The sequence below is a fragment of the Microbispora bryophytorum genome (assembly GCF_006874465.1).
GTDB lineage: Bacteria > Actinomycetota > Actinomycetes > Streptosporangiales > Streptosporangiaceae > Microbispora > Microbispora bryophytorum.
On the sequence record NZ_VIRL01000010.1, the window covers coordinates 1 to 56,931 of the forward strand.

General features: G+C 70.0%; 53 protein-coding genes, 2 tRNA genes and 1 riboswitch (1 of these 56 only partly in view). Of the genes, 30 read left to right on the forward strand and 25 right to left on the reverse strand.

Going from position 1 to position 56,931, the window contains the following annotated elements:
* Positions 1-476: 476 nt before the first annotated feature.
* The 6 genes from FLX07_RS18825 to FLX07_RS18850 all read right to left on the reverse strand — a co-directional run bounded on the left by FLX07_RS18825 (position 477) and on the right by FLX07_RS18850 (position 8,783).
* Positions 477-3,065 carry a valine--tRNA ligase gene (locus FLX07_RS18825; RefSeq protein WP_142572130.1) on the reverse strand — a complete coding sequence of 863 codons (2,589 nt, stop codon included), beginning with the start codon at positions 3,063-3,065 and terminating at the stop codon, positions 477-479.
* Positions 3,066-3,140: 75 nt separating this feature from the next.
* Positions 3,141-4,424, reverse strand: a complete 1,284-nt coding sequence (gene clpX / locus FLX07_RS18830) for an ATP-dependent Clp protease ATP-binding subunit ClpX (RefSeq protein WP_030509563.1) — start codon at positions 4,422-4,424, stop codon at positions 3,141-3,143.
* 234 nt (positions 4,425-4,658) lie between these two features.
* Positions 4,659-5,306 carry an ATP-dependent Clp protease proteolytic subunit gene (locus tag FLX07_RS18835; protein ID WP_142572131.1) on the reverse strand — a complete coding sequence of 216 codons (648 nt, stop codon included), beginning with the start codon at positions 5,304-5,306 and terminating at the stop codon, positions 4,659-4,661.
* A gap of 14 nt (positions 5,307-5,320) precedes the next feature.
* Positions 5,321-5,965 carry a ClpP family protease gene (locus FLX07_RS18840; RefSeq protein WP_268239486.1) on the reverse strand — a complete coding sequence of 215 codons (645 nt, stop codon included), beginning with the start codon at positions 5,963-5,965 and terminating at the stop codon, positions 5,321-5,323.
* A 355-nt stretch (positions 5,966-6,320) separates the two neighbouring features.
* Positions 6,321-7,715 carry a trigger factor gene (gene tig, locus FLX07_RS18845; protein ID WP_142572132.1) on the reverse strand — a complete coding sequence of 465 codons (1,395 nt, stop codon included), beginning with the start codon at positions 7,713-7,715 and terminating at the stop codon, positions 6,321-6,323.
* Positions 7,716-7,916: 201 nt separating this feature from the next.
* A complete protein-coding gene (locus FLX07_RS18850) occupies positions 7,917-8,783 on the reverse strand; it encodes a helix-turn-helix domain-containing protein (protein ID WP_142572133.1) in 867 nt (288 codons plus the stop codon).
* A 275-nt stretch (positions 8,784-9,058) separates the two neighbouring features.
* Here FLX07_RS18850 and FLX07_RS18855 point away from each other — a divergent pair, with 275 nt between their 5' ends.
* Entirely contained in the window at positions 9,059-9,538 is a 480-nt protein-coding gene (locus FLX07_RS18855) for an ATP-binding protein (RefSeq protein ID WP_142572134.1), read from the forward strand.
* Between the two features lie 218 nt (positions 9,539-9,756).
* On the opposite strand, the gene FLX07_RS18860 is transcribed toward FLX07_RS18855, so the two are convergent.
* Positions 9,757-9,827 (reverse strand) — tRNA-Gly (locus FLX07_RS18860).
* A 90-nt stretch (positions 9,828-9,917) separates the two neighbouring features.
* Between FLX07_RS18860 and FLX07_RS18865 the strand changes: the two genes are divergently transcribed.
* Positions 9,918-9,994 (forward strand) — tRNA-Pro (locus FLX07_RS18865).
* 113 nt (positions 9,995-10,107) lie between these two features.
* Positions 10,108-10,869: an enoyl-CoA hydratase gene (locus tag FLX07_RS18870; RefSeq protein WP_142572135.1), complete on the forward strand. Its 762-nt coding sequence runs from the start codon at positions 10,108-10,110 to the stop codon at positions 10,867-10,869.
* 3 nt (positions 10,870-10,872) lie between these two features.
* Here FLX07_RS18870 and FLX07_RS18875 read toward each other — a convergent pair whose 3' ends face one another.
* Positions 10,873-11,295 (reverse strand): VOC family protein, encoded by a 423-nt coding sequence (locus tag FLX07_RS18875; RefSeq protein WP_223854078.1) that lies wholly within the window; start codon positions 11,293-11,295, stop codon positions 10,873-10,875.
* 20 nt (positions 11,296-11,315) lie between these two features.
* Between FLX07_RS18875 and FLX07_RS18880 the strand changes: the two genes are divergently transcribed.
* From FLX07_RS18880 to FLX07_RS18895, 4 genes are all read left to right on the forward strand, one after another.
* Positions 11,316-11,813: a DUF2087 domain-containing protein gene (locus FLX07_RS18880; protein WP_142572136.1), complete on the forward strand. Its 498-nt coding sequence runs from the start codon at positions 11,316-11,318 to the stop codon at positions 11,811-11,813.
* Between the two features lie 111 nt (positions 11,814-11,924).
* Complete coding sequence (locus tag FLX07_RS18885; RefSeq protein WP_142572137.1) at positions 11,925-13,283, forward strand: TrpB-like pyridoxal phosphate-dependent enzyme; 1,359 nt, start codon at positions 11,925-11,927, stop codon at positions 13,281-13,283.
* Positions 13,284-13,444: 161 nt separating this feature from the next.
* Positions 13,445-15,178, forward strand: a complete 1,734-nt coding sequence (locus FLX07_RS18890; RefSeq protein ID WP_142572138.1) for an ATP-binding SpoIIE family protein phosphatase — start codon at positions 13,445-13,447, stop codon at positions 15,176-15,178.
* 87 nt (positions 15,179-15,265) lie between these two features.
* Complete coding sequence (locus tag FLX07_RS18895; protein ID WP_142572139.1) at positions 15,266-15,832, forward strand: TIGR03086 family metal-binding protein; 567 nt, start codon at positions 15,266-15,268, stop codon at positions 15,830-15,832.
* Between the two features lie 160 nt (positions 15,833-15,992).
* Here the strand turns inward: FLX07_RS18895 and FLX07_RS38980 are convergent, their stop codons facing one another.
* Positions 15,993-16,316 (reverse strand): 50S ribosomal protein bL37, encoded by a 324-nt coding sequence (locus FLX07_RS38980; protein WP_464466940.1) that lies wholly within the window; start codon positions 16,314-16,316, stop codon positions 15,993-15,995.
* Between FLX07_RS38980 and FLX07_RS18900 the strand changes: the two genes are divergently transcribed.
* The 6 genes from FLX07_RS18900 to FLX07_RS18925 all read left to right on the forward strand — a co-directional run bounded on the left by FLX07_RS18900 (position 16,210) and on the right by FLX07_RS18925 (position 21,634).
* A complete protein-coding gene (locus FLX07_RS18900; RefSeq protein ID WP_142572140.1) occupies positions 16,210-17,037 on the forward strand; it encodes a DeoR/GlpR family DNA-binding transcription regulator in 828 nt (275 codons plus the stop codon). The two genes, FLX07_RS38980 and FLX07_RS18900, sit on opposite strands and share 107 nt — an antisense overlap.
* Before the next feature lie 93 nt (positions 17,038-17,130).
* On the forward strand, positions 17,131-18,189 hold the full coding sequence (gene galT / locus FLX07_RS18905) for a galactose-1-phosphate uridylyltransferase (RefSeq protein WP_142572141.1): 1,059 nt from the start codon (positions 17,131-17,133) through the stop codon (positions 18,187-18,189).
* A 70-nt stretch (positions 18,190-18,259) separates the two neighbouring features.
* A riboswitch (cyclic di-AMP (ydaO/yuaA leader) is annotated at positions 18,260-18,398 on the forward strand.
* A 34-nt stretch (positions 18,399-18,432) separates the two neighbouring features.
* The gene (locus FLX07_RS18910; RefSeq protein ID WP_229689738.1) at positions 18,433-19,344 is read left to right on the forward strand and encodes a coiled-coil domain-containing protein; all 912 of its coding nucleotides are present in this window, start codon (positions 18,433-18,435) and stop codon (positions 19,342-19,344) included.
* Between the two features lie 430 nt (positions 19,345-19,774).
* The gene (locus FLX07_RS18915; protein WP_142572143.1) at positions 19,775-20,131 is read left to right on the forward strand and encodes a nuclear transport factor 2 family protein; all 357 of its coding nucleotides are present in this window, start codon (positions 19,775-19,777) and stop codon (positions 20,129-20,131) included.
* Positions 20,132-20,163: 32 nt separating this feature from the next.
* A complete protein-coding gene (locus FLX07_RS18920) occupies positions 20,164-20,709 on the forward strand; it encodes a TetR/AcrR family transcriptional regulator (protein WP_142572144.1) in 546 nt (181 codons plus the stop codon).
* Positions 20,710-20,911: 202 nt separating this feature from the next.
* Entirely contained in the window at positions 20,912-21,634 is a 723-nt protein-coding gene (locus tag FLX07_RS18925) for a DinB family protein (protein ID WP_142572145.1), read from the forward strand.
* A gap of 35 nt (positions 21,635-21,669) precedes the next feature.
* Here the strand turns inward: FLX07_RS18925 and FLX07_RS18930 are convergent, their stop codons facing one another.
* Positions 21,670-22,908, reverse strand: coding sequence for a serine hydrolase domain-containing protein (locus FLX07_RS18930; protein ID WP_142572146.1), 1,239 nt, complete (start codon positions 22,906-22,908; stop codon positions 21,670-21,672).
* A 202-nt stretch (positions 22,909-23,110) separates the two neighbouring features.
* On the opposite strand from FLX07_RS18930, the gene FLX07_RS18935 reads away from it, so the two are divergent.
* The 3 genes from FLX07_RS18935 (at position 23,111) to FLX07_RS18945 (ending at position 24,926) form a co-directional block, all read left to right on the forward strand.
* Positions 23,111-23,755, forward strand: a complete 645-nt coding sequence (locus FLX07_RS18935; protein WP_142572147.1) for a histidine phosphatase family protein — start codon at positions 23,111-23,113, stop codon at positions 23,753-23,755.
* 75 nt (positions 23,756-23,830) lie between these two features.
* On the forward strand, positions 23,831-24,379 hold the full coding sequence (locus tag FLX07_RS18940) for a dihydrofolate reductase family protein (RefSeq protein ID WP_142572148.1): 549 nt from the start codon (positions 23,831-23,833) through the stop codon (positions 24,377-24,379).
* 37 nt (positions 24,380-24,416) lie between these two features.
* Positions 24,417-24,926, forward strand: a complete 510-nt coding sequence (locus tag FLX07_RS18945; RefSeq protein WP_142572149.1) for a DinB family protein — start codon at positions 24,417-24,419, stop codon at positions 24,924-24,926.
* 18 nt (positions 24,927-24,944) lie between these two features.
* Here FLX07_RS18945 and FLX07_RS18950 read toward each other — a convergent pair whose 3' ends face one another.
* Positions 24,945-26,249, reverse strand: a complete 1,305-nt coding sequence (locus FLX07_RS18950) for a M50 family metallopeptidase (RefSeq protein ID WP_142572150.1) — start codon at positions 26,247-26,249, stop codon at positions 24,945-24,947.
* A 190-nt stretch (positions 26,250-26,439) separates the two neighbouring features.
* On the opposite strand from FLX07_RS18950, the gene FLX07_RS18955 reads away from it, so the two are divergent.
* A complete protein-coding gene (locus FLX07_RS18955; protein ID WP_142572151.1) occupies positions 26,440-27,045 on the forward strand; it encodes a response regulator transcription factor in 606 nt (201 codons plus the stop codon).
* A gap of 4 nt (positions 27,046-27,049) precedes the next feature.
* On the opposite strand, the gene FLX07_RS18960 is transcribed toward FLX07_RS18955, so the two are convergent.
* Positions 27,050-28,162, reverse strand: coding sequence for a PP2C family protein-serine/threonine phosphatase (locus tag FLX07_RS18960; RefSeq protein WP_142572152.1), 1,113 nt, complete (start codon positions 28,160-28,162; stop codon positions 27,050-27,052).
* Positions 28,163-28,279: 117 nt separating this feature from the next.
* Here FLX07_RS18960 and FLX07_RS18965 point away from each other — a divergent pair, with 117 nt between their 5' ends.
* Both FLX07_RS18965 and FLX07_RS36520 read left to right on the forward strand, forming a co-directional pair.
* Entirely contained in the window at positions 28,280-29,509 is a 1,230-nt protein-coding gene (locus tag FLX07_RS18965; RefSeq protein ID WP_142572153.1) for a GNAT family N-acetyltransferase, read from the forward strand.
* Positions 29,510-29,548: 39 nt separating this feature from the next.
* Positions 29,549-29,716, forward strand: coding sequence for a hypothetical protein (locus FLX07_RS36520; protein ID WP_167748302.1), 168 nt, complete (start codon positions 29,549-29,551; stop codon positions 29,714-29,716).
* Between the two features lie 7 nt (positions 29,717-29,723).
* Here FLX07_RS36520 and FLX07_RS18970 read toward each other — a convergent pair whose 3' ends face one another.
* On the reverse strand, positions 29,724-30,194 hold the full coding sequence (locus tag FLX07_RS18970) for a ribose-5-phosphate isomerase (protein WP_142572154.1): 471 nt from the start codon (positions 30,192-30,194) through the stop codon (positions 29,724-29,726).
* A 106-nt stretch (positions 30,195-30,300) separates the two neighbouring features.
* Here FLX07_RS18970 and def point away from each other — a divergent pair, with 106 nt between their 5' ends.
* On the forward strand, positions 30,301-30,789 hold the full coding sequence (def, locus tag FLX07_RS18975) for a peptide deformylase (protein ID WP_142572155.1): 489 nt from the start codon (positions 30,301-30,303) through the stop codon (positions 30,787-30,789).
* A gap of 4 nt (positions 30,790-30,793) precedes the next feature.
* On the opposite strand, the gene FLX07_RS18980 is transcribed toward def, so the two are convergent.
* A complete protein-coding gene (locus FLX07_RS18980; protein WP_142572156.1) occupies positions 30,794-32,200 on the reverse strand; it encodes an aldehyde dehydrogenase family protein in 1,407 nt (468 codons plus the stop codon).
* Between the two features lie 95 nt (positions 32,201-32,295).
* On the reverse strand, positions 32,296-32,904 hold the full coding sequence (locus FLX07_RS18985; protein ID WP_142572157.1) for a mycothiol-dependent nitroreductase Rv2466c family protein: 609 nt from the start codon (positions 32,902-32,904) through the stop codon (positions 32,296-32,298).
* Positions 32,905-33,087: 183 nt separating this feature from the next.
* Between FLX07_RS18985 and pepN the strand changes: the two genes are divergently transcribed.
* A complete protein-coding gene (gene pepN, locus FLX07_RS18990) occupies positions 33,088-35,652 on the forward strand; it encodes an aminopeptidase N (protein ID WP_142572158.1) in 2,565 nt (854 codons plus the stop codon).
* Between the two features lie 209 nt (positions 35,653-35,861).
* A complete protein-coding gene (locus FLX07_RS18995; RefSeq protein WP_142572159.1) occupies positions 35,862-36,833 on the forward strand; it encodes a hypothetical protein in 972 nt (323 codons plus the stop codon).
* Positions 36,834-36,836: 3 nt separating this feature from the next.
* On the opposite strand, the gene FLX07_RS19000 is transcribed toward FLX07_RS18995, so the two are convergent.
* A complete protein-coding gene (locus FLX07_RS19000) occupies positions 36,837-38,264 on the reverse strand; it encodes an amidase (RefSeq protein ID WP_142572160.1) in 1,428 nt (475 codons plus the stop codon).
* Between the two features lie 195 nt (positions 38,265-38,459).
* Here FLX07_RS19000 and FLX07_RS19005 point away from each other — a divergent pair, with 195 nt between their 5' ends.
* Together FLX07_RS19005 and ilvD are read left to right on the forward strand one after the other, a co-directional pair.
* The gene (locus tag FLX07_RS19005) at positions 38,460-39,239 is read left to right on the forward strand and encodes a nuclease-related domain-containing protein (RefSeq protein ID WP_229689737.1); all 780 of its coding nucleotides are present in this window, start codon (positions 38,460-38,462) and stop codon (positions 39,237-39,239) included.
* A 108-nt stretch (positions 39,240-39,347) separates the two neighbouring features.
* Positions 39,348-41,186: a dihydroxy-acid dehydratase gene (gene ilvD, locus FLX07_RS19010; RefSeq protein WP_142572162.1), complete on the forward strand. Its 1,839-nt coding sequence runs from the start codon at positions 39,348-39,350 to the stop codon at positions 41,184-41,186.
* 57 nt (positions 41,187-41,243) lie between these two features.
* On the opposite strand, the gene FLX07_RS19015 is transcribed toward ilvD, so the two are convergent.
* Entirely contained in the window at positions 41,244-41,687 is a 444-nt protein-coding gene (locus tag FLX07_RS19015; protein ID WP_142572163.1) for a hypothetical protein, read from the reverse strand.
* A gap of 285 nt (positions 41,688-41,972) precedes the next feature.
* Positions 41,973-42,932 carry a prolyl aminopeptidase gene (gene pip / locus FLX07_RS19020; RefSeq protein ID WP_142572164.1) on the reverse strand — a complete coding sequence of 320 codons (960 nt, stop codon included), beginning with the start codon at positions 42,930-42,932 and terminating at the stop codon, positions 41,973-41,975.
* A 163-nt stretch (positions 42,933-43,095) separates the two neighbouring features.
* Here pip and FLX07_RS19025 point away from each other — a divergent pair, with 163 nt between their 5' ends.
* Positions 43,096-43,590, forward strand: coding sequence for a helix-turn-helix transcriptional regulator (locus FLX07_RS19025; RefSeq protein WP_142572165.1), 495 nt, complete (start codon positions 43,096-43,098; stop codon positions 43,588-43,590).
* Between the two features lie 74 nt (positions 43,591-43,664).
* Here FLX07_RS19025 and FLX07_RS19030 read toward each other — a convergent pair whose 3' ends face one another.
* Genes FLX07_RS19030 through FLX07_RS19040 form a run of 3 tightly spaced genes read right to left on the reverse strand, consistent with a single transcriptional unit; the run spans position 43,665 to position 45,275 of the window.
* Positions 43,665-43,886, reverse strand: a complete 222-nt coding sequence (locus tag FLX07_RS19030) for an FmdB family zinc ribbon protein (RefSeq protein ID WP_142572166.1) — start codon at positions 43,884-43,886, stop codon at positions 43,665-43,667.
* A 52-nt stretch (positions 43,887-43,938) separates the two neighbouring features.
* Positions 43,939-44,754 (reverse strand): GNAT family N-acetyltransferase, encoded by an 816-nt coding sequence (locus FLX07_RS19035; protein ID WP_142572167.1) that lies wholly within the window; start codon positions 44,752-44,754, stop codon positions 43,939-43,941.
* 11 nt (positions 44,755-44,765) lie between these two features.
* The gene (locus FLX07_RS19040) at positions 44,766-45,275 is read right to left on the reverse strand and encodes an HNH endonuclease (protein ID WP_142572168.1); all 510 of its coding nucleotides are present in this window, start codon (positions 45,273-45,275) and stop codon (positions 44,766-44,768) included.
* A 299-nt stretch (positions 45,276-45,574) separates the two neighbouring features.
* Here FLX07_RS19040 and FLX07_RS19045 point away from each other — a divergent pair, with 299 nt between their 5' ends.
* Positions 45,575-47,638, forward strand: coding sequence for a prolyl oligopeptidase family serine peptidase (locus FLX07_RS19045; protein WP_142572169.1), 2,064 nt, complete (start codon positions 45,575-45,577; stop codon positions 47,636-47,638).
* 10 nt (positions 47,639-47,648) lie between these two features.
* On the opposite strand, the gene purU is transcribed toward FLX07_RS19045, so the two are convergent.
* The 4 genes from purU to FLX07_RS19065 all read right to left on the reverse strand — a co-directional run bounded on the left by purU (position 47,649) and on the right by FLX07_RS19065 (position 53,018).
* Positions 47,649-48,497 carry a formyltetrahydrofolate deformylase gene (gene purU, locus FLX07_RS19050; protein ID WP_142572170.1) on the reverse strand — a complete coding sequence of 283 codons (849 nt, stop codon included), beginning with the start codon at positions 48,495-48,497 and terminating at the stop codon, positions 47,649-47,651.
* 182 nt (positions 48,498-48,679) lie between these two features.
* Positions 48,680-50,593, reverse strand: coding sequence for a tetratricopeptide repeat protein (locus FLX07_RS19055; RefSeq protein WP_229689736.1), 1,914 nt, complete (start codon positions 50,591-50,593; stop codon positions 48,680-48,682).
* Positions 50,594-50,840: 247 nt separating this feature from the next.
* Positions 50,841-51,407, reverse strand: coding sequence for a GNAT family N-acetyltransferase (locus FLX07_RS19060; RefSeq protein ID WP_229689735.1), 567 nt, complete (start codon positions 51,405-51,407; stop codon positions 50,841-50,843).
* 21 nt (positions 51,408-51,428) lie between these two features.
* Positions 51,429-53,018 carry a tetratricopeptide repeat protein gene (locus FLX07_RS19065; RefSeq protein WP_142572172.1) on the reverse strand — a complete coding sequence of 530 codons (1,590 nt, stop codon included), beginning with the start codon at positions 53,016-53,018 and terminating at the stop codon, positions 51,429-51,431.
* A 372-nt stretch (positions 53,019-53,390) separates the two neighbouring features.
* Between FLX07_RS19065 and FLX07_RS19070 the strand changes: the two genes are divergently transcribed.
* The 4 genes from FLX07_RS19070 to FLX07_RS19085 form a co-directional block, all read left to right on the forward strand.
* Complete coding sequence (locus FLX07_RS19070) at positions 53,391-53,615, forward strand: hypothetical protein (RefSeq protein WP_229689734.1); 225 nt, start codon at positions 53,391-53,393, stop codon at positions 53,613-53,615.
* A 457-nt stretch (positions 53,616-54,072) separates the two neighbouring features.
* Positions 54,073-55,083 carry a mechanosensitive ion channel family protein gene (locus FLX07_RS19075; protein ID WP_229689733.1) on the forward strand — a complete coding sequence of 337 codons (1,011 nt, stop codon included), beginning with the start codon at positions 54,073-54,075 and terminating at the stop codon, positions 55,081-55,083.
* 35 nt (positions 55,084-55,118) lie between these two features.
* Positions 55,119-55,502, forward strand: a complete 384-nt coding sequence (locus FLX07_RS19080) for a globin (protein ID WP_142572175.1) — start codon at positions 55,119-55,121, stop codon at positions 55,500-55,502.
* Between the two features lie 30 nt (positions 55,503-55,532).
* Positions 55,533-56,931, forward strand: the 5' portion of a protein-coding gene (locus tag FLX07_RS19085) for a glycoside hydrolase family 13 protein (protein ID WP_142572176.1). The gene runs 152 nt beyond the window's last position; only the first 1,399 of its 1,551 coding nucleotides appear in the window; the start codon lies at positions 55,533-55,535; its stop codon lies off the right edge, out of view.

Sequence of the window (56,931 nt, forward strand, 5' to 3'; positions counted from 1 at the left end):
ACCATCACCCGAAACCCTTTAACAGGTCCCGCACTCCGGGGCGTTTCACCGTTTGTTTTTCTTTTGTCCTGCTGGTCTTAATTCTTCCCGACCGGCTCTTCCGTGTCAAATCCGCCCCACCGGGACCTAATTTGACCCGAAACCCGCCAACCGACAGGAATTCGACCACCCCGTTTCCGGGGCAACCCCTCTAACTTACCCGAATTTCGAAAGCCCGTCGAATCGCGACGATGCATCCCGAAATCGGGTTCGTTGAAAGGGAGACGCTGAGAGCCTAGCAGCCGATCTCCGGAGGGAGATTCAGGCTCGCCGGTCCTCGGCGCGTGCAGAAAGACTAGCACCCCTCGACGGGTGCCGCGCACAACTTGGGCAACTTTAGGGTCCTGTCCTGTCTTCATGCCGTTCAAACCTCAGCCGGCACAAAGCCAGGAGTGCCTGTGCGCCCTCGCCGGGACGAGGGCGCACAGACCGACGGCCTACGCCGACAGGGCGGCGAGCTGGGCCTCAAGACGGGAGATGTCTTCGGCCGACTGCTCGGCCCGCCGGCGCACCTTCGCCACGACGTCCTCGGGCGCCTTGGCCATGAACTGCTCGTTGCCGAGCTTCGCCGTGACCTGCGCCTGCTCCTTGCGTGCTGCGGCCAGGTCCTTCTCCAGCCGCTTCCGCTCCGCGACGACGTCGATGGCTCCGGCTGTGTCGATCTCCACGAGCACCGTGCCGACCGTGAGCCGGGCTGTCGGGTTGAAGGTGTCCGCGGGTTCGTCCAGACGCAGCAGGACGCGGATCGCCCCCTCGTGGGCGGCGAGAGCCGTACCGGACAGGGACAGTCGCGCGGCCACCCGCTGGCCGGGCTTGAGGCCCTGGTCCGAGCGGAACCTGCGCACCTCCGTCACGAGGTTCTGCAGTGCGGAGATCTCCTGCTCGGCCGCGGGGTCGAGCAGTCCGGGCGAGGCCGAAGGCCAGGGAGCGACCACGATCGACTCCCCACCGGTCAGAGCACGCCACAGCTCCTCGGTGACGAACGGCACGAGCGGGTGGAGCAGCCGGAGCAGCGCGTCGAGGACGTGCCCCAGCACCCGCTTGGTGTTCTCGGCCACCGCGCCGCCCTCGGCGAACTTGACCTTGGCCAGCTCGACGTACCAGTCGAAGACCTCGTCCCAGGCGAAGTGGTAGAGGGCGTCGGAGGCCTTGGCGAACTCGAATTCCTCGAAGGCCGCGTCGACACTCGTGACGACCTCCTGCAGGCGCGACAGGATCCACCGGTCGGCAGCCGTGAGGTCGTCGGGCAGGCCGTCGGAGACGGCGCCGTTCATCAACGCGAATCGGGTGGCGTTCCAGATCTTGTTGCAGAAGTTGCGGGATCCGGCCGCCCAGTCCTCGCTGATCGCCACATCGGAGCCGGGGTTGGCGCCGCGGAGCAGCGTGAAGCGCGTGGCGTCCGCGCCGTATCGCTCGATCCAGTCGAGCGGGTCGACGACGTTGCCGAACGACTTCGACATCTTCTTGCCGAACTGGTCGCGCACCATGCCGTGCAGCGCCACGGTCCGGAACGGCGGCTGGCCGTCCATCGCGTACAACCCGAACATCATCATCCGGGCGACCCAGAAGAACAGGATGTCGTAACCCGTGACGAGCACGGTCGTCGGATAGAAACGGGCCAGCTCGGGCGTGGCGTCGGGCCAGCCCAGCGTGGAGAACGGCCACAGCCCGGAGGAGAACCACGTGTCGAGGACGTCCTGGTCCTGCTCGTAACCGGCCGGCGGCTCCTCATCGGGCCCCACGCAGACCATGTCGCCGTCCGGGCCATACCAGACGGGAATCCGGTGTCCCCACCACAGCTGGCGTGAGATGCACCAGTCGTGCATGTCGTCGACCCAGTCGAAGTAGCGTTTGGCCAGCTCCGGCGGGTGGATGCGGGTGCGGCCGTCGCGCACGGCGTCACCGGCGGCCTTGGCCAGGGGCGTGACGTTGACGAACCACTGCAGCGACAGCCGCGGCTCGACCACGGTCTTGCAGCGGGAGCAGTGCCCGACGGAGTGCACGTACGGCCGCTTCTCGGCGACGATGCGGCCCTGCTCGCGCAGCGCGGCGACCACGGCGGGCCGTGCCTCGAACCGGTCGAGGCCCTGGAAGGGCCCGTGGGCGGTGATGACGCCGCGCTCGTCCATGATGACGAGCGACTCCAGGGAGTGGCGGCGCCCGATCTCGAAGTCGTTCGGGTCGTGCGCGGGGGTGACCTTCACCGCGCCGGTCCCGAAGGAGGGGTCCACGTGCTCGTCCGCGACGATCGGGATGCGCCGCCCGGTGAGCGGGACCTCGACGAGCCTGCCGACCAGGTGCGCGTAGCGCTCGTCGGCGGGGTGGACGGCGACCGCGGTGTCGCCCAGCATGGTCTCGGCACGGGTGGTGGCGACGACGATCTCCGCGTCGCCCGAGCCGTAGCGGATCGAGACGAGCTCGCCATCGTCGTCGCTGTGCTCGACCTCGATGTCGGACAGGGCGGTCAGGCAGCGGGGGCACCAGTTGATGATCCGCTCGGCGCGGTAGATGAGACCGTCGTCGAACAGCTTCTTGAAGATCGTCTGGACGGCTCGGGAGAGCCCCTCGTCCATCGTGAAGCGCTCACGCGACCAGTCCACGCCGTCGCCGAGCTTCTTCATCTGGCCGAGGATCCGGCCGCCGGACTCTTCCTTCCACTGCCAGACGCGCTCGACGAACGCCTCACGGCCGAAGTCGTGGCGAGACAGGCCCTCCTTGGCGATCTCGCGCTCCACGACGTTCTGCGTGGCGATGCCGGCGTGGTCCATCCCGGGAAGCCACAGCGTCTCCATGCCCCGCATCCGGGCTCGGCGGGTGAGCGCGTCCTGGACCGAGTGGTCGAGGGCGTGGCCCACGTGGAGCGACCCGGTGACGTTGGGCGGGGGAAGCACGATGCTGTACGGCTCGCGCCCGCTGCCCGGGTCCGCGGTGAAGTAGCCCGCCGATACCCAGCGCTCGTAGCTCCGGATCTCGACATCGGCGGGGGCGTACTGGGTGGGCAGCTCAGACGTAGTCACGGTGCCCAATTCTAGGGACGTCCGGACGCCGCCCGAGCCGTCACCGCACGCCCTGTGGACAACGCGCCGGCGAGGGCCCCCGCCTCAGGCCGACTTCTCCCTCGGGGTCCGCTGCTGCTTGGCCTGCAGCTGGTCGCGTGGCACCAGGGTCGGATTCACGTGCTCCAGCACGGCTTCGCGGGTGATGACGACGCGGGCCACGTCCTGGCGGGAGGGCACCTCGTACATCACGGACTGGAGGACTTCCTCCAGGATGGCGCGCAGACCGCGGGCGCCGGTGCCGCGCAGGATGGCCTGGTCGGCGATGGCCTCCAGGGCGTCGTCGGAGAACTCGAGCTCGACATTGTCCAGTTCGAGCAGGCGCCGGTACTGCTTCACGAGCGCGTTGCGCGGCTCGGTGAGGATCTGGATCAGTGCGTCCCTGTCCAGGTTGTGCACCGATGTGATCACCGGGAGCCGGCCGACGAACTCGGGGATCATGCCGAACTTCAGGAGGTCTTCCGGCATGACGTCCGAGAAGATGTCGGAGGAGTCCATCTCCTCCTTCGAGTGGATGATCGCGTTGAAGCCGATGCCCTTCCTGCCGACCCTCGACTCGATGATCTTCTCGAGGCCGGCGAAGGCGCCGCCGCAGATGAACAGCACGTTCGTGGTGTCGATCTGGATGAACTCCTGGTGGGGGTGCTTGCGCCCGCCCTGCGGCGGCACACTCGCCGTCGTCCCCTCCAGGATCTTCAGCAGGGCCTGCTGCACGCCCTCGCCCGACACGTCCCGCGTGATCGACGGGTTCTCGCTCTTACGGGCGATCTTGTCGACCTCGTCGATGTAGATGATGCCGGTCTCGGCCTTCTTGACGTCGTAGTCGGCGGCCTGGATCAGCTTGAGGAGGATGTTCTCCACGTCCTCGCCGACGTAGCCGGCCTCGGTCAGCGCGGTCGCGTCCGCGATGGCGAAGGGCACATTGAGCATCTTGGCGAGAGTCTGCGCGAGCAGGGTCTTGCCCGACCCGGTGGGGCCGAGCAGCAGAATGTTGGACTTGGCCAGCTCCAGGCCGTCGTCGCGGCCCCGCTCCCCGGACTGGACGCGCTTGTAGTGGTTGTAGACCGCCACCGACAGCGCCTTCTTCGCCTTGTCCTGTCCGATGACGTACGCGTCGAGGAACTCGTAGATCTCGCGCGGCTTGGGGAGGTTGTCCCACTTGAGCTCGGAGGACTCGGACAGCTCCTCCTCGATGATCTCGTTGCAGAGATCGATGCACTCATCGCAGATGTAGACGCCTGGTCCGGCGATGAGCTTCTTGACCTGCTTCTGGCTCTTGCCGCAGAACGAGCACTTCAGCAGGTCTCCCCCGTCGCCGATGCGTGCCACCCCAGATACTCCTTTGCGTGGGACCGCCCCTGCTGCCGCGGTCGTCTCCGTCCGCACCTTGTTCACGATCCGGGCTCATGATCCTGGGTCATGAGCCGGCGATCGCGATCCGGTGCGAAAACGTCATCCCGCTCAGGTTTCGACGTTACCGTCTCTCGGGCCCTCAGTGAGCCCCCTAGCGGTGAGTCGCACCGGAACGTGCCCAAATGGGCACCGTTCCGGTGCGGCGACTCCTCAGGAAGCGGCGACAGCCGCCGTGCGCTTCTTCCGCGACGGGATGATGTCGTCCACCAGCCCGTACGCCTTCGCCTCCTCGGCGCTGAGGATCTTGTCACGCTCGATGTCCCTGCGGACCTCGTCGGGCGCCTTGCCCGAGTGCCTCGCCACGATCTCTTCGAGCAGCGACCTCATCCGCAGGATCTCACGAGCCTGGATCTCGATGTCACTGCCCTGGCCGCCGCCCTCGGTGTAGGGCTGGTGGATCAGCACGCGGGCGTTGGGCAGGGCGAACCGCTTGCCCGGCGTGCCGCCGGCCAGCAGGACCGCTGCTGCCGAGGCCGCCTGCCCAAGGCAGACCGTCTGGATCTCGGGCCGGACGAACTGCATGGTGTCGTAGATCGCGGTCATCGCGGTGAACGAACCACCCGGCGAGTTGATGTACATGCTGATGTCGCGGTCCGGGTCCAGCGACTCCAACGTCAGCAGCTGCGCCATCACGTCGTTCGCCGAAGCGTCGTCGATCTGGACGCCGAGGAAGATGATGCGGTCCTCGAACAGCTTGTTGTAGGGGTTCATCTCCTTGACGCCGTACGACGTGCGCTCGACGAAGGAGGGAAGGACGTAGCGGCCGTTGATGTCACCCGGCCGGATCAGCTCACTCATCTGGGAAGCTCCAGTCACGAGACGGCGCCCTCAGAGGGCACCTGGCGGGCGCTGCGCACCACGTGGTCGATGAAGCCGTAGTCCTTGGCCTCCTCGGCCGTGAACCAACGGTCCCGGTCGGAGTCACGCTCGATCTGATCGAGCGGCTGGCCGGTGTGGAAGGCGATCCGCTCCGCGAGCGTCTTCTTCACGTAGAGCATCTGCTCGGCCTGGATCGCGATGTCGGCCGCGGTGCCGCCGATGCCGCCCGACGGCTGGTGCATCATGATCCTGGCGTGCGGAAGCGCGTACCGCTTGCCGCGTGCGCCGGCACAGAGCAGGAACTGCCCCATGGAGGCGGCCAGGCCCATGGCGACCGTGCAGACGTCGTTCGGCACGTACTCCATCATGTCGTAGATCGCCATGCCGGCGGTCACCGAGCCACCCGGAGAGTTGATGTACATCCAGATGTCGCGGTCCGGGTCATCGGCGGCGAGGAGCAGGAGCTCAGCGGCCAGCCGGTTGGCCACATCGTCGTTGACCTGGGTGCCGAGCACCACAATCCGCTCACGCAACAGGCGCTGGTAGAGCTGGTCCTCGAGGCGGGAGGGGCCACCCTCCGGGCTCCGGGCCTCGAAGCCGGAACCATCGGTCGGGAAGAAGGTCGGCGGGCTGGTCACAGCGTCACCTTCCGATGCGTCGAAATCGATTGGCTTTGCTTGTGACCTTAACGCGCGACGCAGACAGGTCATGCCCGTGCGCCGTACTGTTCGCTGACGGCGCATGCCCGGCTCGCGGCGGGGGCCCGCACCGCACTGCTCGGGTTTCCCGTCGTGGCCGCACGGCCGGGGGCACAGGGATCTCGGCCGTGCGATTACTCCCCGTCACGCGGCAAGAAACAACTTTGCAGGGATTTACCCGTATATAACCGGAAACCCCCGGCGCACCCGAGTGCGACGGGGGTTCCACCATCACCACCACGCCGACCGGCCTCCCGGCCGGTCGGCGGCAGAGGTCAGGCGAGAGCCTGGGAACTCAGCTCTGCTCGGCCTCGTCGGCGGGCTCCCCGACGCCCGCCTCCTCCACGCCCACAGCCTCCTGCTCGGGGTTGAGCTCGGCGTAGATGGCCTTCACGTCCACGTCGTTGCCGGCCGTGTCGGTCACCTTGGCCGCGTCTCCGACGAGGGTCTTGGCCTTCTCGCGCACGATCTCCATCATCGCCAGCGGGAGCTGGTTGTTGTCGGCGAGGTGCTGGGCCAGCGTGTTCGGCGCGACGTTCATCTGCATGGCGCGGCGCACCACGAAGTCGGTCAGCTCCTGCTCGCTGACACCGATCTCCTCCGCATTGACGATCTTGTCGAGCACGAAGCCGGACTTCAGCGCCTTGGCCGAGGTCGCCTCGTATTCGGCGAACAGCTCCTCCTCGGTGGTCTGCTGGAGGCGGAGGTACGCCTCGCGGCTCAGGCCGCTCTCGGCGACCTGGTGCTCGAGGTTGTGCTTGCGCGCGTCGATCTCCGCCTGGAGCGCGCTCTCGGGCAGCGGGATGTCGATCCTGTCGAGCAGCGCGTCGAGGGCCTTCTCGCGGCTCTGCACGACCTGGTCCACCAGCTTGTTGCGGCGAACCTGCTGCCGGATGCTGTCCTTGAGCTCGTCGAGCGTGTCGAACTCGCTGGCGAGCTGCGCGAACTCGTCGTCGAGCTCGGGCAGCACCTTCTCCTTGACCGACTTGACGTTGATGATCACGTCGGCCTCCTCGCCGGCGTTCTCACCACCGACGAGCGTGGTGCGGAAGGTCTTCTCGTCGCCGGCGGTCATGCCCTCCAGCGCGTCGTCCAGGCCCTCCAGGACCGAGCCCGCGCCGACCTCGTACGACACGTCGGCGGCCTGCTGCTCGTCGAGGTTGCGGCCGTCGATCTCGGCGCGCAGGTCCATCACGACGTAGTCGCCGTTCTGGGCCGGCCGCTCGACACCGGCCAGCGTCGCGAAACGCTGGCGCAGGGCCTCGATCTGGGCGGCGATGTCCTCGTCGGTCACCTCGGCGGGGTCGACCACGACCTCGGCGCCCTGGTAGTCCGGGACGTCGAAGGCGGGACGGATGTCCACCTCGGCGGTGAACTCGACCTGCTCACCGTCCTCGATCTTGGTGACCTCGATCTCCGGCTGGCTGACCGGGAAGACCTCAGTCTCGTCCACGGCCTGGCCGTACAGTTTGGGCAGCGCGTCGTTCAGGGTCTCCTCGAGAACCACCGCGCGGCCGAAGCGCTGCTCGATGATCCGGGCCGGCACCTTGCCAGGGCGGAAGCCGGGCACGCGCACCTGCTGCGCGACCTTCTTGTACGCGGCCTGCAGGCTCGGCTCGAGCTCCTTGAATGGCACCTCGACGGTGAGCTTGACCCGGGTAGGGCTGAGCTCCTCGACAGCGGTCTTCACGGGGTGGTCTCCTTGATCCAGCATCTGGTGATCGCGGGCACGTCGTGCACGGCAACCGCGGCACAATAACGCGCGCCGCGCCCACGTGAGAGGCGCAGGATCACCGTCTCGCCTGCACGCGACCTGTCTGGGCATGCTCGACTGTGGCGGGTGTCCAACGCCAAGGGCAGTCTAGAGCAGATGAGGCCCGGTAGCGACTGATCAGAGGTCGGCCATGATCTGCCGCAGTAGGTCCACCGTCTCCGTTGGGGTGGTGCTGACCGCGCAGAGGCGTTCCATGACCTCGCTGTAGCGATCGACTTCTTCCCGTTTATCCAGGTAAAGCGCGCTGGCGAGCTGCTCGACGTACACGATGTCGGGCAGGTCGGGATCGCCGAACCGCAGGATGCTGAAGGCACCGCCCTCGGCGGCGTGTCCTCCGTAACTGAACGGGATGACCTGAATCGTCACGTTGGGCTGGTTCATCAGGTCGATGAGGTGCTGGATCTGGCCCCGCATGACCTCGACACCGCCGATCGGACGGCGCAGCGCGGCCTCGTCGATGACAGCCCAGAACTTGGGGCTGTTCTCGCCGTCGAGGATGCTCTGGCGTTCCAGCCGCAGGTCCACCCGCCTGGCGATCTCCTCCGGCACCGCGCCGACCGCGCCGGCCATGATGACGGCCCGCGCGTATTCCTTTGTCTGCAGCAGGCCGGGAACGAACTGCACCTCATAGGTGCGGATGCGCTCGGCGGCCTCCTCCAGGCCGACGTACGCCTGGAACCACGAGGGAAGCAGGTCGTTGAACCGGTGCCACCAGCCGGGCTCGTTGGCCCGCTCGACCAGGTTCATCACGACGTCACGCGTCTCCTCGTCCTCCACTCCGTAGAGGGCGAGAAGGTCAACCACGTCGCGTTCCTTGAACCCGACCCGGCCCAGCTCCATCCGGCTGATCTTCGACTCGGACGCCCGGATGCACTGGCCGGCCTGGTCACGGCTGATGCCCTTGCTCTCGCGGAGCTTGCGGAGCTGGGAGCCGAGAAGGATGCGCAGAGCCGTCGGACCCGATCCAGCCTGGATCTGTATCACGGCGCCTCCCTCTCACCTCGGCCCTGTGTGCCGCAAGGGACGACCCGCACGACACCCCCCAGCCCACACAGTGTCACCACTTCGGGCTCCGATGACAAGGTCTGATCTACGTGTCCCTGACAGTAAGGACTACCGCAGCGTGCGTCTGCACGTGACAATTGCACGTGCATCTGGGTCTTGCAGCGGCAGGAGCCGCTGATCCATCATGTCTAGGTGCATATTGGGTCAAATGTGCACCAGCCCTCGATTCAGGCCAGCGGGAGGTACGGGCAACCATGTCGGACGAGCCCAAACCCGGCGGCCAGCTGACCCGCGACGTGGGATTCGGCTGGTTCCGGAGGACGGCAGGGGCGTCCGATACGACGATGTGCCCCCTGGCCCCCCAGGCCGACTCCGTCAAGACCGCGCGTGACGTCACGCGGATGACCCTGCAACGGTGGGGCCTGTCGGAGCTGAGCGACGACGCCGCGCTGGTCGTGAGCGAACTGGTGACGAACGCCGTCCGTTACGCGCTGTGTCCGGCGACCCGCCTCGTCCACCGGCCGTTGACACTGACGCTCCTGCGCCTCACCCCGCACGTGCTGCTCGCCGTCTCGGATCCCAGTGACCAGGCGCCGTCGCCCGTGCAGCCCGACTTCGTCTCCGAGCACGGCCGCGGCCTCTACATCGTCGAGACCTACAGCCAGGCGTGGGGCTGGGACGCCCTGGACGAGGGCGGCAAGGCCGTCTGGGCCCTGTTCCACACCGGCGGCTGACCGTTTCCCGGCGCCTCGCGCCGGCTCCACGATGTACGGGCCGCAGTCGCGGCGGGCGCTCACGCGGTCGGACGGCCCCGCCTCGACCGGATGACAGGCACGAGGAAAGTATTCGGGCGTGTGACGGACGCGGCAGAAATCCGGAGGCTTTAAAAGATTGCGGCCCACCGTCGCGATAACGCCGCGGCGACTCTTCCGACCTGGGCCTTCATCATCAGAGCGGACGACGGGAATCGAACCCGCGTAGCCAGTTTGGAAGACTGGGGCTCTACCATTGAGCTACGTCCGCGCGCGCCCGGTGTCCATCTGGTCTAGACTTCATCCGGTCGTCAGGGCGTAAGCGTACCGGAGTCTCGGAGCGTTCGCGTACCCGACGAGACGGGGCGTGGCGCAGCTTGGTAGCGCGCTTGCTTTGGGAGCAAGAAGTCGCAGGTTCAAATCCTGTCGCCCCGACCAGCACTCAGGCACGTCAAAGGCCGCCTCCGGTGAACGGAAGCGGCCTTGTCCGGCGCGCGGGGTCCGGCGCGTCTCCCGGAACCGCCGTACCCCCCCGGAACCTGAGGAGCATCATGGACGACCTGGTCCTCGTCGACCGGCCCTCCGAGGCCGTCGCGGTCGTGACGCTGAACCGCCCGCGCAAGTACAACGCGATCTCCAAGGCGCTGCTCGAGGAGTTCCAGGACACGCTCCAGCGGCTCGCGGAGGAGCCCGCCCTGCGCGCGATGGTCCTCACGGGGGCCGACCCCGCCTTCTGCGCCGGCCTGGACCTCGGCGAACTGGAAGCGGCGGTGCAGATCGGCCACCCCGACTCCATCCTCCCGCTGCGGAACTTCCCGGTGCCCGTCATCGGGGCGGTCAACGGCGTGGCGGTGACCGGCGGCCTGGAGTTCGCGCTGGCCTGCGACTTCAGGATCGCCAGCGAACGGGCGAGGTTCGCCGACACCCACACCCGCGTCGGCATCGTGCCCTCCTGGGGCATGACGGCCCGGCTCAGCCAGGCCGTCGGGCAGTCCTGGGCCAGGCAGATGACGTTCACCGGGGATTTCGTCGACGCCTCCCTGGCACTGCGTATCGGCCTGGTGAACGAGGTCGTCGCGCACGACCGGCTGCTGCCCCGGGCCGTCGAGCTCGCGCAGAGCATCGCGACGACGACCCCGGAGACGCTGGGCAGGATCCGGGAGATCTACGACCTCCTGCGCGACGGCACCGGCGCCGACGGCCTCCGGGCCGAGCTGGAGACCGGCCGGGACGGCCTCGCCGTCGCCGGCCCCGACGATTTCGCCGCCCGCAGGCGCGCCGTGTTCGACCGGGGCCGGGCGCAGAACCGCTGAAGGTCACTCCTCCTCGACGTACGGATGGGTCAGGAACTCGATGGCATGGCCGTCGGGGTCGTCCACGTACACCCCGCGGCCGTGGTGACGGTGGTTGATCTGCTGTGGCTCCAGGTGGTGGGGGCCGCCCCAGTAGGGCAGGCCCCGCTCGGCGATGCGGGCGCAGATGTCGTCGAACTCGTCTTCGGAGACGAGGAACGCCAGGTGCTGCATGACGATCCGGTCCCGGTCGACGATCGAGTCGGCGTAGTCGATCGTCACGCCGTTGCCGACCCGGACCGTGGCGAACGGCCCGAACGCGCCGGGCTCGGGCTCGCCGAGCAGCCCGGTCAGGAACCGCGCGGACTCGAAGCGGTCGCTGCTGTGCACAATCGTGTGGTCCAGTTGAGCGGTCACGTCGCCCTCCAGGTTTCCTACGGTCTTCATCGACGCAATACCGTGGACAGGTGATCGACAAGCACATCTCCCGCGTGCTGGGGCTGCTGGGGCAGGACGACACGCTCCGGGTCCTCGCCGGGCTGGTCCTGCGTCCCGGTGGGCCGCTGGACAAGGTCACCGGGCTCGACCGGGAAGTGGTGTCCAGGGCCCTGGACCGGCTGGAGCGGGGCGGCCTCGCCGTACGGGACGGGGACGGCTGGCGGGCGCGGCCCGAGACCTTCCGCGACCTGCTGCGCACGATCCCCTCCACGCCGGCGGACCCGATGGACGCGTTCCTGGTCGACGGGCGGCTCGTCTCCATGCCGGCGAAGAGGACCAAACGGCTCATGGTGCTCGACTACGTCGCCCAGGTGTTCGAGGTGGGCGTGCGCTACCCGGAGAAGGAGGTCGACGTGGCGCTGCGGGCGTTCCACGACGACTACGCCGCTCTGCGCCGTTACCTGGTGGACGAGGGGTTCCTCACCCGGGAGTCCAACGTCTACTGGCGCTCGGGCGGAACCGCCTGACGCACCGCCTGACGCTCCGTCTGACACACCGTCTGGCGCACCGTCTGACCGGGTCCGGCCACATCGGCGGTCGCCCTTTCCCGCCAAGCCCCGGGCGCGGACACTGGAGTTATGGGCGAGCCGACCAGAGTCCTTCTCGACGAGTCCCGGATCCCCCGGAACTGGTACAACGTCGTCCCCGATCTGCCCGCGCCTCCCCCGCCGGTGCTCCACCCGGCGACGCTGCAGCCGGTCGGCCCCGACGACCTCGCCCCGCTCTTCCCGGCGGCGCTGATCGAGCAGGAGGTGTCGGGTGAGCGGTTCGTCCCGATCCCTGACGGCGTCCTCGACGTCTATCGCCTCTGGCGGCCCACACCCCTCATCCGCGCCCGGCGCCTTGAGCTCGCGCTCGGCACGCCCGCGCGGATCTACTACAAGTACGAGGGCGGCAGCCCGTCGGGCTCGCACAAGCCCAACACGGCGGCCCCCCAGGCGTACTACAACGCGCGGGAGGGCGTCCGGAGGCTGACCACCGAGACCGGTGCGGGCCAGTGGGGCTCCGCCCTGGCGTTCGCCTGCGTACAGTACGGCCTGGCCTGCGAGATCTGGATGGTCAGGGCGTCGTACGAGCAGAAGCCGTACCGCCGCACACTGATGAAGATCTACGGCGCGACCCTGCACGCCAGCCCGTCGGCGGTGACCACGGCGGGCAGCAGGATCCTGGCGCAGGATCCCCACTGCACGGGGTCGCTGGGCATCGCGATCAGCGAGGCGGTCGAGGTCGCCGGGCAGCACGACGACACGCGCTACGCCCTCGGCTCGGTGCTCAATCACGTCCTGCTGCACCAGACCGTGATCGGCGAGGAGGCGCTGGAGCAGCTGGCCGTCGTCGGCGAGACGCCGGACGTGGTGATCGGCTGCACCGGCGGCGGCTCCAACTTCGCCGGGCTGGCCTTCCCGTTCCTGCGCGAGAAGCTGGCGGGGCGCATGAACCCCGTGCTGCGGAGTGTCGAGCCCGCCGCCTGCCCGTCCCTGACCCGCGGAGCCTACGCGTACGACTTCGGCGACACGGCGGGGTTCACGCCGCTGATGAAGATGCACACGCTGGGGCATACGTTCGTGCCCGACCCGATCCACGCCGGCGGGCTGCGCTACCACGGCATGTCGCCGTTGCTTTCGCACGTCTACGCGCTGGGCCTGGTGGAGGCCGTGGCCGTCACGCAGACCGAGGCCTTCGACGCGGGGATCCGCTTCGCCAGGAGCGAAGGGATCGTGCCGGCTCCCGAGCCCGCCCACGCGGTGGCCGCGACGATCGCGGAGGCGTTGCGGTGCGCCGAGTCGGGCGAGGAGAAGGTCATCGTGATGTCCCTGTGCGGGCACGGCCACTTCGACCTGCCCGCCTACGAGAGCCGGCTCGCCGACCGCCTGGAGGATTTCACCCTCCCGCAGGAGCGGATCGACGCGGCCCTCGCGCACCTGCCCGCCGTCTGATGGGGCGCATGCCCGCTGATATCCGTTTCGTCCCTTGACCGGCGGGTACGGCTGCGCCACGCGCCGTCATACCGACTGGAGCACTCATGTCAAACGGCTGAAATGCGCGGTATCAGCTCCATACGATTCTGGAACACCATCCGCTCTCTCCGGAGAATTCGTTGAACCGGAACTGCGTCATCAAGGACCCCGCCCCGGGTAACCGGGCGCAGTGGCGCCGCAGCAGCGCCGCGTCCGCGCACGAGCGGCTGGCTTTCCTGAACGAGGCGAGCCGGCGGATCGGCAGCACGCTCGACTTATCCGAGACGAGCCGCGAGCTCGTCGACGTGGCGGTCCCCCGCTTCGCCGACGCGGCGGCCGTCATGGTTCAGGACCGCCTCACGGCGGACGGCGAACTGTCGTCCCGGCCGGTGGACGGGAGCACCCTTGTACGCCGGGTCGCCGTGGCGGTGGCCGGCGCCGATCCGGACGCCTGGATGAAGGCCTTCCCCGTCGGCGAGGCGACGGTCTACCCGGCGATCCTTCCGCAGGCCCAGTGCATGGCCGGCAGCAAACCGCTGATGTATCCCGCGCTCGACAAGGAAAGCGCCCGGCTGATCGGCGCCAGCCTGGACCGGGAGGAGGCGGTCGCCTCGCTCCTGACCGACTCCTCGTTCCTCGCGGTGCCCCTGCGGGCGCGAGGGCGGGTGCTGGGCTGCGCGGTCTTCATCAGGCACCCGGGCAGCCTGGCGTTCGAGGAGCAGGACGTGGTGGTGGCCGAGGACCTGGCCGCCCGCACCGCCCTGTGCATCGACAACGCCCGGCTCTACACCAGGGAGCGCAGGACCGCGCTGACCCTGCAGAGCAGCCTGCTGCCCGTCGAACTGCCGCAGGCGCTCGGCATGGACATCGCCTCGCGCTATCTGCCGGCCAGCGACCTGATGGGTGTCGGGGGCGACTGGTACGACGTGATCGCCCTGCCCGGGTGCCGTACCGCCCTGGTGGTGGGCGACGTCATGGGCCACGGAACCAGGGCCGCGGCGACCATGGGCCAGCTCCGCACGGCCGCGCGGACGCTCGCGAGCCTCGACCTGCCGCCCGACGAGGTGCTGTTCCGGCTCAACCTGATGAGTCAGGACCTCGACCCGAGCCAGATCGCCACGTGCATCTACGCCGTCTACGACCCAGTCACGCGCAACTGCGCGCTCGCCCGTGCCGGGCACGTGCCGCCGATCCTGCTGCACCCCGACCGGTCGACCGAGATCATCGAGCTGCCCTCGGGCCTGCCTCTCGGCATCGGGAGCGACCCGCTGGAGTCGCGCGAGATGGTCCTGCCGGCCGGGAGCGTGCTCGCCCTCTACACCGACGGCCTCGTGGAGAGCAGGGAGCGGGACCTGGACGCGGGGATCATGGGGCTGCGCCGCCTGCTCGCCGGTCCGATCGAGGACCTGGAGGACATGTCCGACGCGATCATCAGCAGCCAGCGGGCGGGCCACGAGCGTGACGACATCGCCCTGATGGTGGCCCGGGTGCGCGATCTCGACCCCGACGAGGTGGCGACCTGCCCGTTGCCGTCCGACCCGCGGTTCGTCTCGCACGCCCGCCGTTTCGTCCGCGGCACGCTGCAGAGGTGGGGGCTGAGCCCCCTGGTGGACAGCACCCAGCTCATCGTGAGCGAACTGGTCACCAACGCGCTCAAACACGGCTGGCCGCCGATCGAGCTGCGCATGCTGCGCGGCCGCACGCTGGTGGTCGAGGTCGTCGACGGCTCCCCTGCCGCTCCCGCCCCGCGCACGGCCGCCCCCGACGAGGACACCGGCCGCGGTCTCCAGCTGATCAAGCGGTTCGCCTACCGCTGGGGCACCCGGCCCACCCCGTACGGGAAGATCGTCTGGGTCGAGCAGCACCTCCCTTGACCCGGGCGTTCACTCCCCTTAGAGCGTGTATGACTGATCGTTGAGAAGAGTTACGGTCGAATGGGGAGTTCGTGGCGAGGAGGGGACATGATCGACATCCGTGACGCGTACCGCAGGGCGCTGGACGGTTTCGGGGACCGCCTCCATCTCGTCCGCCGCGGACAGTGGGAGCTGCCGACCCCTTGTATCGACTGGGACGTCCGGGGGCTCGTCAACCACGTCGTGGCCGAGAACCTGTGGGCCCCCGAGCTGCTGTCCGGCCGTACGGTGGCCGAGGTGGGGGACGCCTTCGAGGGCGACGTGCTCGGCGACGACCCGCTGAAGGCGTTCGAGGCCTCCGCGCAGGGCGCCGTCCAGGCGGTGTACGCCGAGGGCGCCCTCACCAGCGTGACCCACCTGTCCTTCGGCGACGTACCGGGCGAGGAGTACATCACCGAGCTGTTCGCGGACGCGTTGATCCACACCTGGGACCTGGCACGTGCCATCGGCGGGCCGGAACGGCTCGACCCCGAGCTCGTCGCCTCCTGCTCGGAATGGTTCGAAAAGGCGCGGGAGGACTACCGCGAGGCGGGGGTGATCGGGGATGAGCGGGGCGTCCCGGCCGGCGCCGACCAGCAGACTCACTTGCTCACCGCCTGGGGCAGGAACCCATAGGTCCTGCCCCAGGGACCGCCGCACGGTCCTGTCCCGGAGCTGTCCGCACGGTCCTGACTCAGGGCTGACGCACAGCCCCGTCGCAGGGCTGACGCACAGCCCCGTCGCAGGGCTAACGCGCAGCCCCGTCGCAGGGCTAACGCGCAGCCCCGTCGCAGGGCTAACGCCCTGTGGGCCGCCTGCCGTGGTTGGCCTTCTTCTTCTTGCGTGCCTTCGACTTGCGTGCGCGCCTGCCCATCACGACCGCCTTCCGTCGAGTACGGCTTTCGCCCACTGTCCTCCCCCGGACCCCGAGCGGCAAGGGGCAGACCCCCAACTCAACACGTCTCCACGTTCGTGGGGCATAATTTGTTTGAATCTGTTGACAGGAGTGGTGAATGCTGGCCCAGCAACGGCAGCAGGCGATCCTGGAGAGGGTACGCAGAACCGGCGGGGTGCGCGTCGCGCAGCTCGTACGCGACCTCGGGGTCTCGGACATGACCATTCGCCGCGACCTTGAGGTCCTCGCGGAGCGCGGCCTGATCGTCAAGGTGCACGGCGGGGCGACCGCCACCGGCACCGGCTCGACGGAGGAGCCGGGCTTCGCGGCGAAGTCCGTGCGGCAGCAGGCCGAGAAGGAGGCCATCGCCCGCCGGGCCGCCATGCTCGTACGGCCGGGCAGCTCCGTCGCCCTGTCGGCCGGGACCACGACCTGGACACTCGCCCATCACCTGGTGGACGTGCCCGAGCTGACCGTCATCACCAACTCCGTCCAGGTGGCCGACGTCTTCCACCGGGCGGGACGGCCCGACCAGACCGTGGTGCTGGTGGGAGGCGTGCGTACGCCCTCCGACGCGCTGGTCGGCCCGGTGGCCGTGGCGGCCGTCCGCTCCCTGAACGTCGACACGCTCATGCTCGGCGTGCACGGCATGAGCGTCCGGGCCGGTTACACCACGCCGAACCTGCTGGAGGCGGAGACCGACCGCGCCCTCGTCGCGGCCGCCCAGCAGCTCGTGGTCCTGGCCGATCACACCAAGTGGGGGACGATCGGCATCAGCACGATCGCCGCCCTCGATGAGGCCGGCGTGGTCGTGAGCGACGTCGGCCTGCCGGAGGAGGCGCGCACCGCGCTGTCGGAGCACGCCGGCGAGCTCCTCCTCGCCGATCCGTCCGGGGAAACCGAGCTGGAGACCCCGCTGGAGACCGCACTGGAGACCGCACTGTGACGCCGGACCTCTGGAGCGAGCCCGCTGCGCGCCCGGACGCCTGGAAGCCCGCCGCGACCCGGGACACCGCACCGTGAAACTGGAGACCGCTCTGTGAAGCGCACCATCACCCATCTCGCCGACGGCCGTGAGCTGATCTACTTCGACCGGCGCGACGACGCCGACCACAGCGCCATCGATCCCCGGGACCTGCCGCCGCGCCCGCTCGCCTCCGAACTGCGCTACGACCCCCTGATGGACGAGTGGGTGGCCGTCGCCCGGCACCGCCAGACGCGCACCCACTTGCCGTCCGCCGACGAGTGCCCGCTCTGCCCGGGCCATCCCGGCTCGGAGATCCCCTCGCCCTACGAAGTGGCGGTGTTCGAGAACCGCTTCCCGTCGTTCAGCTTCAACACCGGTGCGTACGAGCAGGTGGGCGGGCTGAGCGAGGTGCGGCCGGGGATCGGGCGCTGTGAGGTCGTCTGCTTCACCTCCGACCACAACGCGTCGTTCAGCTCGCTCAGCGACGAGCAGGCCGAACTGGTCGTCGAGGCGTGGGCCGACCGCACGGCCGAGCTGTCCTCGCTGCCCGGTGTGGAGCAGGTCTTCTGCTTCGAGAACCGCGGCGCCGAGATCGGCATCACGCTGCCGCACCCCCACGGGCAGATCTACGCCTATCCGTACGTCACGCCGCGTACGCGGCAGATGCTGGACGCCGCCGGCCGCCATCAGGGCGGCAACCTGTTCGCGGACGTCCTGGCCGCCGAGCGGAAGGGCCCCCGGGTGGTGGCCGCCAACGAGCACTGGACGGCCTTCGTCCCGGCCGCCGCGCGCTACCCGTTCGAGGTGCACGTCTACCCGCACCGTCAGGTGCCCGACATCCCTGCGCTGTCCCCGGAGGAACGGGCCGCCTTCGCGCCGCTCTACACCGAGGTGCTGCGCCGCCTCGACGGGCTGTTCGGCGTCGTCATGCCGTACGTCGCGGCCTGGCACCAGGCCCCGGTCACCTACCGGCGCGACCTCGCCTACCTTCACCTGCAGCTTTTCACGATCCGGCGCGCGCCGGACAAGCTGAAGTATCTGGCCGGGTCGGAGTCGGCCATGGGCGCGTTCGTCAACGATGTGCTGCCCGAGGAGGCCGCCCGGATGCTTCGAGAGGCGATAACGGCTTGATCTCCGGTTGGTTGCGACTTTGGTGGCAGCCACGGTTTCTTTACCACTAGTATCCCTGACACCGGACGTCACAACCGGTACGCCTAATCCCGGGCGCCCTGCCCGGGAGCCGGGGACCCAATCACGCACCTGGGGTCAAGGCAGTAGCCTGCCCGGGCTTCTCCAGCCCGAACCCGTCAGCTAACCCGGTCGGCAGATGGAGAGGAGTGGGCTCTGCCCCGCGCGTTCCCCCTGGCTGTCGGCGTGCTCGCCTCCGCCGTCCTCGTGTTCGGCACGGCCGCGCCCGGCGCCGCCGACCCTAAGCCGACGGAGAAGCAGCTCAAGCAGGAGCTGTCGGACCTGCGGAAGAAGGTCGACCGGCTGATCGGCGACTACAACGCCAAACGCGTCGCCCTCGCCAAGGCCCGCGTGGAGGAGAAGGCGGCACGCGGCCGGCTGGCCAAGGCCGAGGCCGACTACGAAGCCGCCAGCGACGCCGTACGGCAACTCGCCGGGCTGCGCTACCAGACCGAGAGCGCGATGGTGCTGCCCGACATGAACACCGCGGCCCTGAACTACCAGCTCAAAGAGGAACAGGCCGCCAGGCTCGCGCGCTTCGACCAGGTCCGCGGCGAACGGCAGCAGGCCGCGGACGCCGCCAAGACACTGACCGGACACCTGAAGACGCAGGCGGCCGAGGTCGCCGGACAGCGCGAGGACGCCGAGGATCTCATCGACGAGATCAAGGACAAGCTCGACGCGCTGATCCCGATCGCGCCGGGAAAGCGCGCGGGCGGGTCGTGGGCGCCGGAACTGCCCAGTGGCTCCGACAACATCACGCCCCGGATGCAGTTCATGCGCACCGAGGTCGGGCAGCACTTCGCCCTGCGGTTCCCGATCGGCTGCTACCGCGCGGAGAACAGCGGCGAGCACCCCCTCGGGCGCGCATGCGATTTCATGATGAGCTCGGGCGGCGCCATGCCCTCACCCGAGATGAAGGCGCTCGGCGACAGCCTGGCCGCCTGGGCCATCAAGAACGGGCCGAAGCTGGGCGTGATGTACGTGATCTGGCAGCAGCGCATCTACAACCTCGGCCGTCCGGGCTGGCGGACCATGTCCGATCGCGGCGGAATCACCGCCAACCACTACGACCACGTACACATCTCGATGTACTAGAAGGCGTGCCTATTCCATCTGATGTGGTATCCGCATCAGTGGCATAGGCGTTCTCACAGGTCAGGCGCGGCCTTCGGCGTGAACGTCGGGGCCTGGTGATGCCTTGACTGTTGAGCTTCTGACCTTGCGCGCGTCGACGACGCCTACGTCCGCAAGTACGGCAGCCTCGCGAGTGGCGCCACCGGCGACCGCATGCGACAGGCCACCATCCGCATCGACCCGTTCACCGAACTGGTGGCCGCGCCGGTACCACCACCGCCGTCAACGAATGACCCTCCCGGTCCCGTTCGTGCGGTAGCGGGACCGCCCCGGGAAGGACGCGTCATGCTCGCGTGGTGTCGTGAGCATCGATCCGTACCGGACTTGCCTGTCCGGTACGATGAAGGTTAACCGGACGCAAAGGTCCGGATAGATGAGAGGGGTTTGCTCGATGACATTTGCACGCATCAGTGACGCCATCCGCGACGTGGCGTTCGAGCCCCGACTTGACCTTCACGAGGCTCTGGACAAGTACTACGCCCCCGACTACATCCACCGCGGCGACGGACGTGTGCTGGACCGCGCCGGGTTCGCGGACATGGTCGCCGGCATCCGCAGTCGAGTCGTTGAGGGTACGGTGACCGTGCTCGACGAGTTGTACGACGGTTCGCGCTATGCCGAGCGGCACCGCTACACGATGACCTTGACCGACGGGACGATCATCGACCGGGAGATCTACTTTTTCGCGACATTGGCCGAGGACGGTCGCTTCCGCCAGGTGGACGAGGCCGGCTTCGACGTCCGCTGAAAGGAACCCGAGATGCCCGGACCCATCCGACCATGACGGTGAACGTGCCCCGGCGCGCGGACGCGCTGCGCAACCACGAGCGGGTCGTCGCGGCAGCCCGCGAACTGTTCGCAGAGCACGGCCTTGACGTCACGGTGCCCCAGGTGGCCGAGCGGGCTGGGGTCGGGCGGGCGACGGTCTACCGCAGCTTCCCCACCAAGGAGGAGCTGGTGCTCGCGATAGCGCGGGAGAACTTCCGCTCGCTGGAGGACCGTACGCTGGCCGCTCTCGCCGCCGACGACGCCTACCGCGGGTTCGCCGACTATGTGCCGGATCTGCTCGATCGTCTCGCCCGCGACCGCGGCCTCGCGGCGGCGTTCTTCGAGGCCCGCCTGGTGCCTGCCGCGAAACTTGTCGACCTGATCGGCCGGCTGGTCGAGGCGGCGAAGGTATCGGGCCTGATCCGCCAGGACGTCGGCGTCCTCGACGTCCGTGTCGTTCTGTGCGGCGTGGTCCGCCAGCTCATCGTGCTGGACGAACGTGACCCGGCTGTCTGGCGCCGCTACGCGGACATCATCCTCGCCGCCTTCCGTCCCTGACCACGGCCTACGGCCCTGTAACGAATGCTCTGCAACCTTCACCCCGACACCTGAAGCTCGCAGAGGCCAGCATTCGCACAGCTTCATAAAGCCACTCCGCCAGGAGTCCGCAAGCCGTCCACCTGCATGTTCGATCCCGGCAGGTCGGGTCAGGGCACATCGAGGGCGTCTGTGTGCGTGCGGTGCGGCTTAGCCTGTCCGCATGCGACGCTTCAACGACGAAGACCTCACGGGAGCGGAGTTCCGCGAGTGCGACCTGAGTAGGGCGCGGCTGGTCGGTGTGGTCATGCAGGACGTTGAGATCGACGGTTTGGTCACGAACCTGGTGGTCAACGGCGTGGAGGTGATGCCGTACGTCGAGGCGGAGCTCGACCGCCGGCACCCGGTGCGGCTGCTGATCCGTTCCGACGAACCGGCCGACCTGCGCGAGGCCTGGCGACAGCTGCGGAAGGCGTGGGCGACGACTACCGAGCGGGCCGGGTCGATGGCCGAGGGCAGCGAGGATCTCGGCGTCGACGGCGAGTGGTCGATGGTCGAGACTCTGCGTCACCTCGTCTTCGTGCACGACTCGTGGTTTCGGCGCTGCGTGCTCGGGCTGACCGAGCCGTTCACGGCGATGGGACTGGCATCTCCGTTCGTGCCGGATCAGGAGGGGCTGGGGCTGGACAGGTCCGCCCGGCCGAGTCTCGGCGAAGTGTTGAGCGTGCGCGATCGGCAGGCGTCGGAGATTGAGGCGTGGCTGGCCGAGGTCACACCCGAGCAGCTCGCGAAGCCCGCGCCGGTGCCGGACGACGACAGATGGCCCCCGTATGCCAAGGGCCGGCGCGTGCGGCAATGCCTCGGCACTGTGCTCAACGAGGAATGGGAACACCACGGTTTCTGCGTGCGCGACCTGGACAAGCTGTCGCGTCGGGCGGCTCCGTAGGTGTCGTGATGAGGAATCTTCGCCAAGGTCGGGGGTCAGAGCCCGTAGTCGGCGAAGAGGTTCGTCGTCGGCCAGGGGCTGACGGCGTCCGCCGCCTGGTGGAGCAGGAGGTCGATGTCGCCGTAGCCGAGGCCCGAGGGGTCGTCGCGCTGGTTGAAGAGCACCACCCAGCTCAGCCCGTCCCACCGCCGGACCATGAGCGTGGAGGTGCCCGGGAGCGAGCCGTCGTGCCAGGTGTTGAGGCCGCCGGTGACCGGGCGGACGAGCCAGCCGAGCCCGTAGTACCAGCCGTCGGGGTTCACGATGTCGGGCTGGGCGAACGCCTGCGCGATGCTCGACGAGGTGAGCAGGCCGGGAGCGTCGAAGATCGTGGTGAACTTCGCCATGTCGACGGCCGAGGAGAGCCAGCCCCCGTGCGCCGCCATGTTCTCCAGGTTGAAGGCGCCGTACTGGAAGGGCACGAGGTCTCCGGAGGAGTCGAGCACGGTCGTCCCGGTGTACTGCGAGGAGTAGGTCACCTCCGTCGGCTGCCGCAGGCTCTGCGCCGAGCGGCCGAGGACCATGCGCTGGATCCCCACCGGGGAGAGCACGTTCTGGCGGACGTACGTGTCGTAGGGGAGGCCGGTGACCTCCTCGATGACCTTGCCGAGCAGCATGTAGCCGTAGTTCGAGTAGGCGTAGTGCGTGCCGGGGTCGTCGTCGAGCTCGAACTGCGACGTGTAGTCCATGATGTTCGCCTGCGTCACCGGCAGCGGCACCTGGAGCCCGTCCCTGATCGCGAGGTCCCGGAACATCGGATCGAACGACTCGTCGCTGTCCCAGCCGCCGACGTGCTGGAGCAGGTGGAGCACGGTGACGTCGCCGAGGTCGGAGTCGGCGGCGGTGCTGAGCCCCAGCATGGGCGCCACCTGGGCGGACAGGCTGAGACTGCCGTCCTGGACGAGCTTCATGATCGCCGTGGCGGTGACCGGCTTGCTCATGCTCGCCAGACGGAACAGCGAGGTCGGCCCGGCCTGCGGGCTGGTGTTCTCCGTCCAGTTGTAGCCGCGCGCCAGCACCAGCCTGCCCTGACACACCACGGCCAGCGACGCGTACGGGATCGCACGGGCCTGCATGAAGCTCTTGAGCGTGTCGTCGAACGGCTGCAGCGCCGGAGCGCTCTGCCCGGTGACGGTCCATGTGCGGGTCCCCGCGGCCGCGGGACGGGCCTGTACGGCGGTCACCCCCGCCGCGACACCGGCGAGCAGCCGGAGCGAGTCTCTACGGGTCAACATGACAAATTTCCCCCGATCTTGGTCAAAAGACGACGAGGGATGATCATAAGGTCACGAGTTGATCTCTGTCAGGAAATCTCACGCAGTCGAATTGCGAGGATCACGGGCGGCGGCCGGCGCAGCCTTCCACTCGCCGGGAGAAGGGCGGATCGGGTTATCGTCCTTCCATGACGAGTGACCTCGTGATCAGGCCCGCCCCGTGATGGATGGCTTCGTCCGGATCTGGTGCCTGCGCCATGCCGAATCGGAGAACGTCACGGCCGGTGTCGCCGGGGCCGTTCCCGCCGCGCCTCTGACGGGACACGGGCGCGAGCAGGCGGCCGGGGCAGCCGGAATCCTCACCGGCGAGCCGATCGCCGGAATCTATTGCAGCACGGCGCTACGCGCCCGGCAGACCGCGGAGTTCCTCGCCCCCTCGCCGGCCGTCACCATTGTCGAGATGCCCGAGTTGGCCGAGGTCGGCATCGGCAGGTACGAGGGGACGACCGACCCTGCCGTCCACCGGCTGACCGCGGACGTGCTGCGCGCCTGGGTCGTGGACCATGACCTTGAGCGGAAGGTCGCCGACGGTGAAACGGGTCGTGAGGTGGTCGCCCGCATGACCGCGGCGTTAGGGGTGATCACACGAGCGCATCGAGGAGAGACCGTCGCGGTCGTCGGTCACGTCGCCAGCCTTACCGCGGCGCTGGCGGCGCTGTGCCGCCTTGGAGCGGACGTCTGGGGGGCTCCATTACCGCACGCCATACCCTTCGCCGTGGACTTCGACGGCGAAGACTGGCACTGCCCTTCCTGGCCGGGGGCGCGGCCACGGTGGACGATGGACCCGTTCAGGGTGACGACGACGTGAGATTCGAAGACCTACCGGCCGTCCGTACGGACGGCAGTGACATGCGAGACGAATTCAGGATCGAGGAGTCAGGCCGTGGCTGAGCTCGTAGCGGACGTGTTCGTGTCGATGGACGGCTTCGCCGCCGGTGTGGACGTGGGGCCCTTCTTCGGCTATGCGGGTCCCGGCCTCGACGCCTGGATCCGCGAGGCCACCGAGCAGCCGCAGCTGATGCTCATGGGGCGCGTCACCTATGAGGCGCTGGCGGCCATCTCGTCCACGGACGAGGCGAGCACCCGGATGAACGACCTGCCCAAGGCCGTCTTCTCCAACACCCTGCGAGAGCCGCTCGCGTGGAAGAACACCCGGCTCGTACGCGGCGACCTCGCCGAGCGGATCACGGCGCTCAAGCAGGAGTCGGACGTGCCGCTGCGCTCGATCGGCAGCCTCACGCTGGTGAGAAGCCTGATGGAGCTCGGGCTGGTCGACCGGTTCCGGGTGATGGTCTTCCCTCTGACGCTGGGCGGCGACGGCCGGGAGCCCGCCTACGCGGGATACCCCCGGACCGGGCTGGAACTGACCGGAACCAGGGTCCTCGACTCGCGCGTCGTCCTGCTCGAGTACCGACCGGCGAGCTTCAAATGACATGACTTCGCACCGCGACTCGGGGCAGGATGCCGGGATGACCGACACACGTATCGATCCCCCTGTCACCGCGGGCGAGCGCGCGATGCTGCGCGCCTGGCTCGACTACCACCGCCAGACCCTCGCGGCGAAGTGTGCGGGCCTCACGGAGGAGCAGCTGCGGCTGCGCTCGGTGCCACCCTCCAGCATGTCGCTGCTCGGCCTCGTACGGCACATGGCCGACGTCGAGCGCGCCTGGTTCCGGCGCCGGCTGAACGGCGAGGACCTCGGCGGCATCTACTACAGCGACGACGACCCGGACGGCGAGTTCGACAACGTGGACACCGCCTCCGCCGAGGAGGCCTTCGCGACCTGGCACGCGGAGATCGAGCACGCGCGGGCGGCCGAGGAGGCCTGCGCCGACCTGGACGCGATGACGAAGACGGACCGCCAGGGAGTGCACTACTCGCTGCGCTGGATCATGTGCCACATGGTCGAGGAGTACGCCCGCCACAACGGCCACGCCGATCTGCTGCGCGAGCGCATCGACGGCGCGACCGGCGAATAGCCCCCGGCCCGACGGGGCTCAGCCGGACAGACGGACCGGGTTGACGAGGTCGGCGTAGATGAGAAGGCCGCCCATGACGACCAGCAGGGCCGCCATGACGTACGTCAGCGGGAGCGCCTTGGCCACGTCCACGTGACCGGGGACGGGCCGGCGGCGCACCCGTGCGAAGACCCGCTTGACGCCCTCCCACAGTCCGCCGGCGATGTGACCGCCGTCCAGCGGCAGCAGCGGGATCAGGTTGAACATGCCCACCGCGAGGTTCAGCGCGGCCAGCAGGTTGATGAAGATCTGGATCTTGTTTTCGACCGGGAGGTCCGAGGCGGCGATCTCGCCGCCGATGCGACCCGCCCCGACGATGCCGATCGGCCCGTTGGGGTCGCGCTTCTCGCCCGAGAACGCGGCGTTCCACACGCCGACCATCTTCTTGGGGATGTTGACCATCGCGACGGCGGTGCGCTCGGTCAGGTCCCACATCTGCGCGACGACGTAGCCGGGGCCCTTCTTCTCGACGACGGTGGCCGGGCTCACGCCCAGGAAGCCGACGTTCTTGTCGATCTTGTCCGGGTCGGTCAGCGAGGGCATGTCCTGCGCGATCAGGTCGACGCTCACGTCGGTGCGCTGCCCGCCCCGCTCGATGCCGAGCGTGGTCACCCCCGCGCCGCGCTCCCGGATCAGCCGCTGAGCGTTCTCCCAGTCCTTCACCGGCGTGCCGCCGATGGCGACGATGTGGTCGCCGGGCCGCAGACCGGCCTTGGCGGCGGGCGTCAGTGGGTCGCTGTCCCGGCAGTCGCGGTGCTCCGCCTCGGCGGCGGGGATGGCGCACTTGGACACCGAGGACACGACCGGCGTCAGCTCGCGGACGCCGAAGCCCATCATCACGACCGCGAACAGCACGAACGCGAGCACGAAGTTCATCGCCGGGCCGCCGGTCATGATGATGACCTTCTGCCACCAGGGCTTGCGGTAGAAGACCCGGCCCTCGTCGCCCGGCCGGATCTCCTCCGAGGCGACCGCCCGCGCGTTCTCGATGAGGCCCTGCCAGGGGCCGGTGGAGACGCTGCGCAGCCTGCCCGGCTCGTCGGAGGCCCGCGGGGGAAGCATGCCGATCATGCGGATGTAGCCACCGAGCGGGACCCACTTCACGCCGTACTCGGTCTCGCCCCGCCTGCGTGACCACATCGTGGGCCCGAAGCCGACCATGTATTGGGTCACGCGGACGCCGAAGAGCTTGGCGGGCACGAGGTGCCCGATCTCATGAAGCGCGATCGAGAGCAACAGGCCCACGAAGACGATCCCGAATCCGGCCACGATGAGCCAGCTCATCAGCGCGTACCCCCGAGGTGGAGAAAGTGCCCTGGCAGACGAAGCACCTTTCGAGCGTAGCCCACCCGCGTGAGCGCGAAGGCTTTTCCGGCGTGGCTTCGGCTTGCCCATGTGTGACCGATTGGGGACACTTCGTTGACAGTACGCAATTGGTCGATCACCCTTTGAGAGACGTCCAGTGAGGAGAACCTTGATCCGGATCCTGGTGGCCGAACACCTTCCGTTGATACGGCGAGGCCTGGTCGCGTCCCTCGACGGGGAGGACGACCTGCGGGTGGTCGCGGACGTCGGGTCGGGCGAGGACATCGTGCCGGCGGCTCTGGAGCTGCGGCCGGACGCCGCGGTCATCGACGCGGACCTGCCCGGGGTGGACGGGCTCACCGCGGCCGCGCGGCTGGGAGAAAAGGCGCCACGCTGCCGGGTGATGCTGCTGTCGGCGCAGCCCAGCCCGGGTCACGTCAAGCGGGCCTTCGCGGCGGGCGTCCTCGGCTATCTGAGCATCGAGGTGGCCCCCGAGCATCTCGCCGACGGCATCCGCCGGATGGCGACCGGGCGCCGGGTCGTCGACTCCGAGCTGGCGGTGGCCGCGCTGGAGGCCGCCGACTGCCCGCTGACGCCGCGGGAGCACGAGGTGCTGCGGCTCGCGGCGGGGGGCGGGCGCTCGAAGGACATCGCCGCCGAGCTGGGCCTGTCCGTCGGCACCGTGCGCAACCACCTGTCGCGCATCCTCGTCAAGACGGGAGCGCGCAACAGCGTCGACGCCGTGAGAATCGCCACCGACTCCGGCTGGCTGTAGGAGGTCAGGGCCGCCAGATCAGGACGAGCGCGCAGTCGTCGTTGTGGCCGGAGGACATCGACTGGACGAGTTGCCGGGCCTTGTCGCGGAATCCCGACGGCAGCAGCCGCTCGGCCTCGCCCAGCAGCCGGTCGAGCCCGGCGTCGATGTCCCGGCCGGGCTGCTCGATCAGCCCGTCGGTGAACAGCATGAGCGCGTCGCCCTTGCGCAGCACCCCGCTGTCGGTCTCGCAGGCCAGGTCGGGCACCACGCCGAGCACGACGCCCTTCGCCGTGGAGACCCGCCATGTGCCCGACCCGGCGTCGAACCGGACCACGGGCGGGTGCCCGGCGGAGGTGATGGTGTACTCCCCCGTGGAGAGGTCGAGCTCCAGGTGGACGGCGGTGACGAATCCCTCGTCGCCGAGCTGGCGGTGCAGGTAGGAGTTGCACGCGGCCAGGAAGTCGTCCACCGAGCCGAGCAGGCCGCCGAAGGTGCCCGACAGCATGAGCGCGCGGGTTCCCGCGTCCACGCCCTTGCCGGAGACGTCGACGACCGCCACCCGGACCCGGTCGCCCTCCCGCATCGAGACGACGAAGTCGCCGCCGAACGACGATCCCCCGGCCTGCTTCAGCACCACCTTGCCGCCCCAGTCCTTGGGCAGCGGCGGCAGCTCGCTCTGCCGCTTGAGCCTGTCGCGCAGCTCCAGCAGCATCGCGTCGCCGCGCAGGCCCTGGACGCCGAGCTTGCCCCGCGTCCGCGCCATCATCCAGGCGAGCACGGCGGTGAAGGCCATCGTGATCAGCAGGCCGGGGCCGACGCTGGGCACTTCCCTGATCGGTCCCATGTACGCCAGGGCTGCGACGGCCACGCACAGCAGGATCGTGAGGCTGCGCAGCCGGAGCTGGAGGCCGCCGATCAGCGTGAACAGGATCAGCAGCGAGGGCGAGAACCAGTACGCCGACACCTCCGCGTCGAGCACGCCGATCACGACGGTGAGCATGACGAGAGCGATGAGGAGGTACCGGTCCTTCGACCACACCTTCCTCACGAAACGGACCGACGGCACCAGAAGCGGCACGCGCGCCAGGAGTGCACGCAGCCGAGGAGGGATCAGCGGCGCCGGACGGGAAGTCATGATGGCCTCGACTGTATCCGGACATCCCAGATGGCGGCACCTGCTTGACCAACGTCTAGATCATGCGGCACGGATATTGGGTCGCCCCACCCCGCGGCCCGCTTCTACGGTGATTCGATGAGCATCACCGTACGCCCCCTCGGGGGCTCCGAGTGGCCGGCCTTCGTCGCCGTCGACTACGAGGCGTTCAGCGCCACCTATCCCCTGGAGATGGCCGACCGCTGGCGCGAGGTCGTGGAGCTCGACCGCCTGCTGACCGCCTTCGACGGCGACCTGATGGTCGGCGGCGCCGGCGCGCTGTCCTTCGAGATGACGGTGCCCGGCGGGCCGATCCCGGTGGCCGGCGTCACGTCGGTGGGCGTGCTCCCCTCGCATCGCCGCCGCGGCGTGCTGACCGCGCTGATGACCCGGCAGCTGCACGGCCTGCACGAGGACGGGCGTGAGGCCGTCGCCGCGCTCTACGCCAGTCAGGCGGGCATCTACGGGCGCTTCGGGTACGGCAGGGCCGCCGACACTCTGTCCTTCCGCATCCCCACCCACGGCTCGGCCTTCACGCGCTCGGCCCCCGCCGACCCGGCGCTGCGCCTGCGCGTGGCCGCCCCCGCCGACGCGCTGCCCGGCCTTCGGCGGGTCTACGACGCCGTACGGCCCGGCCGTCCCGGCATGTACGCGAGGTCCGACGGGTTCTGGAAGACCGAGATCATTCCGGACACCGAGCACGACCGGGGCGGGATGGGCCCGCTGCGCTGCCTGATCGCGGAGGACGCGACGGGGGCGCGCGGCTACGCGCTGTTCCGGGCGAAGGCCGGCTGGAACGAGCACGGCGTGCCGGACGGGGAGGTCCGGCTCCTGGAGCTGATGGCCTCCGATCCCGCGGCGTACGCGCTGGTCTGGCGCGGCGTCCTCGACCGGGACCTGTGCTCGGTCGTCCACGCCGGGCGGCGGCCGGTGGACGACCCGATCATGCACCTGCTGGCCGAGCCCCGCCAGCTCAACGCGGTCTGGCTCGACGACCTGTGGATCCGCCTGGTGGATGTGGACCGGGCCCTGGCCGCCCGCGCGTACGCGGCCCCGGCAGACCTGGTGCTGGAGATCGAGGACGAGGTCTGCCCGTGGAACGCCGGCCGCCTCCGCCTGGTCACCGGCAAGGCGTCCTGCGAACCGACCGGCGCGCCCCCCGACCTCACGCTGCCGGTCGACGTGCTGGGCGCGGCCTACCTCGGCGGGCGGCCCCTGCGGGCGGCGGCGGATGCCGGGCTGGTGCGGGAGCACCGGCCGGGGGCGCTGCGCGAGCTGTCGGCCGCGATGGCGTGGGACCCGGCCCCCTGGGGCTGCCGGGTGTTCTGACCCGCGCCCCGGGCGTCCGGACCGCGTAGGCTTCGGGGCATGGCGCTGCAGAGTTTGCAGATCACCGCGATCACGGCCATGCGGGCCCGCGACGTGTCCCGGCCGACGGCCGAGCAGCAGGAGGCCGCCGACCAGCGGCCGCTGCGCGACGAGACGCCCCGGCGGGAGCCCCGCCGGGGCCGGGACAGGGACAGGGACACCCGCTAGAGGCAGCTCAGGCGGGCAGCGGCGGCAGTTCGCCGGTGGTCTCGAAGTCGGCGAGCTGGCGGATCCGCCGGGCGTGCCGTTCGGCCCCGGAGAACGGCGTGGCCAGGAAGAGCCCGACGAACCCGGCGGCCTCCTCAGGCGTGTGCTGCCGGGCGCCCAGGCTGATCACGTTGGCGTCGTTGTGCTCGCGGGCCAGCTTCGCCGTTTCCTCGTTCCAGGCGAGGGCCGCGCGCACCCCCCGCACCTTGTTGGCGGCGATCTGCTCGCCGTTCCCCGAGCCGCCGATCACGACCCCGAGGCTGCCCGCGTCGCCGGCCACGCCCTGCGCGGCCCGCAGCACGAACGGCGGGTAGTCGTCCTCCGCGTCGTAGACGTGGGGACCGCAGTCCTCCACCTCGTGGCCCTGCTCCTTCAGCCAGGAGACCAGGTGATTCTTCAGCTCGTAGCCGGCATGGTCGGCACCGATGTAGACACGCACGACATGAGTTTCCCAGAAGGACCCTGGCGGAGACGACCCCGGGCTCCATTAAAGTAATGGCCAAGACGGGCTTCCGTCCCTTACACCCCGGCCTCCCAGGAGTGTCATGCGCGAGCTTCGTTATGTCGGCGACCCGGTCCTGCGCACCCCCGCCGAACCGGTGACGGACTTCGACCGCGAACTGCGACGGCTGATCGACGAGATGTTCTCGCTCATGTACCAGGCCGACGGCGTCGGGCTGGCAGGGCCGCAGATCGGGGTGGGCCGGCGGCTGTTCGTCTACGACATCAGCAACCGCAAGGGCCACGTGATCAACCCGGAGTTGACGATCGACGACCCCGAGCAGGTCGTCGAGGAGGAGGGCTGCCTGTCGGTGCCCGGCAAGGAGACCGGCAAGCCGCTGTACGCCCCGACCGCCCGCGCCGCAGGGGTGACGGTGCGCGGGGTCGACAAGCTCGGCCGGCCCGTCACCGTCAAGGCCCGGGGCATGCTCGCCCGCTGTTTCCAGCACGAGTTCGACCACCTTGAGGGCACGCTGTACGTCGACCGGCTGGGCAAGGACGAGCGCCGCAAGATCCTCCTGCAGACGCCCTGACGTCCTACAGCTGGATGGCCTTGACCTCCAGGAACTCTTCCAGGCCGAACTCGCCGAGCTCCCGGCCGATTCCCGAGCGCTTGTAGCCGCCGAACGGCGCCATCGTGTTGAACCGGCCGCCGTTGACCGCCACCTGCCCGGTGCGCAGGCGGCGCGCGACCGCGAGCGCCTTGTCCTCGGTGCCCGCCCACACCGCCCCCGACAGCCCGTACGGCGTGCCGTTGGCGATCTCCACGGCCTCGCGCTCCGACCCGAACGGGACGATCACCAGCACCGGGCCGAAGATCTCCTCCTGCTCGATCGCCATGCCGGGCGAGACCCCCGCGAATATCGCGGGCTCGACGTAGTAACCACGTTCCATGGGGTTGTCGGTCCCGCCGAGCACGAGGCGGGCGCCCTCCTCCTGGCCGCGGTTGATGTACCTGACGACCCGGTCGCGCTGGGCCGCGGACACCAGGGGCCCGAGGCGGGTGCCCTCGGCGAACGGATCACCGGGGACGTAGGCGCCGGCCGCCTCCACGGCGAGCCGCACGGCCTCGTCGTACTGGTCCCAGTGGACGAGCATCCGGGTCAGCGCCGAGCAGGTCTGGCCAGAGTTGAGGTAGGCGCCCGCGACCCCGTGCTTCACCGCCTTCTCCAGGTCGGCGTCGGGGAGGATGACGTTCGCCGACTTGCCGCCCAGCTCCAGGGCCACCCGCTTGACCGTCTCGGCCGCGAGGGCCGCGACCCTGCGGCCGGCTCTGGTGGACCCGGTGAACGAGACCATGTCCACGTCCGGGTGGGCGGCGATGACCTCGCCGACCACCGGCCCGTGGCCGCTGACCATGTTGAACACGCCGGGCGGCAGCCCGACCTCGTGGAAGATGTCGGCCAGCGCGTACGCCGCGAGCGGCGCGACCTCGCTCGGCTTGAGCACGACGGTGCAGCCGGCCGCGAGAGCCGGGGCCACCTTGCACACCACCTGGTGGAGCGGGTAGTTCCACGGCGTGATCGCGCCGACCACGCCGACGGGCTCCCGCACGATGAGCGAGTTGCCCACGCGGCCGCCGTCGAACTCGTACCGCTTGGCGAGGTCGGCGTAGGAGGCCAGCACCTCGGCGGGCATCAGCGTCTGCACCTTCAGCGCGAGCGTGAGCGGGGCACCCATGTCGGTGGCGATCGTCGCCGCGATCTCCCTGGCGCGCTCCTGCAGGAGCCCGGCCGCCGCCCCCAGGAACGCGGCGCGTTCCGCCGGGTCCAGAGCCGACCATGCGGGGAAGGCGGCGCGTGCGGCGGCGACGGCGGACTCGACGTCGGCGGGCGCTCCGGCGGGCACCCGGTCCACGACCTCCTCGGTCGCGGGGTTGACGACGTCAACGGCCTCGCGGGAGGAGGACGGGACCCAGGCTCCGTTCACGTAGAGGTGACGCATGCCACTCATCCTTGCGCCTCGGCTGTCAGATGGCGAGTCCTCGGACCGAAACCTTTCCGCTCGGTTCGCGCGGGAGTGAAGGAGCCTGTGAAGTCTCAGGTGAAGATCGGGTTACGGGTCCTCGACCTCTTCAGCTCGAAGAAGCCGTCGGTGCCGGCGACGAGCAGGACGCCGTCCCACAGGCGCGCGGCGGCCTCGCCCCTCGGGATCGGCGACACGACGGGGCCGAAGAACGCCGCGCCCTCGACGGCGATGACCGGTGTGCCGACCTCCTGGCCGACCAGCTCGATGCCCTCCCCGTGCGAGCGCCGGATCTCCTCGTCGTACTCGTCCGAGTCGTGGGCCGCCACCAGCGCGGGGTCGAGCCCGGCTGCGGTCAGGGCCTCGGCGATCGTGTCCCGGCCGCGCTCGCGCCCCTCGTCGTGGAAGCGCCTGCCGATCTCGGTGTAGAGGTCGCCCAGGACCTGCTCGCCGTACTTGTCCGCGGCGGCGGCCAGCACCCGTACGGCGCCGAGCGTCTTCTTGACCCCCTCGCGGTAGTCGGCGGGGATGTCCTTGTCCTCGTTCAGGACCGCCAGGCTCATGATGTGCCAGCGCACGTCGATGGGACGCAGCGCGGCCACCTCGTGGATCCAGCGTGAAGTGATCCACGCCCAGGGGCAGGCGGGGTCGAACCAGAAATCGACAAGCTTTCGGTCGGACACTGTGACACCCTCTCGAACGGAATATGGTTCCCTCGGTCGACAACCCGGGCAGGAAATCTCCTATTCCAGGTAGGAGCGATCTCGAACCCGTCATGTCTCCGCGACGTGGCAGGATTCATGCAATCCCTGACGCGACGGGGCGGCGGGGATCGGGGGCGTCGACCATGCGATGAGGAGCGGTGTGTGGCAGGGAATCTGACACGGGACGAGGCTCGGGAGCGCGCTCGGTTGCTCTCCGTCCAGTCCTACCAGGTCGAACTCGACCTGACCGAGGGCGAGGAGCGGTTCGAGAGCGTCACGACGGTCCACTTCACGTCGGACCGCGAGGGGGCGGACACGTTCATCGACCTCCACGGTGCGCACGTGCGGAAGGTCGTGCTCAACGGCAGGGAGCTGGACGTCAGCACCTACGACGCCGAGAAGGGCCGCATCCCGCTGCCGGGGCTGGCCGCGCGCAACGAGCTACGCGTGGACGCCGACTGCTCCTATATGCGCACCGGTGAGGGCCTGCACCGCTTCGTCGACCCCGTGGACCGGCAGGTCTACCTGCACAGCCAGTTCGAGACGGCCGACGCGCACCGGATGTACGCCTGCTTCGACCAGCCGGACCTCAAGGCGACCTTCGAGCTGACCGTCCTCGCCCCCGCCGCCTGGGAGGTGGTGTCCAACGCCGCTCCCGACACCGCGGAGGCGCTGGAGGAGCACCACGGGCGGCACGGCACGCTGCAGGCCGCCAAGCGCTGGCACTTCCCGCCGACCCCCGTGATGTCGACGTACATCACGGCCCTCATCGCCGGGCCGTACGCGGTCGTGCGGGACGAGCACGACGGGATCCCGCTCGGGATCTACGTGCGGCGCTCGCTCGCGCAGTATCTCGACCCCGAGAACATCTTCGAGGTCACCAAGCAGGGCTTCGACTTCTTCCACCGCGTCTTCGGCCTGCGCTACCCCTTCGGCAAGTACGACCAGCTGTTCGTGCCGGAGTTCAACGCGGGCGCCATGGAGAACGCGGGCGCGGTGACGTTCCTGGAGGACTACGTCTTCCGCTCGCGGGTGACCGACGCGCTCATCGAGCGCCGCGCCGAGACGATCCTGCACGAGATGGCGCACATGTGGTTCGGCGACCTCGTCACCATGCGCTGGTGGGACGACCTGTGGCTGAACGAGTCGTTCGCCACCTACATGTCCGTGCTGTGCCAGGCCGAGGCGACCCGGTGGGGCCAGGGCGCGTGGACCACGTTCGCCAACGTCGAGAAGGCCTGGGCCTACCGGCAGGACCAGCTGCCCTCCACCCACCCCATCGCCGCCGACATCCCGGACATGCAGGCCGTCGAGGTCAACTTCGACGGCATCACGTACGCCAAGGGCGCCTCGGTGCTCAAGCAGCTCGTCGCGTACGTGGGGCTCGACAACTTCCTCGCCGGGGTGCGCGACTACTTCAACGAGCACGCCTGGAAGAACACCTCCCTGCAGGACCTGCTGTCGGCGCTGGAGCGCACCTCCGGGCGCGACCTGTCGTCCTGGTCGAAGGAGTGGCTGGAGACCTCGGGCGTCAACACGCTGCGGCCGTCGTTCACCACCGACGACGAGGGCCGGTTCCTGAGCTTCGACGTGCTGCAGGAGGCCACGCAGGAGCACCCGACGCTGCGCTCGCACCGGGTGGCCGTCGGTCTGTACTCCCTGCGCGACGGCGTGCTGTCCCGGACCAAGCGGGTCGAGCTCGACGTCGTCGGCGCGCGCACGGCCGTGCCCGAGCTGGTCGGCGAGGTCCAGCCCGACCTGGTGCTGGTGAACGACGACGACCTCACCTACGCCAAGATCCGGCTCGACGAGCGGTCGCTGCACACCCTCGTGGGCGGCGGGATCACCGCGTTCACCGAGTCGCTGCCCCGCGCGCTGTGCTGGTCGGCCGCCTGGGACATGACGCGGGACGCCGAGATGGCCACCCGCGACTACGTCAAGCTGGTCGTCTCCGGCATCGACTCGGTGCGCGACATGACCGTCCTGCAGACCGTGCTGCGCCAGGCCCGGCAGGCCGTGCAGCAGTACGCCGACCCGGCGTGGCGGGCCACCGGCCTTGCCGAGCTGGCCGGCGCGCTGCGCCGCCTCGCCGCGGCGGCGGAGCCGGGCTCGGACCACCAGCTCGCCTATGTCAACGCCCTCGCCGCGACCGCCACCTCGCCCGAGGACCTCGCGTTCCTCAAGGGCGTGCTCGACGGCGGCGAGGCGCCCGAGGGGCTGGCCGTCGACACCGACCTGCGCTGGACGCTCATCCAGGCGCTCGTGTCCGGCGGCGTCCTCGGCGCCGGCGACATCGACGCCGAGCTGGCCAGGGACGCCACGGCGACCGGCGAGCGCTCGGCCGCCACCAGCCGGGCCTCGGTCCCTACCTCGGAGGCCAAGGCCGAGACCTGGGCGACGATCGTGGGAGGCAAACTGAGCGGCGCGCTTCTGCGCGCCACGATCCTCGGCTTCGTGGACCCGCACCACCCCGAGCTGCTGGAGCCGTACGCCGACCGGTACTTCGAGGAGGTCGGGCGGATCTGGAGCGAGTGGACCTCCGACATGGCGCAGAACTTCGCCATCGGCTGCTACCCCGCGCTGCTGATCCGTCCGGAGACCGTGGCCCGCACGCAGGACCACATCAGCGCCGCGCAGCCGCCGCACGCGCTGCGCCGCCTGCTGCTCGAGGGCGCGGACGGCGTCAGCCGGGCGCTGCGTGCCCGGGCGCGGGACGCCTCCGCCTGATCAACGTCGATCCACAGCGGTCCACGTCGGCTCACGTCCGTCTGGTCCGCGTCGGGCCGCACGATCACGATCCCGAGGGCCCCGGCACACCGCCGGGGCCCTCGGGCGTGCCGGGGGACAGGTGGCACGGCGGGCGGGCACCTGAAGGCGGGCACGTGAAGGCACGGCGGGAGGCGGACGCCCGTCGGCGTGCTGAGTAGGGTCGTCGGGTGCACTCAGCCCACGACCTGTTGATCGCCCTGGCCGGGAGGTACTCGTTCGGCGACGTCGGCGCGCTCGCGCCGGCCGTGCTCGGGGAGGGCGGGCGGGCCGCCCTGGTGGCGTCGGTCTGCGAGTTCGGCCAGCGATTACTCACCCTCGACGCCGAGGACTTCCACGCCGAGATCGACGCCCAGACGGTGCCGGCCGACCTCCGTAGGCGCGCCCGCGCGTGCCACATGCCGCAGACGCCGAGAGAGCAGCCGCGCGGCGCGCTCGACTCGCTTCGGCCGGCGTACGCGTTGCTTCTCGAGGTCGTCGAGGCCCGCTGGCGGCGGCGCGAGCTCAGCTCGATGATCGCGGCCGTACACATCTGCAGCGAGTATCTTCCGCTGCTCGCCTTCGAGCCCGCGCTCGGCCACGCGGGCGACCCGGTTCGCTGGCCTGAGGGCCTGCGCGCCGCCGGCAGCCGCTTCGGGGTCATGCCCGACCGGGAGTGCGACCACACGAGGGCGGAGCGTTCGGCGGCGGAGCGGACGCTGCGGGTGGCCGTGGAGCCGCCCGCGGGCTGGCGGGCCTACTTCGACCGGCAGCACAGCCAGGTCGCGGGGGCCCTCGCCACCTGCGCCGGCCGGTGCCGCACTCCCTGCCCCGCCCTCGACTGGGTGCCGGACCTGGCCGGCCTGGCCACCCGCTGCCGGATCGCGCTGGCGTTCGCCGAGACCCCGCTCGTGCGGCTGCGCCACGCCGCCCCGGTCGGCCACGGCTTCGGCGTGCCGTCGCCGGAGGAGGTGCTGGAGGCGTGGGAGCGCAGCCGCACCGCGCTGGCCAAGCACGACGCGGCCGCCGCGGTCACCGCCGACGACGGTTTCCCGCTGCCGGGGCTTCCCGCCCTGTTCTCCGCCGTCGCGGCGGCGCCGGTGCGGCCGGCCACGCTGCTCGCCGACGTCTCGGCCTACGTCGTCGAGCTGCTGCGGGATTAGCCGTCACCAGACCGGCGGCCTGCGGTCCCCCCAGAAGCCGCCGACCGACGCCTCCACCTGGGACGACAGCGAGATGAGCGTGCCCTCGTCGCCGTACCTGCCGGCCAGCATGACGCCGATGGGGAGGCCGTCGGGCGTCCAGTAGAGCGGGAGGTTGACCGCGGGCTGGCCGCTCACGTTGTAGATGGCCGCGAAAGGCGCGAAGCGCATCATCCGCTCGAACGTCTCCTCGGGCGACTCGACGTCCTCGAACCAGCCGACCGGCACGGGCGGCTGGGTGACGGTCGGCGAGAGCACCGCGTCGTAGGCGTCGGTCACGAGCAGCGCGAACCGGGTGGCGAGCTGGAGCGTCGACTGCGCCTGGAGGAACTCCGGGGCCGAGATCGCGTGGCCGCGCTCGCGCAGCCACGCGGTGAGCGGGCGCAGCTTGGGCTCCAGTTCCTCCGCCACGGGATGCATGCAGGAGAAGCTGAACCACATCTTGACGAACTCGGGCACCACGTCCGGGCCGAACGGCGGCGCGATCTCCTCCACCTCGTGACCGAGCGACTCCAGCACCGCCGAGGCGCTCTCGTACGCCGCCAGCACGTCGGGGTGGACCTCCGCGCCGGGCACGGCGGGCGTGGCGAACCGGGCGATCCGCAGGCGGCCCGGGTCCCGCCCGGCGTAGGCCGAGAACGACCCGAGCGCCGGCGCAGGGGCGTGGTAGAGGTCGCCGGGATTGTTGTGCGCCATGGCGTCCAGCAGCGCCGCGGCGTCGGCGACGTTCCTGGCCAGCGGCCCGCTGGTCGACAGTCCCGCGAGGTCGGGCATGATCGGGGCCGAGGAGATGCGGCCGCGGCTGGGCTTGATGCCGTACAGGCCGCAGACGGAGGCGGGGATGCGGATCGAGCCCGCGCCGTCGCTGCCCTGCGCGGCGGGCGCGAGACCGGCCGCGACGGCGGCCCCCGCTCCCCCGCTCGATCCCCCGGCCGACCGCGTGGTGTCCCACGGCGTGCGGGTGGGCTCGTGCAGGTAGGTCTCCGTGTAGCAGGGCATGCCGAACTCGGGGGTGCTGGTCTTGCCCAGCATGATCGTGCCGGCGTCCCGGAGGCGCTCGACCATGCTGTCGTCCGCGGGCGCGACGAACCCCTCGTACGCGGCCGAGCCGAAGTGGACCGGCACGTCCTTGACGAAGTTGAGGTCCTTGATCGGGATCGGCACGCCCAGCAGCGGGGGCAGGTCCTCCGCGTCACCGGCGGCGAGCCGGGCCTCCTGCTCGCGGGCCTGGACCAGAGCCCGGTCGGCGGTCACCGTGACGAACGCCCCCAGGCGGGGGTTGAGCCGTTCGATGCGCTCCAGGTAGTGCTCGGTGATCTGAACAGGAGAGAGTTCACCCGTACGTACGGCTGCCGCCTGCTCAAGGGCGGTAAGATCGTGAATGTGCGCCACGCTACCGAACGGTAAGGCCCCTGGCCGCGGATATCTAGAGAAGATACCCGCACTTCCGCGCAACGAATCGGCTCAAGCAGGCCACAAAAGTATGAACCATCCAACACTAGGCAAGCCGCTGACGGCTCAACTACCGTGAGTGATGTGGATACCGGTCTAGCGCCAGAAGACGGTCACGATACGTCACCTATATGGGTGGGTGACCAAACCTCAGAGCAGGCGGAACGCCCTTCGGCGCCACCTGAGGCGCCGGCGTCTCCCACGTACGCTCCGGTCGAGCGCACGTCGCTGAGCATCCTGTGGCAGGACACGCGATACCGCCACCTTCGTCGCCGGGCCGTCATCGCGGTCGCGGCGGGCGTGGCGTTCGGCGTGCTGTTCGGCAGCTGGCGGCTCGGGCTCACCGCGGCCATCCTCGCGTGCGTCGCCGACGCCGTCTACCGGGCGAGGACGGTCTCGTCCATCCCCGCGTGGCGGCGCGCCTCCGCGGCGGAGCGTCAGACGGAGGCCCAGCTCAAGAAGCTGGAACGCAACGGCTACAAGACGCTGCACGCCCGCGCCATCCCCGGCAGCGAGGCGCAGATCGACCACCTCGTGGTGGGGCCCACCGGCGTGTACGCGGTGGACTCGGAGAAGTGGGACAAACGGCTGCCCGTGCGGGTCCAGTCGCACCGCAAGCTCTTCCACGGCCCGTTCAACCAGAAGCCGCGGCTCGACGAGGCCCGGTGGGAGGCGGCGCAGGCCAGCGACCTGATCAGCAAGGCGCTCGGCCGGGAGATCACCGTGGTGCCGTCCCTGGCCATCTACGGGCCGCCGATCCCGTGGCGCATCCTCAACATCCGTGAGGTGGACGTCTTCTCCGGCGGGCTGGTGCGCAAGTGGATCACCAAGCGGGAGAGGTCGCTCACCAACGCGGAGATCGACGCGATCCACCGGGCCGCCGAACGCGTGCTGCCCGCGCGGTATCCCGAGTAGACACGTCCCGACACCAGACGTGTCCCGACTCGTGGACAGCGGGTCTCGGCAGCCGGGCACTGGCCGTACCATTTGAAGACTCAGTAGTCTCCAGATGGGGGTTCATCGATGCCCGCACTCAGGTCCCGCACTGTCACTCACGGCAGGAACATGGCCGGCGCCCGCGCGCTGCTCAGGGCCACGGGCGTAGCGGGCAGCGACCTCGGCAAGCCGATCGTCGCGGTCGCCAACAGCTTCACGCAGTTCGTGCCCGGCCACGTGCATCTGCGCGAGGTCGCCGAGGTGGTGGCCGGCGCGGTCCGCGAGGCGGGGGCCATCCCGCGCGAGTTCAACACGATCGCCGTGGACGACGGCATCGCGATGGGCCACGGCGGCATGCTCTACTCGCTGCCGTCCCGCGAGCTGATCGCCGACGCGGTCGAGTACATGGTCAACGCGCACTGCGCCGACGCGCTGGTCTGCGTCTCCAACTGCGACAAGATCACGCCCGGGATGCTGCTCGCCGCCTTCCGGCTCAACATTCCCACGATCTTCGTGTCCGGCGGCCCGATGGAGGCCGGCAAGGTCCCCGGCCGCAAGCTCGACCTGATCGACCCGATGATCGCCTCCGCCGACGCGAGCGTGTCGGACGCCGAGCTCCTGGAGATGGAGGAGAACGCCTGCCCGACCTGCGGGTCCTGCAGCGGCATGTTCACCGCCAACTCCATGAACTGCCTCGCCGAGGCGATCGGCCTGGCCCTGCCCGGCAACGGCACCACGCTGGCCACCCACAAGGCGCGCAAGACCCTGTTCGAGAACGCGGGACGGCAGATCGTCGACCTCGCCCGGCGCTACTACGAGGACGACGACGAGTCGGTCCTGCCGCGGAACATCGCCACCCGCGAGGCGTTCGAGAACGCGATGGCGCTCGACGTCGCCATGGGCGGATCGACCAACACGATCCTCCACATCCTGGCCGCCGCCCGTGAGGCGGGCGTCGACTTCGGGCTCAAGGAGATCAACGAGCTGTCGCTGCGGGTGCCGTGCCTGTGCAAGGTCGCCCCCGCGACGATGAAGTACCACGTCGAGGACGTGCACCGGGCGGGCGGCATCCCCGGCATCCTCGGTGAGCTGGACCGGGCCGGTCTGCTCCACCGCGACCTGCCGACCGTCCACTCCGCCTCCATCGCGGAGTACATCGCCAAGTGGGACCCCAAGTCTCCCGAAGTCACCGGCGAGGCCGTGGAACTGTGGCACGCGGCGCCCGGCAACGTGCGCACGGTGAAGGCGTACTCGCAGGACGCCCGCTGGGAGTCGCTCGACCTCGACCGCGCCGAGGGCTGCATCCGCGACCTCGACCACGCCTACACCAAGGACGGCGGCCTCGCCGTGCTGTACGGGAACATCGCGCAGGACGGCTGCGTGGTCAAGACGGCCGGCGTGGACGAGTCGATCTGGCGCTTCTCGGGCCCGGCGGTCGTGTTCGAGTCGCAGGAGGATGCCTCCGAGGGCATCCTCGCCGGCAAGGTCAAGGCCGGCGACGTGGTCGTCATCCGCTACGAGGGCCCCAAGGGCGGCCCGGGCATGCAGGAGATGCTCTACCCGACGAGCTTCCTCAAGGGCAAGGGCCTGGGCAAGGCCTGCGCGCTGATCACCGACGGCCGCTTCTCCGGCGGCACGTCGGGCCTGTCCATCGGCCACGCCTCTCCCGAGGCCGCCGAGGGCGGGACGATGGCCCTGATCGAGGACGGCGACATCATCGAGATCGACATCCCCGGCCGCTCGATCGAGCTCAAGGTGGCCGAGGACGTGCTGGCCGCCCGCCGCGAGCGGCTGCTGGCCGACCTCGGCGGCTACCGGCCGCGCGACCGCCAGCGCACGGTCTCGGCCGCCCTGCAGGCGTACGCCGCGCTCACCACCTCGGCCTCGACCGGCGCGTCCCGCGACCTGTCCCAGCTCTCCCGCTGAAACCATGAGAATGCGGGGCCGCCTCTCCGAAGAGGCGGCCCCGCATTCTCATGCCGGTCAGCTGTAGGAAACCGACTGCACGCTGCAGTTGGTCATCCACGGACCGGGATAGACCGGGGCCGTCGTGCAGCCCCAGGTGGCGGTCACGGTGGTGGTTCCCGCGGGGATGCTGACGCTGCCGGCAGAACCGGCGAAGTCGTACATATGGCCCTCGCTGCACATGGCGGAGACGCTGACGGACGTCGTCCCACTGGCCAGCGTCTTCGTGAACTGCCACGCGTGCGTGGCCGGGACCGCGACCAGGCTGGCGTACGGCACCCCTACGACGGAGATGGGGTACCAGTCTCTGGTGTCCCCGAAACTGTTGTAGTTGAGGCAGTCCACCGTGGCGTTCAGCGTGACGGCGTCGGCCGCGGCGGGGTTGGGCGCGAGCGCCACGCTCAGCACACCGGTCGTGACGAGCGCCGCACCGAGCGCGAGCACCCTCCGGGCTGGATTCACAGCGAACATTGATGTCCCTTCTCCCGCATTCGAAAGCAGCCACAACGAATGCACCACCTCCCCCAGGAACGGTCAATCACCCGAGTTTTCGGCAGGCCGGAACATCACGTCAGCTGAAAATGCGCTCAACCAATGGCCCGAAACGTGTTTCCGGCGGACCATGCGGCCGAAATTCGATAAGCAGCGGCGATCGCGACCCTTTTACGAGCGATTCGGCGAAATATTTCGACTACCCGGCTCACCGTGCTTTCCGGGCGGAGCCCGGCCGCTGAAAGTTTCAGCGCGTCATCCGCCCGCGGCGCTCGCGAAGCCGTCCAACGCCGCCCCGATCTCGCGGCGCATGGCCGCGCTGCCGGTGTGGCCCGCGTCGTCCACCACGACCAGACGCGCGTCCGGCCAGGCCTGGGCGAGCTGCCAGGCGGTCTCCAGCGGTCCCCCCAGGTCGAGGCGGCCGTGGACGAGGACGCCGGGGATGCCGGCGAGCTTGTGCGCGTCGCGCAGCAGGACGCCCTCCTCCAGCCAGGCGGCGTTCGAGAAGTAGTGGGTGCAGATTCTGACGAAGGCCTGCAGGGCGTCGGAGGGCCGGTCGCTGTAGGCGTCCGGCTTGCCGTTGACCTCGTGCGCGATCACCGCGTCCTCCCACGTCACCCACTCGTGAGCCGCCCTGGCCCGTACGCCCGGATCGGGGTCGGACATCAGCCGCGCGTAGGCGGCGAGCAGGTCGCCGTCGCGCCGGTCCTCCGGCACGCCGGAGCGGAAGCGTTGCCATTGCTCGGGGAGGAACCGGCCGACTCCCCGGTAGAGCCAGTCGATCTCGGAGCCGCGGGTCATAGTGACGCCGGCGATGACGATCTCCGACACCCTTTCGGGGTGAGCCTCGGCGTAGGCGAGGATGAGCGTGGATCCCCAGGACCCGCCGTGGAGCAGCCATCGTTCGACGCCGAGACGCTCACGCAGCCGTTCCATGTCCGCGATCAGATGATGGGTCGTGTTGGTGCTCAGGTCGGCCGCCGGATCGCTCGCGTGGGGCAGGCTCCGGCCACAGTTGCGCTGGTCGAACAGGATGATGCGGTAGCGCGCGGGGTCGAAGGCCCGGCGCTGGCCGGGTCTGCAGCCCGAGCCCGGGCCACCGTGGACGACGAGCGCGGGCTTGCCCTCGGGGTTCCCGCAGACCTCCCAATAGACGAGATGGCCGTCCCCGGTGTCCATATACCCGTGGTCGTACGGCTCGATGGCGGGATGCACTCTGGAGAAACTACAGTGGCCCGTATGGGCGGGAAAAGCGGTTTCCCACGCGGGCGGTCAAGCGTCCCGGACAGCAAACAGTGACCGGAAGGACAGATCAACCTGTCGTTCTTCCCGAGCAGGCGTTCGGAAAAATGTCAGTCCTCGTCGTTATTGTCGAGGTATGGCCAACGTCATTCGGCACTCGCTGACCGCCGAGGAAATCGCCGCCCTCGCCCTGTCGCTCGCCCACCTCGGTGCCGGCCCGCAGTCGGTCACCGCCCGGCGCGGTCTGCGCCACGCCTTCGAGCACCTCGACCTGGACGACGACGTCATCGCCGCGACCCTGACCACCCTGACCACCCCGCTGCCCACCGACGTCGCCCGGCGGGCGCGGGCGGTGGCCAACGCGATCACCGCGCGCCTGGTCATCCGCATCCAGTATCACGACGCCGCGGGCCGGATGACGGTCCGCGACGTCGAGCCGGTGACCTGCCTGGTCCACGGCGAGTTCTGGTACCTGGTGGGCTGGTGCCGCATGCGCCGGTCGATCAGGGCCTTCCGCTTCGACCGCATCCTGGCGGTCGAACCGACCGACCTACCGGCCCGCGCCCATCTGCCGCAGCGCTACCTGCCGTTCCAACGACGCTCGCGGGCCAGTCGCCCGTCCGCGGCCTGACACACCGCGGCCCGCGGGCGTGGCGCCCGCGGGCCGCAGGCCTGACCCGGACCACGCGGCGGGACACCCCCGGGTCAGCCGCCGCAGCAACCGCCGCCACAGCAGCCGCCCGCGCCGCCCGCCGGACGGGCGGCGGGAGCCCCGGACGCCCTGCCCGTGACGGCCACGGTGGACAGCAGCTTCACGGTGTCGTCATGGCCGGAGGGGCAGACCGCCCGGTCACCGGCCTGCGCCATGGGACGGTTGAGCTCGAACGTCGATCCGCACGCGCGGCAACGGTAGTCATAGCGAGGCATGCGTCCAGATTACGGCCCGCCGCGGCGACCGCGCGCGCCGCGGGGAAGCACCTCAGGTGAAGTGGATGGTGGCGTAGTCGGCGATGGGCCGGTAGCCGAGCCTCTGGTAGACGGAGTTCGAGATGGGGTTGCCGAGATCGGTGAACAGCAGCACCTCGGTTGCTCCGTCATCGAGCGCCTTCCTGCTGGCCGCGTGGCTGACGGCGCTGCCGTACCCGCGCCCGCGCAGATCGGGCGGGGTGTAGACGGGCCCGATTCGCGACATGCCGGCGATCGGCGCGCAGACCCCGGCGATGGACACGGGCCGGGCGCCGTCCTCCCACAGGACCAGTTCCTCGCGGTTGACGCGCGCGGCGGCGACCGGGGTGGGATCGGCGGTGCGCTCGGCGTGGGCCTCCTGCTGGAACTCCCGGAAGAAGCGCACCACCGTGGGCAGGTCGTCGGGGCCCGCCACGCGGGGCTTCCCCGGCGCGGAGGGAGCCCGCAGCGCGCCGAGGCGATAGAGCCGCTCGGCCCGGCGGTGTGTCTGCGGCCGCCACCAGGCGCGTGCGAACGCCTCGGCGACGGCCGCCGGACCGCCGACGGCGGGGACGTCGTGGTCCCTCTCGATCAGGTCCCGCGCCAGCGGGGCGAGCGCCGCGAGCGGGACATCGCCCAGCGCGAGGGGATAGGGCGGCGTCCGGCAGGCCGCCCCCACCACCGTGCCGTCGTCCTCCAGCCAGGCCAGGAGGGGATCGGCCGTGAACCGGCCGTCGCGGATTCCGCTCAGCACGGTCAACATGACCGTGCTGCGCACGGGGTCGCGCAGCAGCCAGGACTCGGCCGCCGCGGCGTACTCCTCCACGTCGGCGGTGATCGTCCATCTCATGACGTCATCCGTCAGGCCGCCGTCTCCGACAGATAGGGCGCCCACTGCGGATCGCCGTCGAGTTGCGCGCCGATGAGCCGCCAGTGCGCGCCGTGCGGCACCACGGGAGCCACGCGCAGCGCCCACCCGAGCTCCTCCAGCAGCCTGTCGGCCTTCCGGTGATTGCACGGCATGCACGAGGCGACGCAGTTCTCCCAGGTGTGGGGGCCTCCCTTTGACCGTGGGATGACGTGGTCGATGGTCTCGGCCCGCTGGCCGCAGTAGGCGCAGCGGAAGTTGTCCCGGCGCATCAGCGCCGCCCGGGTGAGCGGGATACGCGTCCGGTAAGGGATGCGGACGTAGCGCCGCAGCCGGATGACCGACGGGACGTCGAGCGTGCAGGTGGCCGAGCGCAGGACCGCGCCCCGGCCGTCGCGGTGGACGACGTCCGCCTTCTCTCTCAGCACCAGGATGACGGCCCGGTGCAGGGAGAGCGTGGTCAGCGGTTCGTATGTGGCGTTGAGTAGCAGGACTTGGCGCATCAGCCGGCCTCCACAGCGGTCTCGGCTGTGCGCCTGGGTTGTGGCCCCGTCTGTTGGGACCCGGGTGCTTCCGTCACAGGGACCTCCGCCGGACGGCCCAGCGGATCGTCACCACGGCACCGCCCTTCACCAAAGTGTGGCCTTGTCGGCGGCCTCTCCGCCACCCCATAAAGGGTCCGTGAGGTGAACGACGGGAACGCCTGCAGCTTCTATGCCCAGCTGTTCGCCCCTTTATTCCCGTCTTGGCCGGGTAGGGACGGTGTACCGTCGCAGTCGGCCGGTTGATTTAAAGTGCCAGCATGAGCCGAGTGCCGTACCCGCCAGCCCGCCGTGACGACATCGTCGACGATCTCCACGGAACGCCCGTCCCCGACCCGTACCGGTGGCTGGAGGATCCGGACGATCCGGCGACGAAGGAGTGGCTGGACGCGCAGGAGACCCTGTTCCGGTCCGCCGAGCTCGAAGGGCGCGACCACTTCCGCGAGCGCATCGCCGAACTGCTGCGGTCCGGGTCGGTGGGGACACCGTCCTGGCGCGGCGAGCGCCGCTTCTTCACCCGCCGGGCCCCCGACCAGGAGCACCCGGTCCTGTACGTCGCGGACGCAGACGGCGAGCGCGTGCTGCTCGATCCCACCGCCCTCGACCCCTCGGGCCTGACCACGCTCGACTCCTACCAGCCGGACAAGGAGGGCAACCGGCTGGCGTACCAGATCTCGGTCGGCGGTGACGAGGAGTCGCGCCTGTACGTCGTCGACGTGACGACCGGAGAAATCGTCGAGGGGCCGATCGACCGCTGCCGCTACTCCCCCGTGGCCTGGCTGCCCGGCGGCGAGGCGTTCTACTACGTGCGAAGGCTGGCGCCCTCGCTGGTCCCGGCCGATGAGGAGCAGTTCCACCGCCGTGTCTACCTGCACCGTGTCGGCGCCTCCCCCGACGACGACGTGCTGATCTTCGGCGACGGCCTGGAGAAGACCAACTACTACGGAGTGTCGGTCTCGCTCGACGGCAGACGGCTGTCGATCTCCGCCTCACGGGGGACCGCCCCGCGCAACGACCTGTGGGTGGCCGACCTGGACGCCTCCTCATTGGAGGCGCCGGAACTGGTCACCGTGCAGCAGGACGTCGACGCCCAGACCGGGCTCCACTTCGGCCGCGACGGGCGGCTCTACGTCTTCACCGACCTCGACGCCCCGCGCGGGCGGGTCTGCGTCACCTCTCCGGAGACGCCCGGCCCCGAGCACTGGCGCGACCTCGTTCCCGAGGACGCCGAGGCGGTGCTGTCCGACTTCGCGATCCTCGACGGCATGGCCGAGCCGATCCTGCTCGTCGGCTGGACCCGGCACGCGATCGGCGAGATCTCCGTCCACGCCCTGGAGACCGGCGAGCGGATCGGCGAGGTCCCGCTGCCGGGGCTCGGCTCGATCGGGGGGATCTTCGAGCGTCCGGAGGGCGGGCACGAGGCCTGGTTCAGCTACACCGACGGCATCACCCCGACCGCGGTCTACCACTACGACGCGCTGACCGGCGAGACCTCCCTCTGGGAGGCGCCTCCCGGTGCGGTGGAGGTGCCCGAGGCGACGACCGAGCAGGTGGTCTACCGGTCCAAGGACGGCACCGAGGTGCACATGCTGGTTACCGCACGCCCCGGCTCCGGGCCCCGTCCCACCATCCTGTACGGCTACGGCGGCTTCGGGGTCCCGATGAACCCCGGGTTCTCCGCCACGACGCTGGCGTGGGTCGAGGCGGGCGGCGTCTACGCGGTCGCCCAGCTTCGCGGCGGCGGCGAGGAGGGCGAGCAGTGGCACCGGGACGGCATGCTCGGCAACAAGCAGAATGTCTTCGACGACCTGCACGCCGCGGCCGAGCACCTCATCGCCACCGGCGTCACCAGCCCGGACCGGCTCGCCATCTCCGGCGGCTCCAACGGCGGCCTGCTCGTCGGCGCGGCGCTCACCCAGCGCCCCGACCTGTACGCGGCCGTCGTCTGCCTGGCCCCGCTGCTCGACATGATCCGCTATGAGAAGTTCGGCCTCGGGGCGACCTGGAACGTCGAGTACGGCTCGGCCGACGTGCCGGAGGAGTTCGCCTGGCTGTGGGGCTACTCGCCCTACCACCACGTGCGCGAGGGGGTGTCCTACCCGGCCACGCTGTTCGCCGTGTTCGCCTCCGACACCCGCGTCCACCCGCTGCACGCGTGGAAGATGGCGGCGGCCCTGCAGCACGCGCAGGCGGGCGACCGGCCGATCCTGCTGCGCAACGAGACCGAGGTGGGGCACGGCGCCCGGTCGGTGAGCCGGTCGGTCGAGCTCTCGGCCGACCAGCTCGCGTTCGTGGCCCGGCACACCGGCCTGAAGGCCGGCTGAGGCGCGGAGCTCAGCGCGGGAAGATGACGGTCTTGTGGCCGTCCAGCAGCACGCGGTGCTCGGCGTGCCAGCGGACGGCCCGGGCCAGCGCCTGACATTCGAGGTCACGGCCGATCGCGGCGAGGTCCTCATGTGAGTGGGTGTGGTTCACCCGCGCGACCTCCTGCTCGATGATCGGCCCCTCGTCGAGGTCGGGCGTCACGTAGTGCGCCGTGGCGCCGATCACCTTCACGCCCCGGGAGTACGCCTGGTGGTACGGCTTGGCGCCCTTGAACGACGGCAGGAACGAATGGTGGATGTTGATCATGCGCCCGGCGAGCTTGGCGCACATCTCCGGTGAGATCACCTGCATGTAGCGGGCGAGCACGACCAGATCGGCCTGGTAGTGGTCGACCAGCGTGAGGATCTCCTCCTCCTGCCGCGGCTTGGTGTCCGCGGTGACCGGCAGGTGGTGGTAGTCGACGCCGTACGACTGGGTGAGGGGACGCAGGTCGGGGTGGTTGGACGCGACGCCCACGATCTCGATGGGCAGCAGGCCCGAGCGCACCCGGTAGAGCATGTCGTTGAGGCAGTGGTCGAACCGGCTGACGAGCACCAGCGCCCGCGTCCGCACGGAGAGGTCGAAGAGCTGGAACTCCATGGCGAACTCCGACGCGAGCGAGGCGAACGCCGCTCGCAACTCGTCGACCGCGCTCCCGCCGGAGAACTGCACGCGCATGAAGAACCGCTCCTCGACCGGATCGCCGAACTGCTGGCTCTCGATGATGTTGCAGCCCTTCCCGGCCAGCAGCCCGGAGACGGCCGCGACCACTCCGGGCCGGTCCGGGCAGGACAGGGTCAGCACAAATTCAGCGCTCATGCTCAGATCCTCGACGGGGGACGGTGTCGGCTTCAAGGGTGTCGGCTTCAAGGGTAGGGCTAGCCGGTCGGAGAGTGCGGACAGGCGGAGGCGGGGCGGCGGACGACCGGCTGATCGGTTTGACCGGCTGATCGGCTTGACCGCTGACTGGCCGCCCGCCCGCTGTGAGCGTCCCCCGCGTGTCAGCCCTCCTTGTCGTGCCGCTCCAGCGCCGCGCCCACGTCGGGGTCGTCGGGAGCCAGCGCCGACGCCCGGCGCAGGTCGGCCAGCGCCTCCTGGCCCCGGCCGAGCGCGTCGAGCGCGGTCGCCCGGTTGAAGTACAGGGCCGCGTCCTCGCCCAGCTCGATCGCCCTGGTCAGGTCGTCGACGGCGCCCCGCGCGTCGCCGGTCTCGAACCGCAGGGTCGCCCGGTTGGCCCAGGCCGAGGCCAGGCGCGCGTCGGCGGCCAGCGCCGCGTCGAAGGCCAGGGCGGCCTCCGCGTAGCGGCCCGCCTCGGTCTCCAGCTGCCCGAGCACGCCGTGCAGGTGCGCGTTGCCGGGGTCGAGGGCGAGCCCCGCCTCGACGTCGCGCCTGGCGGCCTCGTGCTCGCCGAGCATCTCCAGCACACCGGCCCGGTTGACGTACGCGTCGAGAAAACCGGGGTCGAGGTCGAGCACGTGGTCGAGGTCGGCCCGGGCGCCGTCCAGGTCCGCGCCGGCCAGGCGCAGCTCCGCCCGGTTGTAGTACGCCTCGGGCAGCGGCGGGCTCACCCGAATCGCCGTCTCGTAGTCGGCCAGCGCCTCGTCCGTGCGTCCCATCTCCAGCAGCAGGTTGCCCCGGTCGAGATAGTGGTCGGGGAAGCCCGGGTCGATCGCGACGGCGCGGTCGAAGTCGGCCAGCGCCTCCTCCTTGCGGCCCGTCCGCGCGAGGAGCTGCGCGCGGTTGGCGAACAGCACCATCCGGTGCACGGGGTGGGCGTCCGGAGGGAGGTCGCGCTCGGCCAGGTCGATGGCCGAGCGCACCAGGCCGAGTGCCTCGTCGATGCGACCCTCCCGCAGCTCGATCAGCGCGCGGCCGTTCTGGTCGAACCCGAGTTTGAAGGCGCGCGTCCGCCGGTCGGGAAGCAGTGTGGAGATCGCTATCGCCTCGTTGATCCAGGCTCTGGCCCTGGCCAGGTCGCGCCGCGCCGGATCGCGGTCGCGCGCATCGAGCATCGCCGTTCCGTACGCGGCGGCGGCGTGCACGGCCGGATCGACGCTGATCCTCCGGGCCTGGTCGTACAGCTCCTGCGCGTGCGCCCGCCGGCCCAGCCCCGCCAGGGCGGTCGCGGTGCGGTGGGTGAAGCGCCACCACAGGTCGGAACCCGGCGACACCCGCCGCAGGCCGCGCGAGCCCAGCTCCACGACCGCGTGCAGGAGACCCTCGGTGACGCAGTGGTCCACCGCCGCCCACAGGGCCCGCGCCGCGGCGTCCGGGTCGCCGCCGTGCTCCAGGTGGTAGGGCACCGCGCCCAGAGCGTGCTCCGGCGCCGCGGCGTCGGCCGTCAGCTCGGCGGCGCGCCGGTCGTGCCGGCGCGCCCGTTCCTCCGGCGGCAGCGACAGGTACGCCCGGTAGGAGCGGGGGTCGTCGGAGGTGCAGTCCGAGACGACGTAGTCGTCGGGCGGACCGCCCTGGGCCGGGGCCTCCACCAGTCGCGTGGCCTCCCATTGGGGCTCCGCGGAGGCCAGGGCCAGCGTCAGATCCGGCACCCGGCGCGCCAGGACGCCCAGCAGCTCGCGGTCGGCCGGATCCGCCTCGTGCAGGTTGTCGACCAGCAGCGTCCGCGGCCCGTCGAGGCAGTCGCGGACGAACTCGGCGATCCCGTTGGCGATCCGCAGCGTGCGGCGCGGCGCGGGCACGAGGATCCGCTCGTCCTCCGTCAGGCGGGCCTCGACGGTCTGCCGCCGCGCCGGCACCAGAGGGCGCAGGCTGGGAGCGACGGCGCGGATCTCGATGTCGTGTTCCGCCACCAGGCCCGGGGAACGCTCCAGGGCGACCGGAACGAGGGCGCGCAGGATCGCGCCACCGATCGTGTACGGACCGCGTAACCGGCGGTGCCCGTTGACGACGGGCGCCACAGGAGGCGGCACCTCCAGGACAAGCGCTCGGAGGGCCGCCAGGCGGTCCCGGGAGAGATCCCCCCGGACCCAGATGTGGCTCGGGTGGTCCCTCACCCCTTGTGGATCACGCTCGCGGTGCCGCTGAGCTTGGTCGTCCCCGGCTTACGGATAATGATCTTCTTCATCACGCCTCTTTCCCCACTCTTGTGGACAAGGCACAAGTATTCGCAGGGATCAGCTATCCGCCAAGGGATGGAAGCATTATCTATCGGGAGAAAAGCGGAGAGACTACGGCATTCAGCTGCTTCTCGATATAAATCACCACATTCTCACCGCGCACCTCGCGCCGCAGCTCCCGCCAGCCGGATTTGCGATAGAGCTCCAGCGCGGCGACCTGACGCAGGGTGGTGTCACCGCGCAACGTCCGGTAGCCGAGCCGGCTCGCCCGATCCTCAAGCTCCTGCGCGATCCGGGCGCCGTAGCCGCGCCGCTGATGATCGGGGTGGACCCGGAGCCGGCACATCTCCGCCGTGTCGGCGTCGATACGGCGCAGGCCGCCCATCGCCACGAGCCCCGCCCCGGACACCTCGCCCACCAGGAAGTCACCCCCCGCGGCCAGGTAGACCTCGGTGATCCGGGGGAAGTCGTCGTCGTAGTAGACGCCGTCACCCGGCACGACGCCCACCTGGGCCAGGCCGACCTGATGGAGGGACCACACCGCGTCGAGGTCGGACCACCGGTACCGCCGGATCCTCAGCGGTGCCGTCCTGCTCTGCCCGCCCCTCACGGGATCTCCCGGCTCGAGATCTCCCGCCAGCGCGTCTCCTGCCACACGTCCTCCTCGGTACCCACGTCACCCGACGTCACGGAGCAGCTCCGGCGGGATCTCGACCCGGCTCTGCTTGATCACCTCGCAGAAGGCCTGGAGCCGGGGCGAGTCGCCGTGCTTGGCCCTGACCTCCTTCACCAGGTCGTACGCCGGTTTGAGCAGCAGGTCGGTCCGGTAGTCCTTGTCGACGAGCTCGATGGCCTCCTGACCCAGCTTGAGCGCCGCATCGACGTCGCCGTCGATGAGCCGGCACATCGCCCGGTCGAACCGGATCAGGGTCTGGTCGAGCAGGTCCTCATCCGTGTACTTGTCGAGCGCCTGCTGCAGGACGACGTCGGCCTCCACCGTCTGCCCCAGCTTCACCAGGACGTCGCCCTGGTAGAAGTAGAGCTGCCGCTCGGTGTAGCCGAACGCCGGATCCTCCCGGTCGCTGTCGTTCATCTGCTGGAAAGCCGCCCTGGCGCGATGCAGGGCCCGCTTGGCCTGCTCGACCACCTCGTGCCGCGAGCCGTTGACACCGGCGATCTTCGCCAGCGCCCTCGCCTCGACGACGGGCGCCATGGCCCGCGCGGCACAGGGGGTGTGGCCGGCCAGGTCGCGGCTCTTCTTCGCCAGCGTGAGCGCCTCGCGCGGGTCGCCGTAGTAGAGCGGGACCAGCGCCTCCCGGGCGGTGACCCAGGCCCGCAGGGCCCGATCGCCGGTCTCATCCGCCGCCATCCGGCCCGTACGGAAGAACGACCGGGCCATCCGCTGGTCCCCGAGGTCGATCATGATCATCCCCGAGAGCCCGGCGAGCTGGGCGGCCATCCGGCACAGCCGCTCCTGCACGTCGATGGGCTGCCGTCGGTCCAGGGCCTTGCGCACAGCGGTGAACTCCAGCATGACGTCGCAGAGCAGCCGTACGGGCGGGGTGTTCATGTACTGCCGCCCGAAGCCGAATGTGGCCTGCTCCCACTGGTCCAGCATCGCCGGCGAGACGGTGGCCATGACCATCGTCTCGTCCATGCGCCGGCGGAGGTTCTCCACCGCGCCGAGCACCTCTTCGTTGAGCTCCTTGAGCCCAGCCGCCCCGACGGTGCCGCCGGCGAGGAGCCTCAACAGCGTCCTCCGTAGCACGTTCTCGTCCTCCTCGCCCCCGTCCACCGGATGGGTGCCGCCGCCCGACGGGGCCGGCGCGCCCCACGGAGCGGGTGAAGTGATGGGTCTGTCCTGTTCAGGAGCACCGCCACCTGATTCGGCCAGGTGTCCGTGGCCGCAGATGCACGGGCTTTCGAACCCCAGGGCCGGGGGTTCCACCCGGTAGACCGAGCACAGGTAGTGGAGATACTCCGGGCCGGGCCGCTTCATGCCCGACTCGTACGCGGACAGTAGCGTCTCGCCGATGCCGGGGACGGCCTTTCCGTCTCTCTCGAAGAGCGCACGCACCTGCTCGATCACGTCGGCGAGCGCCACACCGTGTGAGAGGCGATGCGCCTTGATCCGAGTCGTGCCGAACTGCGCTCCACAGTCGTCGTGGATCTCCTTGGCGATCTCGGCCAGGCTGCGCCCGGCTGCCAGGCCTCGCGCCCGGATCCGGCGCGCGGTCTCCGTCTCTCTGTGTTGCCTGCCGGACATCCCGGCCCCTCTCTCGTGGCCGGCCGCACTCGCAGCCCGTGGTCTCGAGCGGTCCTCACCTCGTGACGGAGAGTGACTTACTCGTCGCGCTCCGACCACACCATAATGATGGACCATAGTTGGCGCGGCCAAGCCCCCAACTTGAACGCGCCGACTAAGGATCGTCCCCCGATAGGGGTTTTCTTTCAACTGACACGGGTTTTCCTCCACCACAGCGGCTTGTCGCCCTCGTTGACCCGAGCACTTCTGTGAGCCATCTTTGGCGCACCAGAGTGAACAGGCGGAGACGGAAAGTACACATTCCATCCGCGAACGGGAAATGAAGGAGGACCTACGGTGGGGGAGGACGATTTCCGGCATCTGGAACATTTGGTGGCCGAACTTGATGCGCGGGGCCTGCTCGCGCGAGTCGTTCGCACCCCGTCGGGCCGCGCCTACGTACGCGTGATCAATCCCGACGCGACGAGCCTCACGGAGAACGTCGTCTGCCAGGCGGCCGACTACTGGTGGTCCTGGGGTGAACGGATGCACCGGGCCGACGACCCCGCCGGAGCGGCCACGAAGGTGGCCCGCGTGCTTGCCGCGGTGAGCGAGTAGGGGAAGGCGGCGGCCCGGGTGACGGTGAAGTCGCCGTGGCCGCCGCATCCACCGCGGCCTCAGGGGGCGGGCAGGACGCCCGGTGCGGAGCGTGGCCGTCGTGCCGCCCCGGCGCGACGGCTGTGCTGCGGCGTCCCGCCCGCCCCGACCCCGTCCGCGTCCCGCGGGCGGGCCGACCGGCTCGCCGGTCGGCATCGACCGCCGTCCGGCCCCGTCGAGCAGGTGGGGCCGGACGGTGATCGAGGGGATCCCCGCTTGGAGAACGGCGCCGGGCGCGCTTCCGGGTGCGCGCCCGCGCCCTGCCACACCGTCACTGGAGCGTGTCCGGTCCGCCCTCCGCGGCCCCGGACGGGACGCGTTCCCGTCTTCCCCGGCGATGTGACGGAGGCCGGATCAGTCGGCAGTATTGGCTACGTTCATGACCTGCCGTTGAACCGATCCAAGGGGGATCCACCTCGTGTTACCACTGTCGCCCGCGACGCCCACCCCAGCGCCGACCGTGCCGGATCTCGATGTGATCGGCCAGCAGGTGGCAAAGGCGTGTGACAACAACGACGGCATCTTCTGCACCGTCCTGAACAGCACCTTCCCGGAGAAGGACTTCCCCGCCTGGGTGCAGCTCGTGGCGGGCATCGTGGACGTGCTGCTGCTGATCGCCCTCATCCTGGCCGGAGCGCTGGTCGTCCGGAACGTCGTGCACCGGCTGATCACCCGGCTCACCGTGCGGGCCAGCGTCGGCGTCCTGCCGGAACGGCTGCGCGGCAAGAGCGTGCTGACGAGCACGGAGGCCGCGGCGGCGATCATGACGGAGCGCCGCAGGGCACGCGCCGAGACGATGGGCTCGGTGCTGCGGAGCCTCGCGTCCGTCGTGATCCTGGGCACCGCGGCGTTGATGGTCTTCGCGAAGCTCGGGGTCGAGCTGGCGCCGCTGCTCACGAGCGTCGGCATCATCGGTGTGGCGGTCGGCTTCGGCGCCCAGGAGCTGGTCAAGGACTTCATCGCCGGCATGTTCATGCTCCTGGAGGACCAGTACGGCGTGGGCGACGTGATCGACACCGGGGTGGCCGTCGGCACGGTGGAGGCCGTCACGCTCCGCATCACCCGCCTGCGCGATGCCGACGGCAAGGTCTGGTACGTGCGCAACGGCACGATCACCCGCATCGGCAACGAGTCGCAGGGCTGGTCGAGGGCTCTGGTGGACGTGCCGGTGCCGTACGACAGCGACGTGGCGACGGTCCGCGAACTGCTCAACGGCCTCGCACACGACATGTGGGAGGACCCGGACTACCGGGACACGGTCATCGTCGAGGAGCCGCAGGTCTTCGGCCTTGAGTCGGTCTCGGGCTCGTCCGTCATCTTCCGGATCAGCGCGAAGACCGTGCCCGCGCGGCACCTGGAGGTCGCCCGGGAGCTGCGCCTTCGGGTGAAGCGGGCCTTCGACGACAAGAGCCTCGTCTTCGCGGCCTGACCCTTACCGTTCGGTAGCTGACTTAGGCTGAAACCGTGACCAGCGAGCAGACCCTGTCCTTCTACGAGGCGATCGGCGGTGAGGAGGCCTTCGAGCGCCTCGTCCACCGGTTCTACGAGGGCGTCGCGGAAGACCCCCTGCTGCGCCCGATGTACCCCGAGGAGGACCTCGCGGGCGCGGAGGAGCGGCTGCGCCTGTTCCTCATCCAGTACTGGGGCGGCCCGAGGACCTACAGCGAGCAGCGCGGCCACCCCCGCCTGCGGATGCGGCACGTGCCGTTCGTCGTCGATGAGGCGGCACGAGACGCCTGGCTCCGGCACATGGGCGACGCCGTACGCTCCCTCGGCCTGCCGGCCGAGCACGAGAACCAGCTGTGGGACTACCTCGTCTACGCCGCCCACAGCATGGTCAACGCATAAGTAACGGAAGCAGCGGGCAGCCAAAGACTCATGGAAACAACCCCTTGGTGGCGTGATGCCGTTGTCTATGAGATCTATGTCCGCAGCTTCGCCGACGCCTCCGGCGACGGTACGGGCGACCTGGCGGGAATCCGCGACCGCCTGCCGTACCTCGCCGAGCTCGGCGTCGACGCGATCTGGCTGACCCCCTTCTATCCCTCCCCCATGGCCGACGGCGGCTACGACGTGGCGGACTACCGCGACGTCGATTCGTTGTTCGGGTCGCTGGCCGACTTCGACGACCTGGTCGCCGACGCGCACGCGCACGGCCTGCGGCTGATGGTCGACATCGTGCCGAACCACAGCTCGTCGGCTCACCCATGGTTCCAGAAGGCCCTGGCGGCCCCCAGGGGCTCCCAGGAGCGCGAGCGGTACATGTTCAGGGACGGCGGCCCCGAGGGCGGTGGAAGCGGCCACGGAGAGCCGAACAACTGGCTGTCGACCTTCGGGGGCCCGGCCTGGACCCAGGTGCCCGACGGGCAGTGGTACCTCCACCTGTTCGCGCCCGAGCAGCCCGACTTCAACTGGCGCAACCCCGAGGTGCGGGAGGAGTTCCTCGACGTCCTGCGGTTCTGGCTCGACCGGGGGGTGGACGGCTTCCGGATCGACGTCGCGATGGGCCTCATCAAGGCGGAGGGGCTGCCCGACACCGATCCGGGCTTCACCTCAAGGTCGCCGATCTGGAGCCGGCCGGAGGTGCACGACATCTATCGCGACTGGCGACGGGTGCTCGACTCCTATCCCGGCACCCGTGTCGCCATCGGCGAGGTCTGGACCGACTCGGCCGAGGACCTCGCGTTGTACGTGCGGCCCGACGAGCTGCACCAGAGCTTCAATTTCGCCTGGTTGGAGGCCCCCTGGTCGGCCACGGCCTTCAGGAAGGTCATCGACGACACCCTCAAGGCCGTCGCCTCGCCGACCTGGGTGCTGTCCAACCACGACGTCGTACGGCACGTGACCCGCTACGGCCAGGGGTCGCTCAACCCGCAGGCCGGTCCGGCCCGGGCCCGCGCGGCGCTGCTCTCCATGCTCGCCCTGCCGGGGTCGGCCTACCTGTACCAGGGTGAGGAGCTCGGGCTGCCCGAGGTCACCGACCTGCCTCCGGAGGCGCGGCAGGACCCGATCTTCGCGCGGTCGAACGGCGAGGTGCCGGGCCGCGACGGCTGCCGGGTGCCGCTGCCCTGGTCGGGCACCGAGCCGCCGTACGGCTTCGGGTCCGGCGGGTCGTGGCTGCCGCAACCGGCGAACTGGGCGGACCTCACGGCCGAACGGCAGGCGGCCGACCCGTCCTCGACGCTGTGGTTCTACCGACGGGCGCTGCAGACGCGGCGGGAGCTGCGCGGCACGCTGCCCGAAGCGATCACCTGGCTGGAGTCGCCGGAGGAGACGC

Excerpts from the sequence above, each read along its gene's own strand:
- FLX07_RS18835 (WP_142572131.1), bottom strand. The coding sequence starts at position 5,306 with ATGAGTGAGCTGATCCGGCCGGGTGACATCAACGGCCGCTACGTCCTT.
- FLX07_RS18855 (WP_142572134.1), top strand. The coding sequence starts at position 9,059 with ATGTCGGACGAGCCCAAACCCGGCGGCCAGCTGACCCGCGACGTGGGA.
- FLX07_RS18870 (WP_142572135.1), top strand. The coding sequence starts at position 10,108 with ATGGACGACCTGGTCCTCGTCGACCGGCCCTCCGAGGCCGTCGCGGTC.
- FLX07_RS18875 (WP_223854078.1), bottom strand. The coding sequence starts at position 11,295 with ATGAAGACCGTAGGAAACCTGGAGGGCGACGTGACCGCTCAACTGGAC.
- FLX07_RS18885 (WP_142572137.1), top strand. The coding sequence starts at position 11,925 with ATGGGCGAGCCGACCAGAGTCCTTCTCGACGAGTCCCGGATCCCCCGG.
- FLX07_RS18895 (WP_142572139.1), top strand. The coding sequence starts at position 15,266 with ATGATCGACATCCGTGACGCGTACCGCAGGGCGCTGGACGGTTTCGGG.
- FLX07_RS18900 (WP_142572140.1), top strand. The coding sequence starts at position 16,210 with ATGCTGGCCCAGCAACGGCAGCAGGCGATCCTGGAGAGGGTACGCAGA.
- FLX07_RS38980 (WP_464466940.1), bottom strand. The coding sequence starts at position 16,316 with ATGGTCATGTCCGAGACCCCGAGGTCGCGTACGAGCTGCGCGACGCGC.
- FLX07_RS18915 (WP_142572143.1), top strand. The coding sequence starts at position 19,775 with ATGACATTTGCACGCATCAGTGACGCCATCCGCGACGTGGCGTTCGAG.
- FLX07_RS18920 (WP_142572144.1), top strand. The coding sequence starts at position 20,164 with ATGACGGTGAACGTGCCCCGGCGCGCGGACGCGCTGCGCAACCACGAG.
- FLX07_RS18925 (WP_142572145.1), top strand. The coding sequence starts at position 20,912 with ATGCGACGCTTCAACGACGAAGACCTCACGGGAGCGGAGTTCCGCGAG.
- FLX07_RS18930 (WP_142572146.1), bottom strand. The coding sequence starts at position 22,908 with ATGTTGACCCGTAGAGACTCGCTCCGGCTGCTCGCCGGTGTCGCGGCG.
- FLX07_RS18935 (WP_142572147.1), top strand. The coding sequence starts at position 23,111 with ATGGATGGCTTCGTCCGGATCTGGTGCCTGCGCCATGCCGAATCGGAG.
- FLX07_RS18945 (WP_142572149.1), top strand. The coding sequence starts at position 24,417 with ATGACCGACACACGTATCGATCCCCCTGTCACCGCGGGCGAGCGCGCG.
- FLX07_RS18950 (WP_142572150.1), bottom strand. The coding sequence starts at position 26,249 with ATGAGCTGGCTCATCGTGGCCGGATTCGGGATCGTCTTCGTGGGCCTG.
- FLX07_RS18960 (WP_142572152.1), bottom strand. The coding sequence starts at position 28,162 with ATGACTTCCCGTCCGGCGCCGCTGATCCCTCCTCGGCTGCGTGCACTC.
- FLX07_RS18965 (WP_142572153.1), top strand. The coding sequence starts at position 28,280 with ATGAGCATCACCGTACGCCCCCTCGGGGGCTCCGAGTGGCCGGCCTTC.
- FLX07_RS36520 (WP_167748302.1), top strand. The coding sequence starts at position 29,549 with ATGGCGCTGCAGAGTTTGCAGATCACCGCGATCACGGCCATGCGGGCC.
- def (WP_142572155.1), top strand. The coding sequence starts at position 30,301 with ATGCGCGAGCTTCGTTATGTCGGCGACCCGGTCCTGCGCACCCCCGCC.
- FLX07_RS18980 (WP_142572156.1), bottom strand. The coding sequence starts at position 32,200 with ATGCGTCACCTCTACGTGAACGGAGCCTGGGTCCCGTCCTCCTCCCGC.
- ilvD (WP_142572162.1), top strand. The coding sequence starts at position 39,348 with ATGCCCGCACTCAGGTCCCGCACTGTCACTCACGGCAGGAACATGGCC.
- FLX07_RS19025 (WP_142572165.1), top strand. The coding sequence starts at position 43,096 with ATGGCCAACGTCATTCGGCACTCGCTGACCGCCGAGGAAATCGCCGCC.
- FLX07_RS19030 (WP_142572166.1), bottom strand. The coding sequence starts at position 43,886 with ATGCCTCGCTATGACTACCGTTGCCGCGCGTGCGGATCGACGTTCGAG.
- FLX07_RS19035 (WP_142572167.1), bottom strand. The coding sequence starts at position 44,754 with ATGAGATGGACGATCACCGCCGACGTGGAGGAGTACGCCGCGGCGGCC.
- FLX07_RS19040 (WP_142572168.1), bottom strand. The coding sequence starts at position 45,275 with ATGCGCCAAGTCCTGCTACTCAACGCCACATACGAACCGCTGACCACG.
- FLX07_RS19045 (WP_142572169.1), top strand. The coding sequence starts at position 45,575 with ATGAGCCGAGTGCCGTACCCGCCAGCCCGCCGTGACGACATCGTCGAC.
- purU (WP_142572170.1), bottom strand. The coding sequence starts at position 48,497 with ATGAGCGCTGAATTTGTGCTGACCCTGTCCTGCCCGGACCGGCCCGGA.
- FLX07_RS19065 (WP_142572172.1), bottom strand. The coding sequence starts at position 53,018 with ATGTCCGGCAGGCAACACAGAGAGACGGAGACCGCGCGCCGGATCCGG.